General features: G+C 65.3%; 45 protein-coding genes. 31 read left to right on the top strand and 14 right to left on the bottom strand.

Annotated elements, in window-relative coordinates; genetic code table 11:
* Positions 1-452 precede the first annotated feature (452 nt).
* Both PSO31014_RS14885 and PSO31014_RS14880 read right to left on the bottom strand, forming a co-directional pair.
* On the bottom strand, positions 453-1,256 hold the full coding sequence (locus PSO31014_RS14885) for a basic amino acid ABC transporter substrate-binding protein (RefSeq protein WP_150552288.1): 804 nt from the start codon (positions 1,254-1,256) through the stop codon (positions 453-455).
* Positions 1,257-1,340: 84 nt separating this feature from the next.
* Positions 1,341-2,117 carry an enoyl-CoA hydratase gene (locus tag PSO31014_RS14880; RefSeq protein WP_150552287.1) on the bottom strand — a complete coding sequence of 259 codons (777 nt, stop codon included), beginning with the start codon at positions 2,115-2,117 and terminating at the stop codon, positions 1,341-1,343.
* Between the two features lie 532 nt (positions 2,118-2,649).
* Between PSO31014_RS14880 and paaN the strand changes: the two genes are divergently transcribed.
* The 5 genes from paaN (at position 2,650) to paaK (ending at position 8,383) form a co-directional block, all read left to right on the top strand.
* Complete coding sequence (gene paaN / locus PSO31014_RS14875; RefSeq protein WP_150552286.1) at positions 2,650-4,344, top strand: phenylacetic acid degradation protein PaaN; 1,695 nt, start codon at positions 2,650-2,652, stop codon at positions 4,342-4,344.
* A gap of 120 nt (positions 4,345-4,464) precedes the next feature.
* Positions 4,465-5,667, top strand: coding sequence for a 3-oxoadipyl-CoA thiolase (gene pcaF, locus PSO31014_RS14870; RefSeq protein WP_150552285.1), 1,203 nt, complete (start codon positions 4,465-4,467; stop codon positions 5,665-5,667).
* A gap of 53 nt (positions 5,668-5,720) precedes the next feature.
* A complete protein-coding gene (paaG, locus tag PSO31014_RS14865; RefSeq protein ID WP_017233191.1) occupies positions 5,721-6,503 on the top strand; it encodes a 2-(1,2-epoxy-1,2-dihydrophenyl)acetyl-CoA isomerase PaaG in 783 nt (260 codons plus the stop codon).
* 32 nt (positions 6,504-6,535) lie between these two features.
* Complete coding sequence (paaI, locus tag PSO31014_RS14860; protein WP_174976524.1) at positions 6,536-6,994, top strand: hydroxyphenylacetyl-CoA thioesterase PaaI; 459 nt, start codon at positions 6,536-6,538, stop codon at positions 6,992-6,994.
* A gap of 93 nt (positions 6,995-7,087) precedes the next feature.
* A complete protein-coding gene (gene paaK / locus PSO31014_RS14855; RefSeq protein WP_150552284.1) occupies positions 7,088-8,383 on the top strand; it encodes a phenylacetate--CoA ligase PaaK in 1,296 nt (431 codons plus the stop codon).
* Positions 8,384-8,456: 73 nt separating this feature from the next.
* On the opposite strand, the gene mltA is transcribed toward paaK, so the two are convergent.
* Entirely contained in the window at positions 8,457-9,599 is a 1,143-nt protein-coding gene (gene mltA, locus PSO31014_RS14850) for a murein transglycosylase A (protein ID WP_246176648.1), read from the bottom strand.
* Between mltA and PSO31014_RS22710 the strand changes: the two genes are divergently transcribed.
* On the top strand, positions 9,598-9,849 hold the full coding sequence (locus PSO31014_RS22710; protein ID WP_246176647.1) for a hypothetical protein: 252 nt from the start codon (positions 9,598-9,600) through the stop codon (positions 9,847-9,849). The two genes, mltA and PSO31014_RS22710, sit on opposite strands and share 2 nt — an antisense overlap.
* A gap of 27 nt (positions 9,850-9,876) precedes the next feature.
* Here the strand turns inward: PSO31014_RS22710 and apaG are convergent, their stop codons facing one another.
* A complete protein-coding gene (gene apaG, locus PSO31014_RS14845) occupies positions 9,877-10,251 on the bottom strand; it encodes a Co2+/Mg2+ efflux protein ApaG (RefSeq protein WP_130027213.1) in 375 nt (124 codons plus the stop codon).
* A 202-nt stretch (positions 10,252-10,453) separates the two neighbouring features.
* Between apaG and rpe the strand changes: the two genes are divergently transcribed.
* From rpe to PSO31014_RS14810, 7 genes are all read left to right on the top strand, one after another.
* Complete coding sequence (gene rpe, locus PSO31014_RS14840; RefSeq protein WP_150552283.1) at positions 10,454-11,134, top strand: ribulose-phosphate 3-epimerase; 681 nt, start codon at positions 10,454-10,456, stop codon at positions 11,132-11,134.
* Positions 11,131-11,847 carry a phosphoglycolate phosphatase gene (locus tag PSO31014_RS14835; RefSeq protein ID WP_150552282.1) on the top strand — a complete coding sequence of 239 codons (717 nt, stop codon included), beginning with the start codon at positions 11,131-11,133 and terminating at the stop codon, positions 11,845-11,847. Before rpe ends, PSO31014_RS14835 begins: the two co-directional genes overlap by 4 nt.
* Positions 11,848-12,237: 390 nt before the next feature.
* Positions 12,238-13,743, top strand: a complete 1,506-nt coding sequence (gene trpE / locus PSO31014_RS14830) for an anthranilate synthase component I (protein ID WP_150552281.1) — start codon at positions 12,238-12,240, stop codon at positions 13,741-13,743.
* 301 nt (positions 13,744-14,044) lie between these two features.
* A complete protein-coding gene (locus PSO31014_RS14825; RefSeq protein WP_150552280.1) occupies positions 14,045-15,568 on the top strand; it encodes an efflux transporter outer membrane subunit in 1,524 nt (507 codons plus the stop codon).
* Positions 15,569-15,587: 19 nt separating this feature from the next.
* Positions 15,588-16,661, top strand: coding sequence for an HlyD family secretion protein (locus PSO31014_RS14820; protein ID WP_150552279.1), 1,074 nt, complete (start codon positions 15,588-15,590; stop codon positions 16,659-16,661).
* Between the two features lie 10 nt (positions 16,662-16,671).
* The gene (gene rbbA / locus PSO31014_RS14815) at positions 16,672-19,467 is read left to right on the top strand and encodes a ribosome-associated ATPase/putative transporter RbbA (protein WP_174976523.1); all 2,796 of its coding nucleotides are present in this window, start codon (positions 16,672-16,674) and stop codon (positions 19,465-19,467) included.
* On the top strand, positions 19,467-20,657 hold the full coding sequence (locus PSO31014_RS14810) for an ABC transporter permease (RefSeq protein ID WP_246176646.1): 1,191 nt from the start codon (positions 19,467-19,469) through the stop codon (positions 20,655-20,657). The genes rbbA and PSO31014_RS14810 overlap by 1 nt, the downstream gene beginning before the upstream one ends.
* Before the next feature lie 38 nt (positions 20,658-20,695).
* Here PSO31014_RS14810 and PSO31014_RS14805 read toward each other — a convergent pair whose 3' ends face one another.
* Positions 20,696-22,105 carry an ATP-binding protein gene (locus PSO31014_RS14805; RefSeq protein ID WP_150552278.1) on the bottom strand — a complete coding sequence of 470 codons (1,410 nt, stop codon included), beginning with the start codon at positions 22,103-22,105 and terminating at the stop codon, positions 20,696-20,698.
* Positions 22,102-22,767, bottom strand: a complete 666-nt coding sequence (locus PSO31014_RS14800) for a response regulator (protein WP_150552277.1) — start codon at positions 22,765-22,767, stop codon at positions 22,102-22,104. The genes PSO31014_RS14805 and PSO31014_RS14800 overlap by 4 nt, the downstream gene beginning before the upstream one ends.
* 203 nt (positions 22,768-22,970) lie before the next feature.
* Here PSO31014_RS14800 and dsbD point away from each other — a divergent pair, with 203 nt between their 5' ends.
* From dsbD to PSO31014_RS14765, 7 genes are all read left to right on the top strand, one after another.
* Positions 22,971-24,833, top strand: a complete 1,863-nt coding sequence (gene dsbD, locus PSO31014_RS14795; RefSeq protein WP_150552276.1) for a protein-disulfide reductase DsbD — start codon at positions 22,971-22,973, stop codon at positions 24,831-24,833.
* Positions 24,830-25,660, top strand: a complete 831-nt coding sequence (locus PSO31014_RS14790; protein WP_150552275.1) for a TlpA disulfide reductase family protein — start codon at positions 24,830-24,832, stop codon at positions 25,658-25,660. The genes dsbD and PSO31014_RS14790 overlap by 4 nt, the downstream gene beginning before the upstream one ends.
* A 378-nt stretch (positions 25,661-26,038) precedes the next feature.
* Positions 26,039-26,626, top strand: a complete 588-nt coding sequence (locus tag PSO31014_RS14785) for an anthranilate synthase component II (RefSeq protein WP_150552274.1) — start codon at positions 26,039-26,041, stop codon at positions 26,624-26,626.
* A gap of 80 nt (positions 26,627-26,706) precedes the next feature.
* Positions 26,707-27,735 carry an anthranilate phosphoribosyltransferase gene (gene trpD, locus PSO31014_RS14780; RefSeq protein ID WP_150552273.1) on the top strand — a complete coding sequence of 343 codons (1,029 nt, stop codon included), beginning with the start codon at positions 26,707-26,709 and terminating at the stop codon, positions 27,733-27,735.
* A 116-nt stretch (positions 27,736-27,851) separates the two neighbouring features.
* Positions 27,852-28,664, top strand: a complete 813-nt coding sequence (trpC, locus tag PSO31014_RS14775) for an indole-3-glycerol phosphate synthase TrpC (RefSeq protein WP_150552272.1) — start codon at positions 27,852-27,854, stop codon at positions 28,662-28,664.
* A 65-nt stretch (positions 28,665-28,729) separates the two neighbouring features.
* Positions 28,730-29,425, top strand: a complete 696-nt coding sequence (locus PSO31014_RS14770; RefSeq protein ID WP_150552271.1) for a CYTH domain-containing protein — start codon at positions 28,730-28,732, stop codon at positions 29,423-29,425.
* 67 nt (positions 29,426-29,492) lie between these two features.
* Positions 29,493-30,356: a uracil-DNA glycosylase gene (locus PSO31014_RS14765; protein WP_150552270.1), complete on the top strand. Its 864-nt coding sequence runs from the start codon at positions 29,493-29,495 to the stop codon at positions 30,354-30,356.
* Between the two features lie 16 nt (positions 30,357-30,372).
* Here the strand turns inward: PSO31014_RS14765 and PSO31014_RS14760 are convergent, their stop codons facing one another.
* Complete coding sequence (locus tag PSO31014_RS14760; RefSeq protein WP_150552269.1) at positions 30,373-31,293, bottom strand: pirin-like C-terminal cupin domain-containing protein; 921 nt, start codon at positions 31,291-31,293, stop codon at positions 30,373-30,375.
* Between the two features lie 55 nt (positions 31,294-31,348).
* Positions 31,349-31,948, bottom strand: coding sequence for an FMN-dependent NADH-azoreductase (locus PSO31014_RS14755; RefSeq protein ID WP_150552268.1), 600 nt, complete (start codon positions 31,946-31,948; stop codon positions 31,349-31,351).
* A gap of 213 nt (positions 31,949-32,161) precedes the next feature.
* Here PSO31014_RS14755 and PSO31014_RS14750 point away from each other — a divergent pair, with 213 nt between their 5' ends.
* The gene (locus PSO31014_RS14750; RefSeq protein ID WP_150552267.1) at positions 32,162-33,100 is read left to right on the top strand and encodes a LysR family transcriptional regulator; all 939 of its coding nucleotides are present in this window, start codon (positions 32,162-32,164) and stop codon (positions 33,098-33,100) included.
* A 13-nt stretch (positions 33,101-33,113) separates the two neighbouring features.
* Here PSO31014_RS14750 and PSO31014_RS14745 read toward each other — a convergent pair whose 3' ends face one another.
* From PSO31014_RS14745 to PSO31014_RS14735, 3 genes are all read right to left on the bottom strand, one after another.
* Positions 33,114-34,928: a M61 family metallopeptidase gene (locus PSO31014_RS14745; protein WP_150552266.1), complete on the bottom strand. Its 1,815-nt coding sequence runs from the start codon at positions 34,926-34,928 to the stop codon at positions 33,114-33,116.
* Between the two features lie 60 nt (positions 34,929-34,988).
* On the bottom strand, positions 34,989-35,744 hold the full coding sequence (locus PSO31014_RS14740; protein ID WP_150552265.1) for a DsbC family protein: 756 nt from the start codon (positions 35,742-35,744) through the stop codon (positions 34,989-34,991).
* A gap of 99 nt (positions 35,745-35,843) precedes the next feature.
* A complete protein-coding gene (locus tag PSO31014_RS14735) occupies positions 35,844-37,031 on the bottom strand; it encodes a UbiH/UbiF family hydroxylase (protein WP_150552264.1) in 1,188 nt (395 codons plus the stop codon).
* Positions 37,032-37,220: 189 nt separating this feature from the next.
* On the opposite strand from PSO31014_RS14735, the gene ypfJ reads away from it, so the two are divergent.
* The 4 genes from ypfJ (at position 37,221) to PSO31014_RS14710 (ending at position 42,236) form a co-directional block, all read left to right on the top strand.
* Complete coding sequence (ypfJ, locus tag PSO31014_RS14730; RefSeq protein ID WP_150552263.1) at positions 37,221-38,090, top strand: KPN_02809 family neutral zinc metallopeptidase; 870 nt, start codon at positions 37,221-37,223, stop codon at positions 38,088-38,090.
* A 189-nt stretch (positions 38,091-38,279) separates the two neighbouring features.
* Positions 38,280-39,374 (top strand): redox-regulated ATPase YchF, encoded by a 1,095-nt coding sequence (gene ychF, locus PSO31014_RS14725; RefSeq protein WP_150552262.1) that lies wholly within the window; start codon positions 38,280-38,282, stop codon positions 39,372-39,374.
* A gap of 418 nt (positions 39,375-39,792) precedes the next feature.
* Positions 39,793-41,115: a glycosyltransferase family 87 protein gene (locus tag PSO31014_RS14715; RefSeq protein WP_150552261.1), complete on the top strand. Its 1,323-nt coding sequence runs from the start codon at positions 39,793-39,795 to the stop codon at positions 41,113-41,115.
* 5 nt (positions 41,116-41,120) lie between these two features.
* Entirely contained in the window at positions 41,121-42,236 is a 1,116-nt protein-coding gene (locus tag PSO31014_RS14710; RefSeq protein WP_150552260.1) for a glycosyltransferase family 2 protein, read from the top strand.
* 19 nt (positions 42,237-42,255) lie between these two features.
* Here PSO31014_RS14710 and PSO31014_RS14705 read toward each other — a convergent pair whose 3' ends face one another.
* From PSO31014_RS14705 to PSO31014_RS14695, 3 genes are all read right to left on the bottom strand, one after another.
* Positions 42,256-43,755, bottom strand: a complete 1,500-nt coding sequence (locus PSO31014_RS14705; RefSeq protein ID WP_150552259.1) for an MDR family MFS transporter — start codon at positions 43,753-43,755, stop codon at positions 42,256-42,258.
* Between the two features lie 209 nt (positions 43,756-43,964).
* The gene (locus PSO31014_RS14700) at positions 43,965-44,204 is read right to left on the bottom strand and encodes a GlsB/YeaQ/YmgE family stress response membrane protein (RefSeq protein ID WP_017234657.1); all 240 of its coding nucleotides are present in this window, start codon (positions 44,202-44,204) and stop codon (positions 43,965-43,967) included.
* Positions 44,205-44,225: 21 nt separating this feature from the next.
* A complete protein-coding gene (locus PSO31014_RS14695; protein WP_150552258.1) occupies positions 44,226-44,480 on the bottom strand; it encodes a GlsB/YeaQ/YmgE family stress response membrane protein in 255 nt (84 codons plus the stop codon).
* A gap of 314 nt (positions 44,481-44,794) precedes the next feature.
* On the opposite strand from PSO31014_RS14695, the gene hemA reads away from it, so the two are divergent.
* The 6 genes from hemA (at position 44,795) to PSO31014_RS14665 (ending at position 49,412) form a co-directional block, all read left to right on the top strand.
* Positions 44,795-46,075: a glutamyl-tRNA reductase gene (hemA, locus tag PSO31014_RS14690; protein ID WP_150552257.1), complete on the top strand. Its 1,281-nt coding sequence runs from the start codon at positions 44,795-44,797 to the stop codon at positions 46,073-46,075.
* Positions 46,076-47,158: a peptide chain release factor 1 gene (prfA, locus tag PSO31014_RS14685; protein ID WP_150552256.1), complete on the top strand. Its 1,083-nt coding sequence runs from the start codon at positions 46,076-46,078 to the stop codon at positions 47,156-47,158.
* Positions 47,158-48,003, top strand: coding sequence for a peptide chain release factor N(5)-glutamine methyltransferase (prmC, locus tag PSO31014_RS14680; RefSeq protein ID WP_150552255.1), 846 nt, complete (start codon positions 47,158-47,160; stop codon positions 48,001-48,003). Before prfA ends, prmC begins: the two co-directional genes overlap by 1 nt.
* Positions 48,004-48,083: 80 nt before the next feature.
* Positions 48,084-48,398 (top strand): Grx4 family monothiol glutaredoxin, encoded by a 315-nt coding sequence (gene grxD, locus PSO31014_RS14675; RefSeq protein ID WP_026132086.1) that lies wholly within the window; start codon positions 48,084-48,086, stop codon positions 48,396-48,398.
* Positions 48,399-48,418: 20 nt separating this feature from the next.
* Positions 48,419-49,030: a UbiX family flavin prenyltransferase gene (locus tag PSO31014_RS14670; RefSeq protein ID WP_150552254.1), complete on the top strand. Its 612-nt coding sequence runs from the start codon at positions 48,419-48,421 to the stop codon at positions 49,028-49,030.
* A gap of 88 nt (positions 49,031-49,118) precedes the next feature.
* Positions 49,119-49,412, top strand: coding sequence for a hypothetical protein (locus PSO31014_RS14665; RefSeq protein WP_150552253.1), 294 nt, complete (start codon positions 49,119-49,121; stop codon positions 49,410-49,412).
* The last annotated feature ends 274 nt before the right edge of the window (positions 49,413-49,686 follow it).

The following is a 49,686-nucleotide window of genomic DNA, read 5'->3' as shown; positions in this document are numbered from 1 at the left end:
TATCTGCCGAAGCAGACGCACTATTCATCGAGTGCCCACACTTATCGGTTGTCTAGTTTTTAAAGATCAATCGCATCGAACTTCGCTTCGTCGCACACTTACCGCGCCGTCGCTTCGTTTTCTGCGTCGCTGCATCTGCAGCAGAGAAGCAAGATTATGTCGCAGCTTCTCGTCGTCGTCAACAGTTTTTTTCGCTTTCTTCGCTCGCCGCCGTAGCGACTCACAAGCTCCAAAACCCCTAACCACCAGGCTTTCCAGCCCGTCGCCTCCACCGCTTCGCCGCTTTCGCTGCGTCGCCGTCGTTGCGAGAGACGGAATATTAGTGAAAACCCCGAACGCTGGCAAGCCCTTTGTGAAAATAATTTGAAAACCCATGAAAAAACCCCGCCATGTGACATGGCGGGGCCTTTCAACCGACCTCGGCACCCGCAGCCGTCAGCCCATGGCGGGGCTCAGGACTTCTTGCCGAAGTAGCGCGCGAAGATGGCGTCATATGTGCCATCCGCCTTGATCGCCTCGATGCCCTTGTTGATCTTGCCCAGCAACTCGGCATCCCCCTTGCGTACTGCGATGCCGTAGTACTCCTTGGGGAAGCTGCTGTCCGAGACCGTGCGCAACTTGGCATCCGGATTGTTGGCAACGAAGTTCACCACGACCCCGTTGTCGGCCACCACCGCGTCCACGCCCCCGGCCTCCAACTCCTTCATGGCGAGCGGTGTGCCCTCAAAGCGCTTGACCGACGGATTGTTCTTGCCCATGAGCTTCTGCACCACCTCGTCGCCCGTGGTGGCCGTCTGCACGCCCACCTTGAGCGACTTCAGATCGTCGAACTTCTGCACGGTCGAGTTCAGCGGCACGGCAATCAACTGCGACGCCTCGAAGTAAGGCGCCGAGAAATCCATCTGCTTACGACGCTCGTCGGTGATCGTGATCGCCGAAATCAGAATGTCCCTATCGCCCTGAACCAGCGAATTGAAGATGCCCTCGAACGGCGTATTGACGAAACGCACGGAGATGCCCGCCTTGTCCGCGACCGCCTTCATCACATCGATGTCGAAGCCGGCAATCTGCCGGGTATCGGTTTCGAATTCGAATGGCGCGTAGGCCGCGTCGGTACCGACAACGTATACAGGCTGCGCGCCGTCCGCTCCCGCCGACCGGCCCGCCGTCGATTCTTCCTTCTTCCCGCAGGCACTCAACAGCAGCCCCGAGGCCACGACTAAGGCCAGCGCAAATGTGCGTCGGTTGATCGACATCGTTTTGTCCCTTGCTGAAAAAACCGGCAGCCTATCATAGGACGACCTCCCCGCAGGAGGTCGCCACGGTACTTCACGCCAGAATCAGCGATGCTTGAAAACCGGTTTGCGCTTCTCGACGAACGCGGCCATGCCTTCCTTCTGATCCTCGAGCGCGAAGAGCGAATGGAACATCCGGCGCTCGAACTGCACGCCTTCGTCGAGCGTTGACTCGAATGCGCGGTTGACGGCTTCCTTCGCCGCCATCACGACCGGCAACGAGTATTCGCAGATGGTGTTGGCCGCGCCGATCGCTTCGTCGAGCAGCGTCTCGATCGGTACCACGCGCGATACCAATCCGGCTCGCTCGGCCTCGGTGGCGTCCATGAAGCGCGCGGTCAGGCACATGTCCATGGCCTTGGCTTTCGACACGGCGCGCGTCAGACGTTGTGTGCCGCCGGCGCCCGGAATCACGCCAAGCTTGATTTCCGGCTGGCCGAACTTGGCATTCTCCGCGGCGATGATGAAATCGCACATCATCGCCAGTTCGCAGCCGCCGCCAAGCGCGAAACCCGATACGGCCGCGATGACCGGCTTGCGAATACGGCGAACCGTTTCCCAGTTGCGCGTGATGTAGTCGCCTTTGAATACATCCGCGAAGGTGTATTTCGACATCATGCCGATGTCCGCACCCGCAGCAAATGCCTTCTCGCTACCGGTAATCACCATGCAGCCGATGGCTTCGTCGGCATCGAACGCCGTGAGCGCGGTGCCCAGTTCGTCCATCAGCGCATCGTTCAGCGCGTTGAGCGCTTTCGGACGATTCAGCGTGATCAGGCCGACGCGGCCGCGCGTTTCCACCAGAATATTCTCGTACGTCATCCTCTTCTTCCTCCAGTCAAAGTCTCGTCTTTTGTTTCGGGGGCCGGCGCACTCAGGAAATCGATACCCTGACAGTCACCGGAAACAGGCATCAGGCGATGGACACACCGTCGGCTCGCAACAGCGCTGCGGCGCACACGGCGAGCAGGGGTAACAAGACCCGCCAGGCGTCGACTGCAGTGGTTAGGCATGATGCCATCGATCCCCCGGCCACGCACCTGCCGTTCCGCCAAGCAGACGACCCGCGCTCCGCGCCGAGTCACCGCCACGACCGCCGGGGCACAGCCTCATCACCGTCATCGCCACCGCCTACGCTCAACTCTCCAGACGCCACCAAAGTCGTCGGGGAAAACCCGGCATCATCGTGTGCCACGCCCGGAAGATTTGGTGCTATATTAACAAACCAACCGGTCGGTTAATTAATGTCGATGAAAGCGATCGACGACGACCCGGTGCCGTCACCTGCGTCTTGCCGCCCGTCGGCAGACAGCGAATCCGCCAGCCGCATCCCGACACGGACAGATCCACAACCATGACTCATCCCCTCTTCGCCAAACACCAAGAGACTCTCGAGCGCGCCCTTCAGGCCATCGCCACGCGTGGTTACTGGAGCCCGTTTACGGAAATGCCGAGCCCGCGTGCTTATGGCGAGACGGCCGCCGCCGACGGCGAAGCCGCTTTCAAACAGTATCTGAATGCCGCCTTCCCGCTGGAACAGCGCGGCAGCACGGGTAGCGTCGGCCAGGAGGTCTCGCCGTTCGGCTTCGCGCTCGGCACGACGTATCCCGGTTTCGAGATCGACGCCCTGCTGGCCCGCGTGAGCGACGCCCACAAGGCATGGCGCGCCGCCACCCCGGACGCCTGGGTCGGCGTGTCGCTGGAAATTCTCAAGCGCCTGAACGCGCGCAGCTTTGAAATCGCCAATGCCGTGATGCACACGACGGGCCAAGCGTTCATGATGGCCTTCCAGGCCGGCGGCCCGCACGCGCAAGACCGCGGCCTCGAAGCCGTGGCCTATGCATGGGACGAACTGCGCCGCATCCCGGCGGGCGCCTATTGGGAAAAGCCGCAGGGCAAGAACCCGCCGCTCGCCATGAAAAAGCGCTACACGGTCGTGCCGCGCGGCGTGGCGCTGGTGCTCGGCTGCTGCACGTTCCCGACGTGGAACGGTTATCCGGGCCTGTTCGCCAGCCTGGCCACCGGCAACGCCGTGATCGTCAAGCCGCATCCGGGCGCGATCCTGCCGCTTGCCATCACGGTGAAGATCGCACGTGAGGTCCTGCGCGACGCCGGTTTCGATCCGGATGTCGTGACGCTCGCAGCCACCAACCCGAACGACGGCGCCATCGTCCAACAACTGGCCACGCGCGGTGAAGTGCGCGTGATCGACTTCACCGGCAGCACCGCCAACGGCGACTGGCTGGAGACCCACGCGCGTCAGGCGCAGGTCTACACCGAGAAGGCCGGCGTGAATCAGATCGTGATCGATTCGACGGACGACCTGAAGGGCATGGCCCGCAACATTGGCTTCTCGCTGGCCTTGTATTCGGGCCAGATGTGCACCGCGCCCCAGAACATCTACATTCCGCGCGACGGCATCCAGACGCCCGACGGCAAGGTGTCGTTCGAGGAAGTGGTCGCCGCCATCGCGGGCAGCGTGCAGAAGACGTGCAGCGACCCGGCCAAGGCCGTTGAGCTGCTCGGCGCGATTCAGAACGAAGGCGTGCTCGCTCGCATCGACGACGCCCGCAAGGTCGGACGCGTCGTGCTCGACAGCCAGGCGCTCCAGCACCCGGCCTTCGCCGACGCCCGCGTGCGCACGCCGTTGATCGTCGCGCTCGATGTGGCCGACGAAGCCACCTACACCCGCGAGTGGTTCGGCCCGATCGCGTTCGTGATCGCCGTGGACAACAGCGCCCAGGCGTTCGCGCTGGCCGGACGCACCGCCGCGCATCATGGCGCGCTCACGCTGTCGGCCTACACCACGTCCGCCGAGGGCGAAGCCCAGGCGCTCGACGCCGCCATCGAAGGGCGCGTGGCCCTGTCGCTCAACCTGACGGGCGGTGTGTTCGTGAACCAATCCGCAGCCTACTCGGATTACCACGGCACGGGCGGCAACCCAGCCGCCAACGCGAGCCTGGCCGACGCCGCCTTCGTCGCGAATCGCTTCCGTGTCGTGCAAAGCCGCCACCATGTGCCGGCCAAGTCCGACGCCGGCGCTGCCTGAGCCTCCGATACATCTATATATAGATAAGGGAACGGGAAGCCTTGCGCTACGCGCGCCGCCGGGCACGCCGAGCAAGCCCCGCCCCCAAGACAAGACAAGACAAGACAGGAACGAACGATCATGACCGAAGCCTTCATCTGCGACGCGATCCGCACCCCCATCGGCCGCTACGGCGGCGCCCTGAAGGACGTACGCGCCGACAACCTCGGCGCGGTTCCCCTCAAGGCGCTCATGGCGCGCAACCCGAACGTCGACTGGACCCTGATCGACGATGTCATCTACGGTTGCGCCAATCAGGCCGGTGAAGACAACCGCAACGTGGCCCGCATGGCGTCGCTGCTCGCCGAACTTCCGATCGACGTACCGGGCGCCACGCTCAACCGCCTGTGCGGCTCGGGCATGGATGCCATCGGCACCGCCGCACGCGCCATCAAGGCGGGCGAAGCGGGACTGATGATCGCCGGCGGCGTCGAATCGATGACCCGCGCACCGTTCGTGATGGGCAAGGCCGACAGCGCGTTTTCGCGTCAGGCCGCGATCTTCGACACGACCATCGGCTGGCGTTTCATCAACCCGCTGATGAAGGCGCAGTACGGCGTGGATTCGATGCCGGAGACGGCCGAAAACGTCGCCGACGACTTCAAGATCAGCCGCGAAGATCAAGACCGCTTCGCCGTGCGCAGCCAGGAGAAGGCGGCGCGCGCGCAGGCCGACGGCACGCTCGCGCAGGAAATCACACCGGTCTCGATCGCGCAAAGGAAGGGCGATCCGATCGTCGTCGACCGTGACGAGCATCCGCGCGCCACGAGCCTCGAAGCGCTGGCCAAGCTCAAGGGCGTGGTCCGTGCGGACGGCACCGTGACCGCGGGCAATGCCTCCGGCGTGAACGACGGCGCGTGCGCGCTGTTGCTCGCGAGCGAGAGCGCCGCCAAGCTGCACGGCCTCACGCCGCGCGCGCGCGTGCTCGGCATGGCAACCGCCGGTGTGCCGCCGCGCATCATGGGCATCGGGCCAGCCCCGGCCACGCTCAAGCTGCTGCGACAATTGAACATGACGCTGGATCAGTTCGACGTGATCGAACTGAACGAAGCCTTCGCGAGCCAGGGTCTGGCGGTGTTGCGTCAGCTCGGCGTTGCCGACGACGACGCCCGCGTGAACCCGAACGGCGGCGCGATTGCGCTGGGCCACCCGCTGGGTGCCTCGGGCGCACGTCTGGTCACCACGGCGATGTATCAGTTGCACCGAACCGGCGGACGCTACGCGCTGTGCACGATGTGCATCGGCGTGGGCCAGGGCATCGCGATCGCCATCGAGCGCCTCTGATCGCGAACCCTGCCCCGCTCATTCGATATCACGACACCCGGAGGAAGACACCGATGACCGCCACGGTTCAACTGACGCTGCAAGCCAACGTCGCGACGATCACGCTCAACCGACCCGAGAAGCTCAACAGCTTCACGCGGGAGATGCATGCGGCGTTGCGCGATGCCCTTGATACCGCCCAGGCACAAGGGGCGCGCGCCATTGTGCTGACCGGTGCCGGACGCGGCTTCTGCGCCGGCCAGGATCTGGCGGATCTGGACTTCACGCCGGGTGCCTCGACCGATCTCGGGGCGCTGATCGACGAAAACTTCAACCCGCTCGTGCGCAAACTGCGCGCGATGCCGCTGCCGGTGATTGCCGCAGTGAACGGCATCGCGGCGGGCGCGGGCGCGAATCTGGCGCTCGCCTGCGACATCGTGCTTGCGGGAGCGTCGGTCAACTTCCTGCAGGCGTTCGTGAAGATCGGTCTGCTGCCCGACACCGGCGGCACGTGGTTCCTGCCGCAACGTGTCGGCATGGCGCGCGCGATGGGGCTGGCGATGCTCGGCGACAAGCTCTCGGCCGAACAAGCCGAGCAGTGGGGCCTGATCTGGCGCTGCGTCGACGATGACGCGCTCCTGCCCGAAGCACAGAAGCTCGCCGCGCAATTGGCGTTGCAACCCACGAAGGCCCTCGCCACCATCAAGGAGGCGCTGTACGCCTCGGCGACCAACACGCTTGACCAGCAACTCGATCTCGAACGCGACGGACAGCGCGCGCTCGGCGCCTCGTACGACTATGCCGAAGGCGTGAACGCGTTTCTGGAGAAGCGCGCGCCGAAGTTCGAAGGCCGCTGATCGACCGACACCATAACAACACGAGAGACACGATGAGCCAGACCTCCCCCGCCCCCAAGGCAACCAGTGAGATGACACCGGAAGAACTCGCCCGCGCCACGGGCGAATCGATGTACCGCAGCGACCGCGCGAGCCAGTGGCTCGGCATGGAGTTGCAGGAAGTGCGTCCGGGCTATGCACGCATGACGATGCGTATTCGCGACGAATTCCTCAACGGTCACGCCATCTGCCACGGCGGCTTGATGTTCACGCTGGCCGACTCGACCTTTGCCTTCGCGTGCAACAGCTACAACATCAACACGGTCGCCGCCGGGTGCAGCATCGAGTTCCTGAAGCCGGTCTCGGGGGGCGACACGCTCACCGCCGAGGCGCAGGAGCAGGTGCTCTCGGGGCGTCACGGAATCTACGACATTCGCTTGACGAACTCGGCCGGTGAAGCCGTCGCGATGTTCCGCGGCAAGTCCGCGCAAATCAAGGGCAGCGTCGTCTGACAAGGCCCGGCAGCACGCGCATCCAGGCACGGGTTCGCGAGTCACACACGTATCAGTGAGTATTAGTAAGTAGCCAGTCCCAAGGAGACAGTCATGACCACCGCCTTGCCGCTCGAGCCGATCGAGAAAGCGAGCCTCGACGAACTGCGCGCCCTTCAGCTCGACCGTCTGAAGACGACGTTGCGGCATGCCTATGAGAATTCGCCGGTGTATCGCCGGAAGTTCGATGAGGCAGGCGTCCACCCGGACGATCTGACCTCGCTGGCCGATCTGGCCAAGTTCCCGTTCACGACGAAGCAGGATCTGCGCGACAGCTATCCGTTCGGCATGTTTGCCGTGCCGATGGAGCAGGTCTCGCGCGTGCATGCGTCGTCGGGCACCACCGGCAAGCCGACGGTCGTGGGATACACGGCCAACGACATCAGCACGTGGGCCGATCTGGTTGCGCGCTCGATCCGTGCCGCCGGGGCGCGTCGCGGCGACAAGGTGCACGTCAGCTACGGCTACGGGCTGTTCACGGGCGGGCTCGGTGCGCACTACGGCGCCGAGCGTGCCGGGTTGACGGTGATCCCGTTCGGCGGCGGCCAGACCGAGAAGCAGGTACAACTGATCCAGGACTTCAAGCCGGACATCATCATGGTCACGCCGAGCTACATGCTCGCGATTGCCGACGAACTCGAGCGTCAAGGCCTGGTGGCCGCCGAATCGTCGTTGCGCATCGGCATCTTCGGCGCGGAGCCGTGGACGAACGACATGCGCTCGGCCATCGAGAAGCGCATGGGCATCGACGCGGTCGACATCTACGGTCTGTCGGAAGTGATGGGCCCCGGGGTCGCCAGCGAATGTGCCGAGACCAAGGACGGCCCGACGATCTGGGAAGATCACTTCTACCCCGAGATCATCGATCCAGTGACCGGAGAGGTGTTGCCCGACGGCGAGTTCGGCGAACTGGTGTTCACCTCGCTCACGAAGGAAGCGCTGCCGATCATCCGCTACCGCACGCGCGATCTCACGCGTCTGCTGCCGGGCACGGCGCGCACGATGCGCCGCATGGAGAAAATCACCGGCCGCTCCGACGACATGATGATCATTCGCGGCGTGAACGTCTTCCCGTCGCAAATCGAGGAGCTGCTGCTGCGCCAGCCGTTGCTCTCGCCGCACTATCAGATCATCCTGGACAAGGAAGGCCCGATGGACACGATGGCCGTTGAAGTCGAGGCGGCCGTCGGCTGTCACGACGACGCCGCGCTGCAATCGGCGGGCGGCGAACTCAAGCGCGACATCAAGACGCTCATCGGCGTATCGTGCTCGGTGCGCGTGAAGCCGGTCGGCGGCATCGAGCGCTCGGTGGGCAAGGCGCGCCGGGTTTTGGACAATCGGGTGCGATAAGCGCCGGCCACGTCCGTCACGATGAAAAAAAGCCCGCGATCGATTCGCGGGCTTTTTCGTTGACGCTCGACGCTCACTGATTGGGCAAGAACACCCACATACGGCCGCTCTGGCGCATCCGCCCGGCCAGATCGCCGGCGTCGTCGCCCAGCCCCCAGAAGAAATCGGCGCGCACGCCGCCCTTGATGGCGCTGCCGGTGTCCTGCGCGAACATCAACCGGTTGATCGGGGTATTCGCCTGGGCACCGAACGGCGGGCGCGTGGTCGCGAGGAACACCGGGCTGCCAAGTGGGATCGAGGCCGGATCCACCGCGATCGATCGCTCCGCCGTGAGCGGCACGCCCAGGGCGCCCACCGGCCCCTCGATACCGCCCACGCCGTGATTCGGCATCTCGCGGAAGAAGACGAAACGCGGGTTCACGTCGAGCAAGGCATCGACGCGCGACGGATTGGCACGCGCCCACGCGCGAATCCCCTGCATCGTCGCCTGCGCGGGCGTAATCTCGCCATGATCGATCAGCCAGCGCCCGATCGACTTGTATGGCTGGTCGTTGTTACCCGCGTAGCCCACGCGCATGACCGTGCCATCGTCGAGCAACACCTGCCCCGAGCCCTGCACCTGCAGGAAGAAGGCTTCGACCGGATCGTCGACGTACACCAGCTCGTGGCCGCGCAGGATGCCGCTGCGCATGAGTTCGGCGCGCGCGGGCAGCGATCCGGCCCGGCGCCCGGTGGGCCATTTGTAAAGCGGTGTCTGATACACGCCGCCACGCACGCGCGAGCCATGCAGCAACGGCTCGTAGTAGCCCGTGATCAGTCCCGTCTGCGTGCCGTCGGCGTTCGCGATGCGAAACGGCGTAAAGTATTGTTCGAAGAACTGCCGGACCGCAGCCGGATCCAGATCGTCGATACGCTCGGACGCGCGGCAGGCAGGTTGCCAGTGGGTTTGACGGCCGAGCTTCACGCAGCTCTGGGCGAGCGCGAGGCGCGCGCCGATGAGCGAGTCGTCCTGCCAGCCGTCGACCTGCGACCACGACACGGGCTGCATGCGGCCCGCGCCCGACGGCGGCGTGGCCACGGTCGACGGCGGCGTGCCTGGACGAGACGTGCCCGTCGGAGGCACACTCGAACAACCGTAGAGCAATGCGGCAAACGCGGCGAACGCCAGGCCCCGGCCGGCGCGCCACCGCCCGAACTTCGTCAGGAAGAGCGTCATGGGTAATCTGTTCGATGAATATCCGGCCTTGCTGGTCTTGCCGGAGGTGTTGCTGGCGATCGCGATCGTCGCCGCGATTGTGGTGATGCGTCGCAAGCCGTCGCCTACACGCAGGGTTCGCCAGATGCGCGCGACCCGGCCGATGCCGAGCGATACCGTCGACCCGGTGGATGAGCGCGATCGGGACGCGGCCGCAAGCGCGGCCGACGATCCGCTCAAACGCGAAGACTGGTCCGACGACCGCCGCTGACGCCCGAACGATGCGCGCATGCCCGGCTCAGTGCAACGTGCGCGGCATGGTCAGCGCGAATTCGGCGATGGGAACGTCGAAACGCGTGCCATCCTCGGCCACGCAAAAGTACTCGCCGCGCATGGTGCCGACCGGCGTGGCGACCATCGCCCAGCTCGTGTACTCGAACTGCTCGCCGGGTTGCAGGAACGGTTGATGGCCGATCACGCCCAGGCCGTTGACTTCCTGCACATGGTTATCGCCGTCGGTAATCACCCAATGGCGCGAGATCAGTTGTGCCGGCACTTCCCCGCTGTTTCGAATCGTGATCGTGTAGGCAAAGGCGAATTGCTGCCGATCCGGTTCCGATTGCTCCGGGAGGTATTGCGGGCGCACTGTGACGGTAAATTCATACTGGCTCATCGAGTGTTCCTGTAGCGCATGCGTGCTCTCTGGTGGCGTTTTGCAACGCATTCTGCGGCAAGTCGTCGCGGGTCGCAACCGGCAAACACGCCAGTCGGCGACCGATTCGAAGGGTACGGGCGCCCGCCGGTTCGGTCCACGGCCGGCAGGCATCAAGCGAAAGCTTTAAAATGTCGATTTTGACGCCCTTCCCCCGCCCGCCATGACGCAATTCTGTATCGCCCCCAGCATCCTGTCCGCCGACTTTGCCCGGCTGGGCGAAGAAGTCCGTAACGTCGTGGCGGCAGGCGCCGACTGGATTCACTTCGACGTGATGGACAACCATTACGTTCCCAACCTCACCATCGGCCCGATGGTGTGCGAGGCGATCCGCCCTCACGTGGACGTGCCGATCGACGTGCATCTGATGGTACGCCCAGTCGATCGCATCGTGCCCGATTTCGCCAAGGCGGGCGCGAACCTGATCACGTTCCACCCGGAAGCGTCGGAACATGTCGACCGCACACTCTCCCTGATTCGCGACAACGGTTGCAAAGCCGGCCTCGTATTCAACCCGGGCACGCCGCTGCATTACCTCGACCACGTGATGGATCGTCTCGATATGGTGCTCATCATGTCGGTGAACCCCGGCTTCGGCGGCCAGTCGTTCATTTCCGAAGCGCTCAACAAGCTGCGCGCCGTGCGTGCCCGCATCGACGCCTACACGGCCGAGACCGGTCGTGAGATTCGTCTGGAAATCGACGGCGGCGTGAAGGTCGAGAACATCGCCGAGATCGCGGCCGCCGGGGCGGACACGTTCGTCGCCGGCTCCGCCATCTTCGGCAAACCCGACTACAAGGCGGTCATCGACCAGATGCGCGCCCAACTGGCGAGCGTGGCATGACCGATACCCAAGACCTTCAGCTGGACGGCATTCGCGCGGTGCTGATCGACCTCGACGGCACGCTCGTTGACACGGCGGGCGACTTCGGCATGGCGCTGAACGCCATGCTGGCCGATCTGGGCGCAGCGCCCGTGCCGACCGAGCGCCTGATGACGTTCGTCGGCAAAGGCACCGCCAATCTCATCCGCAAGACCCTCGCCGAGCGCTTCGCCGACGCCGAGATCGACGACCTGTTCGAACGGGCACAGGACAAGTACGAAGCCGTCTACACGTCGATCAATGGCGCGCACACGACGCTCTATCCCGAAGTGCGCGAAGGACTGGCCGCCTTGCGCGCCGCCGGTCTGCCCGTGGCCTGCATCACCAACAAGCAACATCGCTTCGCAGTCGGGCTGCTCGCGCATTACGACCTGACCGATCAGTTCGACCTCGTGTATGGCGGCGACTCGTGGCCCAGGCGCAAGCCGGACCCGATGCCGCTCGTCAAGGCGTGCGAAGTCTTCGGCGTGTCGCCGGCGCAAGCCGTGCTGGTCGGGGACTCGGGCAACGACGCCCAGGCGGCCCGCGCGGCCGGCTGCCGATCGTTGACCGTGCCTTATGGCTACAACCATGGCGAATCTGTACAAACAATCGACACGGATGGTATAGTCGGCTCCATTCTGGGCGCCGCCCGGGCGATTTTGCCCAAGGCTACGCCCGCACTGGCGAGCTGAGTTCGCCATCTTCCACACTGCATTCAAGCGCATGTTCCTGAACAAGAAACGGAGTCTGAGCGTGATCGACCGGGGGGCCTGGCCCTGGCGACGCTGGTCCTGCTGAACCCTTCCAAGGGGTGGCCGGGACCGCTGAAGTTCGTCTTCGGCAACCCGTTTCTTGCATCGTTGTTGTTCCCAAGACGTCATACCTCGGCGCACTGTTTCACACAGTGCGCGGGTTCGCCGAGCCGCGGCAAGCGCCATCGCATCGCATTGCCGGTGCGCGCGCGTTCGCCGCGGCGCCTCTTGGGTCAGCCCCCCACCCCGACACGACTCAGGTATTCTCAACGCCAATCCACGCCGAATTTGCGGGAACACCCGCCGGCAAACTTGCAGGCAGAGTGCAATATGACCGAACTCGAATTCAAATCGCTGGCCAACCAAGGCTTTAACCGCATTCCGCTGATCGCCGAGGCGCTGGCCGATCTCGACACGCCGCTCTCGCTGTATTTGAAGCTCGCGCTGGGCGATCGGCGCGGCGCGAACACCTTCCTGCTCGAATCGGTAGTCGGCGGCGAACGCTTCGGCCGCTACTCGTTCATCGGCCTGTCGGCCCACACGCTGCTGCGCAGCTTCGGCCCGAAGACCGAAGTCGTACGTGACGGCGTCGTCGTCGAGACGCACGACGGCGACCCGCTGACGTTCATCACCGAGTTCCAGGCACGCTTCAAGGTGGCCCTGCGCCCGGGCATGCCGCGCTTTTGCGGCGGTCTCGCGGGCTACTTCGGCTACGACGCCGTGCGCTATATCGAGAAGAAACTGGCGCACACCACCCCGCACGACGACCTGAACCTGCCCGACATCCAGTTGCTGCTCACCGAAGAACTCGCCGTGATCGACAACCTGACCGGCAAGCTCTACCTCATCATTTATGCGGACCCGACCCAGCCCGAAGCGTTTTCGAAGGCTCGCCTGCGTCTACGCGAGCTGCGCACTCGCCTGAAGGCGCCGGTCGACGCGCCGGTCACGTCCGGCAGCGTGCGCACCGAAACCTTCCGCGAATTCGCCAAGCCGGACTACCTCGCGGCCGTGGCGAAAGCCAAGGACGCCATCGCCGCCGGCGAGCTGATGCAGGTGCAAGTGGGCCAGCGTCTTATCAAGCCCTATCGCGACGCCCCGCTCTCGCTCTACCGTGCCCTGCGCTCGCTCAATCCGTCGCCGTACATGTACTTCTACAACTTCGGCGACTTCCAGGTGGTCGGCGCATCGCCCGAGATCCTCGTGCGACAGGAGCGTCGGCAAACGCCCGACGGCGAGCAGGAAATCGTGACGATTCGCCCGCTTGCCGGCACGCGTCCGCGTGGCGCCACGCCCGAGCGCGACGCCGAACTGGCCACCGAGTTGCTTGGAGATCCGAAGGAAATCGCCGAACACGTCATGCTCATCGATCTGGCGCGCAATGATGTCGGTCGCATTGCCCAAACAGGCACCGTCGAAGTCACCGACAAGATGGTGATCGAGAAGTACTCGCACGTGCAGCACATCGTGAGCTCGGTGGAAGGGCGGCTGCAACCGGGGCTATCGAACATCGACGTGCTGCGCGCGACGTTCCCGGCCGGCACGCTCACCGGCGCACCGAAGGTTCGCGCGATGGAACTGATCGACGAACTCGAGCCGGTCAAGCGCGGCCTGTATGGCGGCGCCGTGGGCTACCTCTCGTTCGGCGGCGAAATGGACGTCGCCATCGCAATCCGCACCGGCGTCGTCAAGGACGGCAATCTCTATGTGCAGGCCGCGGCCGGCATCGTGGCCGACTCGGTGCCCGAATCCGAATGGCAAGAGACGGAAAACAAGGCGCGCGCCGTGCTGCGGGCGGCCGAGCAGGTGCAGGACGGCCTCGACGCCGAATACTGATCCGTGCGGCGCAGCCTTCCAGGCGCCGCGCCGCCGCATCGATGTCACGCCTGCGCCCGTTTGAGACGCAGCGGCCTCGGTAATATCGGCCGGGTGCAATAGAGGAATAAGCAGGGCTCCGAATCGAACCTCGACTCGGAGCCCTTGTTGATTTAGCACAAGCGTTCGCCATTTACACCCCCTCCCGCATACGCCCTGCGGCGTTGCCGCGCTATAGTGAAGTGTCCGTCGGGAGGTTGGGACTTCTATGGCGAAACCCTGCAATTCACCCAGGCGTTCGGGCGTCGCGAACACCGCCGCGATGCCCGTGATTGCCGCGCTCGTCACGACTCTGCTTGGCGGCTGCGTTTCGCTGGCACCCCGCTACGAACGCCCGGCACCGCCCGTGGCCGACGTGTGGCCCCCGGATGTCGGCACGTCGCCCGCCACGGCGGCCGCGCAGTCGGCGTCCGGGCTCGACTGGCGCGAGTATTTCGCCGATCCCCGGTTGCGCGGGCTCATCGACACCGCCTTGGCCAACAATCGCGATCTGCGCGTCGCGCTCGCCCGGGTCGAACAAGCGCGAGCGGTGTACGGGATTCAACGCGCCGATCTGCTTCCGTCGCTCGGCGTGGGGGCCAGCCAGACACGTCAACGTCTGCCCGGCGATCTCAGTCTCACCGGCAACCCCTATATCAGCAGCCAGTATCAGGTCGGCCTCGGTCTGTCGACGTGGGAACTGGACTTCTGGGGGCGGATCCGCAATCTGAAGGATGCCGCGCTCGACGACTATCTGGCGTCCGATGCCGCCAGGCGTGCGCTGGCGCTCAGCCTGATCTCGCAGGTCGCGCTAACGTGGCTGAGCCTGCGCGAACTCGACGAGCGCATCGCCTTGGCGCAGCAGACGGTCGACAGCCGCGCCGAGTCGCTGCGCATTTTCACGCGCCGCGAGCAAGTCGGCGCGACCTCGAAGCTCGATCTCACCGAAGTCACGACCCTCTGGCAGCAGGCCCGCGCGCTCGTCGCGCAACTCCAGCAACAGCGTGCCGCACAGGCCCACGCGCTGCAGGTGCTCGTGGGCGCGCCGATCGACACGTCTGCGCCGGCCCTCGACACCACGGTCGACGACGCCCGTCTGATGCGCGAACTCGACCCCGGCCTGCCGTCCTCGTTGTTGGAAGACCGGCCCGACATCATCGCGGCGGAATATCAGTTGCGCGCGGCACACGCCAACATCGGCGCGGCGCGCGCGGCGTTCTTCCCGCAGATCACGCTCACCGGCTCGGTGGGCACGGCGAGCAGCGCGCTCGACGGTCTGTTCAAGGCCGGAAGCGCCGCCTGGACGTTTACGCCAAGCTTCAGCCTGCCGATCTTCCAGGGCGGACGCCTCGTCAACAATCTCGACCTCGCCGAAGCGCAGCGCGTGGCGTCGGTCGCGAATTACGAGAAGACGATCCAGGGGGCATTTCGCGATGTGGCCGACGCCCTGAGTGCGCGCCGCTGGTTGGCCGATCAGGTCACGATCCTGCAAGCCACGCAGGACGCCCAAGCCGAGCGCGCACGGCTCGCCAAGCTGCGCTACGACCACGGCGCGGCCGCGTTTCTCGAAGTGCTCGACGCCCAACGCGACCTCCTCGCCATCGAGCAACAGACCGTGCAGACCCGCCGCGCGCTGCTCTCCGCACGGGTGTCGCTCTACACGGCGCTCGGCGGCGGCAGCCGGCTCATGCCCGCGGCGGATGCCCCGGGCGGGCCGTTCGCTCGCACACCGCGCGTCATCGTGCCGCCACCTGCTGGCCCGGCCGGCGCAGCGAGTCCGGCGAACACCGCGCCGGCCGCTCACTAAATATCCGAGGTCAGCCCCCATGACGCTCCCCAACGCCAAGACGCTGGTTCCCGCACTGATCGTGCTCGCCGTGATCGGTCTGGGTTGGTATGGATGGACGACCTTCCGAAACGCCGGCCCGGGAAAAGGGTTTGCCAGCGGGAACGGCCGCATCGAAGCCACCGAAGTCGACATCGCCACCAAGCTCGGCGGGCGTGTCGACGCCATCTACGTTCGGGAAGGCGATTTCGTGAAGGCGGGCCAGGTGCTTGCCAAGATGCAGATCGACACGCTCAACGCGCAGCGCGATGAAGCCAGCGCCCAGTATCGACAGGCCGTGACCAACGTCGCGGCAATTCGGGCGCAGGCCGCCGCGCGCGTGTCGGACAAGGCGACCGCCGAGGCAAACGTGGCGGCACGCGAGGCCGAACTGGATGCCGCCGGGCGGCGTCTGTCGCGCTCGGAGACCCTGTCGAAAGAAGGCGCGTCGTCGGTGCAGGAGCTGGACGACGATCGTGCGCGCGTTCGCAGCACGCGCGCCGCCGTCACCGCGGCGCGCGCGCAGGTCGCCGCCGCGCAATCGGCCGTGGAAGCGGCCAACGCCCAGGTCATTGGCGCGAAATCGACGGTCGAAGCCGCGCAGGCCACCATCCACCGTATCGAAGCCGACATTGCCGACAGCGAACTCAAGGCGCCGCGCGACGGCCGCGTGCAATTTCGCGTGGCCCAACCCGGCGAAGTGCTGGCGGCGGGCGGCAAGGTGCTCAACCTCGTCGACCTGTCGGATGTCTACATGACGTTCTTCCTGCCGGAAACGGTGGCCGGCCGTCTCGCCATGGGCGCCGACGTTCGCATCGTGCTCGACGCGGCGCCCCAGTACGTCATTCCCGCGACCCTGTCCTTTGTCTCCAGCACGGCGCAGTTCACGCCGAAGACCGTCGAGACCGAGAGCGAGCGCCAGAAGCTGATGTTCCGCGTGCGCGCGCAGATTGCGCCCGAATTGCTGCAACAGCATCTGAAGCTCGTGAAGACGGGCCTGCCCGGCGTCGCTTGGGTGAAGACCGACAGTCAGGTGCCGTGGCCAACCCAACTGCAGACGAAGCTGCCGCAGTGAGCCGCGCATCATGACGGTGCCTCCTTCACCTTCGCCTTCGCTGTCGTCCCCGCCCGGCAGCCGCTTACCGCCGGTGGTGCATGTCGCCGGCGTGACGCTGCGTTACGGCCGCAAGACGGTTGCGCTGGACAACGTCAGCCTGGACCTCCCCGCCCACGGCATGGTCGGTCTGATCGGTCCCGACGGCGTCGGCAAGTCCACCCTGCTGTCGCTCATCGCGGGCGCCAGGGTGGTGCAAACGGGCACGGTCGAAGCGCTCGGCGGCGACATGGCGAGCAAGGCACACCGCGACCGCGTGTGTCCGCGTATCGCCTACATGCCGCAAGGGCTCGGCAAGAATCTTTACCCGACGCTCTCCGTCGAAGAGAACCTGCAATTCTTCGCTCGGCTCTTCGGTCATGACGCCCCGGAGCGTCGCCGCCGCATCGATGACCTCACGCACAGCACGGGCCTGCACGCGTTTCTCGACCGGCCGGCGGGCAAGCTCTCGGGGGGCATGAAGCAGAAGCTCGGGCTGTGTTGCGCGCTGATTCACGATCCCGATTTGCTGGTGCTCGACGAGCCCACAACGGGTGTGGATCCGCTCGCACGCGCTCAGTTCTGGGAGTTGATCGCGCGGATTCGTCGCGCGCGACCGACGATGAGCGTGATCGTCGCCACCGCGTATATGGATGAGGCACAGCGCTTCGACTGGCTCGTCGCCATGGACGCGGGCAAGGTGCTCGCGACCGGCACGCCCGCCGAGTTGCTTGCGCACACGCGGCGAGACACTCTGGAAGCGGCGTTCATCGACCTGCTGCCTGCGGAGAAGACGCGCGGCTACGAGCCCGTCGCGATCCCGCCGCTGCCGATCGACGAGCACACGGAGATCGCCATCGAAGCCAAGGACCTCACGATGCGCTTCGGCGATTTCGTTGCGGTCGACCACGTGGACTTCCGCATTCGCCGCGGCGAGATCTTCGGCTTCCTCGGCTCGAACGGTTGCGGCAAGACCACCACGATGAAGATGCTCACCGGCCTGCTGCAAGCGAGCGATGGCCAGGCCTGGCTCTTCGGCCACGAAGTCGATCCGAAGGACATCGGCACGCGCCGCCGCGTGGGCTATATGTCCCAGGCGTTCTCGCTCTACACCGAGCTGACGGTGCATCAAAACCTCGTGCTGCACGCCAGGCTGTTCCATGTGCCCGAGGCCGAGGTCGGCGCACGCGTGGCGGAGATGGCGCGCCGCTTCGGTCTGGCGGACGTGCTCGGCGCACTGCCCGACACCCTTGCGCTTGGCATGCGTCAGCGCCTGTCGCTCGCCGTGGCGATGGTGCACAAGCCCGAACTGTTGATTCTCGATGAGCCGACGTCGGGGGTCGATCCGATCGCGCGCGATAACTTCTGGCGTCTGCTGGTGGCATTGTCGCGCCGGGATCGCGTGACCATCTTCATCTCCACACACTTCATGAACGAGGCGGAGCGCTGCGACCGCATCTCGTTGATGCACGCGGGCAAGGTGCTCGTGTCCGATCCGCCCGCGAAGATCACGCACGACAAGGGCGCGGCTACGCTCGAGCAGGCCTTCATCGATTATCTGGTCGAAGCGGGTGGCGGTGCATCGCTGGCGCCAGCATCGCCTGACACGACCAACCCGCCTGAATCAACTGTCTTCGTCGAAACGGGGCCCCCTCAGCACAAGGCATTCTCCCTCGGCCGCCTGCTCAGCTATCTCTGGCGCGAGACGCTGGAGCTGCAGCGCGACCCTGTGCGCGCCACGCTTGCGCTGGTGGGCTCGCTCGTGTTGATGCTGGTGATGGGCTACGGAATCAGCATGGACGTGGAAGATTTGCGCTACGCCGTGCTCGACCGCGACCAGACCACGTTGAGCCAGAACTACGCGCTCAATATCGCGGGGTCGCGCTACTTCATCGAGCAACCGCCCATCAAGGACGACGCCGATATGGACCGGCGACTGCGCGACGGCGAACTGGCGCTGGCCATCGAGATCCCGCCGGGCTTCGCACGCGACGTGTTACGCGGCAAGGCGGTCGAGATCGGCGCATGGATCGACGGGGCAATGCCGATGCGCGCCGAGACGGTGCAGGGCTACGTGCAGGGGATGCACCAGACCTGGCTGGCGGATCAGTCATTGCACCGCCTCGGCGTGCGTCCGACGGCGTCGCTCGACATCGAGACCCGGTATCGCTATAACCCCGATGTGAAGAGTCTTCCCGCGATGGTGCCGGCCGTGATTCCACTGCTCTTGTTGATGCTGCCCGCCATGCTCACGGCCCTGTCGGTGGTGCGGGAAAAGGAACTCGGTTCGATCCTGAATCTGTACGTAACACCGGTCACCCGCACGGAATTCCTGATCGGCAAGCAAATTCCGTACGTTGCACTTGCCATGCTGAACTTCCTGCTCATGGCGATCATCGCGGTGACGCTGTTCGGCGTGCCGATCAAGGGCAGCTTCCTGACGCTCGTGAGCGCCGTCTTCATTTTCAACGTCGTCGCCACGGGCATTGGCCTGCTGGCGTCCACCTTCACCCGCAGCCAGATTGCGGCGCTGTTCTTCACGATGATCGGCACCATGATTCCGGCGATCCAGTTTTCCGGGATGCTCACGCCGGTGCCTTCGATGGAGGGCTCGGGCCGGATCATCGGCGAGATCTATCCGTCGAGCTACATGTTGATCATCAGCCGCGGCGTGTTCAACAAGGCGCTCGGGTTTTCCGATCTCGGCAACGCGTTCTGGCCGATGATGATCGCGGTGCCCGTGGTACTGGGCGCCACGATCCTGCTGCTCAAAAAACAGGAGTCGTGATGGCAAGCCCGACGCCGCCGCAGGCCGCTCGTCCCGATGCACCGCCACAGGATCCGCATCCGTGGTCGCGACATCTGGCGAACATTTATCGGCTCGGCGTCAAGGAGCTATGGAGTCTGGCGCGCGATGCGATGATGCTGGTGCTCATTGTCTATACGTTCACGGCATCGGTCTATTCCGCTGCGACAGCACTGCCCGACACCCTGCATCTCGCGCCCATCGCGATAGTGGACGAAGACGTTTCGCCGCTCTCGCAGCGCATCATCTCGGCGTTCTATCCGCCGCAGTTCACCACGCCGCGCATGATTACGGCGAACGCCGTCGACCGGGGCATGGACGAAGGCGCGTACACGTTCGCGTTGAACATTCCGCCGAATTTTCAGCGCGACTTGCTGGCGGGACGGGCGGCCGAAGTCCAGCTCAATGTCGACGCCACGCGCATGAGTCAGGCGTTCACCGGCAGCGGCTATGTGCAACAGATCGTCTCGGCGGAGGTGCGCGAGTTCCTCCAGCGATACCGGTCGAACCCGGCATTGCCGATCGATCTGGCGTTGCGCGTGCGCTTCAACCCGACGCTGGAGCGCGCGTGGTTCGGCGCGCTCATGGAGATCGTCAACAACATCACGATGCTCTCGATCATCCTCACGGGCGCCGCCCTCATTCGCGAGCGCGAGCACGGCACGATCGAGCATCTGCTGGTCATGCCGGTGACACCGACCGAAATCATGGCGGCGAAGATCTGGTCGATGGGATTGGTGGTGCTGATCGCCGCCGCCATGTCGCTTTGGCTGATCGTGAGCGGTGCGCTGCATGTGCCGATCGGCGGGTCGGTGGCACTGTTCCTGCTGGGGGCAACGCTGCACTTGTTCGCCACCACGTCGATGGGAATTTTTCTCGCGACGCTAGCGCGGTCGATGCCGCAGTTCGGCATGTTGCTGATTCTGGTGCTGCTGCCACTGGAAATGCTCTCGGGCGCGAACACGCCGCGCGAGAGCATGCCGCCCCTGGTGAAGGACATCATGCTGGCCGCGCCCACTACGCATTTCGTCGAACTGAGTCAGGCCATCCTGTTCCGAGGGGCTGGGATCGGCGTGGTGTGGACGCAATTCATGGCGCTCGCACTCATCGGGGCCGTGCTCTTCGCCATCTCACTGCGACGGTTTCGTCGCACGCTCAGTTCTATGGCTTAACGCGTGCGATGGCTGGGATAGGTGCGATGGGTCGCTCATCAGCCAACGGGCACGTACAACCGCGCCAGCAACCCACCGCCATCGCGAGACGCAAACTCGAGCGTGGCGCCAAAGCGCGAGGCGATGGCCTGCACGATGGAAATCCCCAAGCCCGACCCCTCACCCTGCTGCCGACCCTGATCGCCGCGCCAGAAACGCTGACCCAGTCGCATCGCCTGCTCCGGCGCCAGGCCCGGGCCCCTGTCGCCTACCACGATGCAGTACTGCCGACGATGGTCGTCCATTCCTACCGTCACTTCGATCGGACACTCCGCCGGGGAATACCGCAGAGCGTTATCCACGAGATTGCGCACCGCCGTGCCAAGCATCGAACGAGGGATCGGTGTGCCCCCGTCCTCGCACGACATGCTGAATGCGATCCGAGGTACGTCACGACGGACCGGGGCCCCACTCCGCCACTCAGACAGTGACCCAACTCGCAGCGGAACGGGGCCCCGATCCGTCTCCTCCCCCGCGGCAAGAACGCCCTCCAGAACCTCGCGCACCGACTTGCACGCCTGCGGCGAATGCTCAGGCGCCTCCGCACGCGCAAGCGTCATCATCTGATCGAGCGTATGCCGCAAGCGACGCACGCCCACCCCCGCCTGATGCAACGCCCGCCTGGCCGGCTCGCCCTGCGTGAGCTCCGCCACCTGCAAGTGCGTGTCCACCGCCGTCAAAGGCGTGCGCAATTCATGTGCCGCCGCATCGGTGAACGCCCGCTGATACGCCATCGCCTGAGTCAGCCGGTCCAGCCACCCGTTAAGCGCCGAGACGACCGGCCGCAGCTCGGTCGGCGCACGCCCCAGGTCGACGGGCGCCGTGTCGTCGACATGCTTGCGACGCAACGCCAATCGCAACGCCTCCAAGGGCAACAACCCGCGTCCAATGCCGATCCACAACGCCATCAAGCCACCCACCACCGCAATCATGAACGGCACACCCACGGCCCGCAGCAACGCGCCCGTCAGCGCGGCCCGCTTGTCGAGCCCGTCAGCCGTCATCACCTGATACCCGCGTTCGTCCTGCAAAACGTAGATTCGCCAACGCTTGCCTTCGAACACCATGGTGCTCAAACCCAGCGGCAACGACCGCTCGGCCGACTGTGGCCCGCCCTCGGTGCGCGCCAGCACCGCACCATGCACCGACCGAATCTCGCACGCAATCCCATCGTCGCTGCCCACACGAATGACGTCGCCCCAGTCAGCCTTGCCAACGCCCGGGGCAAGCGGCGACAGCGCAGCCCGCGCCAACAGTCCCGACACCATCCGGGCCGACATCGCAAGGCGCTCGTCGAGTGTCCGGTCAAGATTCGCTTGCACCCCTCGCATCATCCACCCCGCCACCGCCGCCCAGAGCACGACAAGCGCCACGCCAGCGATCAATACCGCACGCAAACGAAGACTCATGACAACGCCCATCCCAACCGGTAGCCCAAGCCCCGCGCCGTCTGAATGACACCGCCCCCCAGTTTTCGACGCACGTTGTGAATGTGTACGTTCAACGCATTGCTGCCCAGTCGGTCGGTCAACCCATACAGCCGCTCGTGCAACATGTCGGGCGTGAGCCACCGGCCTCGACAGCTCGCCAGATGCGTCAGCAAGTCGACTTCCTTGCGCGAGAGTTCGACCGGCTCGCCATCGAGCCACACCAGTCCGCTCGCCGGCTCCAGCCGCAGCGGTCCGGCCTCGATGATCGGGGCCGCACGCCCCTGCACCCGGCGAATCAACGCGTGCAGTCGCGCCGCCAACTCACGCAGGTCGAACGGCTTGACCATGTAATCGTCACCCCCGCCATTCAAGCCGGCAATGCGGTGCTCGATGCCGTCGCGCGCCGTCAGGATCAGGACGGGCACGTCGCGCTCGATCGCGCGAATTTCTGCGAGAACGCCGAGGCCATCGCCATCGGGCAAACCCAGATCGAGCACCAGCGCATCGAACGTGTTTTCCGCATGCGCCGCCACCGCCGCCGCACCACACGCCGCATACTCGACCGCGATACCCAGCGCGTTCAGCCCCGCGACAATGCCGCTCGCAATCAAGTCGTCGTCTTCCACCAACAGCACTCGCACGATTCCGCACCTCTTGTGAATATCGCGCCATGTTACGTACTTTGCGTAATGAATTGGACCGCGATCCCGCAGGTGTCGGCGTATCACCCACACCCGACCCAAGCGCAAACGCTCGTTAACTCTCGGTTAATCGGCATAGGCCACACTCTTGCCTGCTTCGGGATTTCCGCGGGAGAACAGATTTGCTACGTCGCGCTTTTTTCATGTTTGTGATTTTTCTCGGTACGATCGGCTGGACGCGCACCGCCGATGCCTTGCCCTGGCCGATCACGCCGAAGTTCCTGGAGGCGTCTCAGGTGCTCACGCTTTCCCCGGTCAGCCACGTTGACGGCCGGCTCGACGTCGTCGGCCATGTTGCAAAGGACTACTACGTTTATCGTCATTCGCTGCGCGCTGAAGATGCGTCGGGCAGCCCCGTGGCGCTGACGCTCTCGGCAGGGTCGACACACACCGATGAGTTCTTCGGCGAGACCGAGATCTATACCGGCGATGCGTTGCGCATGCATCTGCCCGCAACGACGCCCGGTCCGGTAACGCTGCACTGGCAGGGCTGCGCCGACGCCGGCATCTGCTATCCGCCGCAAACGATGACGATCTCCTTGCCCGCCGGCTTAACCTCTGGCGCAGTCATCCCGGCGATCCCTCCCACCTCGGCCAGTCCGGTTGCCTCCGGCACCTCCCTTGCCTCCGGCACCTCCCTTACGCCGGCTCCCCTTAATCTCCCCGCGACGCCCGCCGCCGATAACGCCACGCCGCTGGCGGAGGACCAGGCGGCGGCGCAGCGGCTCGCCTCGCTGGGCCCCGTCACCGGCACGCTGTTGTTCTTCGGCTTCGGCTTGCTGCTGGCCTTCACGCCGTGCACGCTGCCGATGATCCCTATCGTCTCGACGATGATCGTGGGCCATCGTCCGGCGCCGTTGCGGGCGCTGGCACTCTCGCTGTCGTATGTGATGGCGATGGCGCTGACGTATGCGTCGGTGGGCGTCGCGGCGGGCCTGGCCGGGGCCAATTTGCAGGCGACACTGCAATCGCCCTGGCTGCTCGGCGCGTTCGCGGGACTCTTTCTGGTACTGGCGGCGTCGTTGTTCGGTCTGTTCGAGCTGCGTCTGCCGGCGTTCGTGACGCATCGGCTCAACGCCACGGGGCAGCAGCGCCCCGGCGGCAGCCTCACCGGTGCCGCCGCACTCGGCCTGCTCTCGGCGCTGCTCGTCGGCCCGTGCATGACGGCCCCGCTCGCCGGCGCCTTGCTGTATATCGGTCAGACGGGAAATGCGTGGACAGGCGGCATCGCGCTGTTTGCGCTGGGCGTCGGCATGGGACTGCCGTTGCTGGCCATTGCCCTGTTCGGCGCGCGGATTCTGCCGCGTCCGGGCACCTGGATGGTGCGCGTGCGAGTCGCATTCGCGTATGTCATGACGGCCATGGCCATTCTGATGTTGAGCCGCTTCCTCCCCGGCAGCGTCAGCCTGATGCTGTGGGGCGCGCTCGGCCTCGGTCTCGCTGTCGGGCTGGGCGCGTGGGCGTGGACGATGCGCGGCCAGTCCTCAGGATGGACGCTGCTGTTCGCGTCGTCGTTGGCCGGCATCTGGTCGGTGCTGATGCTTGTGGGCGCCGCGTCCGGCAGCGATGCCGTACTCAGTCCTCTCGCACGGGCGAACGCGTCAGTCACGAATGGCGCGGCCGCGCAGAGCGGCAAACGATTCGACTATGTCGGCGTCAAGTCGACGGAGGATGTCGATGCGCGCATTGCTCAGGCGGTGGCGAAGGGGCAATGGACGTTGATCGACTTCTACGCCGACTGGTGCGTGAGCTGCCATGTCATCGAGCGCAATGTGTTCGGCGATCCGGGGGTCGCGGCTCGCCTGGCGACGATGCAAGTGCTGCGCCCGGACGTGACGAAGAACGATGCGATCGACCAGACCCTGATGAAACGGTGGGGGGTGCTCGGCCCGCCCACGCTCATTCTCATCGATGCGAACGGTCAGGAGGTGCGCGCGCAACGCATGGTCGGCGAGCTGGATGCACGTAGCTTCCTGCGCCGTCTCGATGCCGCGGGGATCGCATGACCAGCCTTGGCCCGTTTTCCATATCGACGGTCGCCGTGGCGGCAGCGGCGTTGCTGGCCTGGCTCGTCGCGCGTTATCTCCTGCGTGGCACGGATGCCACGGCACGCCGCACGGCAGCGAGCCTGTTGCTCGACGCGCTCTTCATCGGCCTGCTCGCCGCGCGCGCCGCCTACGTGCTGCGCTGGTGGTCCGATTACGCCGCCGCCCCGCTGTCCATCGTTGCGATTGGCGATGGTGGCTTCACGGTTTGGGTCGGGGTGGCCGTCGCACTGGGCTGGGCGCTGTGGCGTGTGCGCTGTGATTCGTCGGCGCGTCGCCCGATGCTATGCGGCTTCGTCGCGGGCGTGGCACTCTGGGGCGCCGCACAAGCCGGGCTGAGCGCCCTGCAACGCACCGCACCGCCGCTGCCGTCGCTGACGCTCGCGACGGTCGACGGCCGGCCCGTGCCGCTCGATGCCTATCGTGGCCGCCCCGTCGTGATCAATCTGTGGGCAAGCTGGTGCCCGCCCTGCCGTCGCGAAATGCCCGTGCTGGAAAAGGCCCAAGCGGACTATCCCGACGTGACGTTCCTGATGATCAATCAGGGCGAAGCCGCGCATACGGTCGAAGCATTCGTGCAGTCGCAAGGGCTGCAGTTCGACCACCTGCTGCTCGACTCCGCATCGCAAACCATGCAGGCGGTGAGCGCGCGCGCAATGCCCACCACGCTGTTCTACGATACGCAGGGTCGTCTGGTCGATGCGCATTTGGGCGAATTGACGGCGGCGCGTCTGCGCGACACGCTGCAACGCCGACTTCACCGCTCTCCGGTGCCGCTGCCCCCCTAGACGAACAACCCGGGCACAGCGCGGCCCGGGCGTCGCAGAATCGTCGAACGACCGCCGCCGGGACACTTACATTCTTGCGAGAAATGGCTCGATCGCGCGAGAAACCCGTCGATCGATTGCTTTTTGCGACGCCCCGCCCACGACACCCCGCAGATACTGCTACAATCGTCGTCACTATGAAGTCGCGTCAATCTTCCCCCCTCCTCTGGTCGCCTCTGACCGCCGCCCTGCGCTGGTGGCGGTAACCCGCCACGTCTATCTCATCCCCATAGCGCCCTCCCCCGCGGATCGCGAACTCAATGTGGGGGCACGCTCAGGGGGAATTCGCAAATCTCATGCGTTCGACAATCCTTTGTCACCCGACGAACAGGGACCATCATGCTGCTGATGATCGACAACTACGACTCGTTTACCTACAACATCGTCCAATACTTCGGTGAATTGGGCGAAGACGTACGGGTCTTTCGCAACGACGAAATCACGCTCGACGCCATTGCCGAACTCGCCCCCGAGCGCATCTGCCTCTCGCCGGGTCCGAGCTGTCCGGCCAACGCGGGCATCACGCTCGACGTGCTCAAGCGCTTCGCCGGTGAGATTCCGATTCTCGGCGTCTGCCTCGGCCATCAGGCGATTGGCGAAGCCTTTGGCGGCAAGGTCGTGCGCGCCCAGCAAATCATGCATGGCAAGGTGAGCGAGATCGAGACCATCCAACAAGGCGTGTTCGCGAATTTGCCCAAGCGCTTTACCGTCACGCGTTATCACTCGCTGGCCATCGAGCGCGCATCGCTGCCCGACTGCCTCGAAGTCACCGCCTGGACGGACGACGGCGAGATCATGGGCGTGCGTCACAAGACGCTCGATGTCGAAGGCGTGCAGTTCCACCCTGAATCGATTCTGTCGGAGCACGGCCACGACGTGCTGCGCAATTTCCTGCAAGCCGCACCGCGCGTGGCGCAGGCTGCATGAGCACCGCCCCGAGCGAGCCACCTGAGCCACCTGAGCCACCTGAGCCACCCGAGCCGATCCGACCGACGAGAGAGCAAGCCATGATTACCCCGCAAGAAGCCCTGCAGCGCACCATCGAGCACCGTGAAATCTTCCACGACGAGATGCTGCACCTGATGCGTCTCATCATGAAGGGCGAGATTTCCCCGGTCATGTGCGCGGCCATCATCACCGGCCTGCGCGTGAAGAAGGAAACCATCGGTGAGATCGCCGCCGCCGCGCAAGTGATGCGCGAGTTCGCCAACCATGTCGACGCCCCCCCCGGCGAGCATTTCGTCGATATCGTGGGCACCGGCGGCGATGTGTCGCATACGTTCAATATCTCCACCGCGTCGATGTTCGTGGCAGCGGGCGCGGGCGCTAAGGTCGCCAAGCACGGCAACCGCGGCGTGAGTTCCAAGTCGGGCAGCGCCGACGTGCTCGAGGCCCTGGGCGTGAACATCATGCTCTCGCCCGAGCAGGTCGCCGAGTGTCTGCGCGAAGTCGGCATCGGCTTCATGTTCGCGCCGAACCATCATCCGGCGATGAAGAACGTGGCGGCCGTGCGCAAGGAAATGGGCGTGCGCACGATCTTCAACATTCTCGGGCCGCTCACCAATCCGGCCGGCGCGCCGAACCAGTTGATGGGCGTGTTCCACCCCGATCTGGTCGGTATCCAGGTGCGCGTGATGCAGCGTCTGGGCGCCGAACACGTGCTCGTGGTCTACGGCAAGGACGGCATGGACGAAGTGTCGCTCGGCGCCGCCACGCTGGTGGGCGAGTTGAAGGACGGCAAGGTCACCGAGTACGAGATTCATCCCGAAGACTTCGGCCTGCAGATGGTGAGCAATCGCGGCCTGAAGGTCGGCAGCGCCGACGAATCGAAGACGATGTTGATCGAAGCGCTCGACAACAAGCCGGGCACCGCCCGCGAGATTGTCGCGCTCAACGCTGGTACCGCGCTGTACGCGGCCAACCGCGCAGCGTCGATCGGCCAAGGCATCGAGATGGCGCGCGAGTCGATCGCCAGCGGCGCGGCGCGCGCGAAGCTCGACGAGTTCGTCGCCTTCACGCAGCGCTTCAAGGGATAAAGCCTGCCGTCGGCACCCCGCAGGTGCCGCGTCGAGCTGCTCCCGATTTCGATCACGTCGGGCGTCTTTTACGATAGCGCCCCTCATATTCAGTAGCCCCCGAATCATCCATCGATATGTCTACCGTTCTCGACAAGATCCTGGCCGTCAAGGCTGAAGAAGTCGCCGCTGCGAAGCGCGTGCGTGACCTCGCGAGCCTGCGCCGCGACGCCGAAGCCACCGTCGCCGACAGCGCGCTGCGCACGCGCGATTTCGTGGGGGCGGTGCGCACCAAGCTCGACGGCGGACTGCCCGGCGTAATCGCCGAGATCAAGAAAGCCAGCCCGTCGAAGGGCGTGATTCGCGAGCATTTCGTCCCGCCGGAGATTGCCGAGTCATATCAGAAAGGCGGTGCGGCCTGCCTGTCGGTGCTCACCGACGTGCAGTTCTTCCAGGGCTCGCCCGAGTATCTGAAGGCCGCGCGGGCCGCCTGCGATCTGCCGGTGCTGCGCAAGGACTTCATGATCGACGCCTACCAGGTGTACGAAGCGCGCGAGATGGGCGCCGACTGCATTTTGCTCATCGCCGCGGCGCTGGAGCTGGCCCATATGCGCGATCTGGAAGCGCAAGCCCACTCGCTGGGCATGGCGGTGCTCGTCGAAGTGCACAATGGCCGTGAACTGGACGCCGGGCTCGAACTGAGCACGCCGTTGCTGGGCATCAACAATCGCAACCTCCACAACTTCGAAGTGTCGCTCGACACCACACTCGGACTGTTGAAGCACATTCCGGACGATCGGGTCGTCGTGACGGAGTCCGGTATCCTCTCGCGCGACGACGTGACACGCATGCGTGCAGCGGGCGTCAATGCCTTCCTCGTCGGCGAAGCCTTCATGCGTGCGCCCGAGCCGGGCGAAGCCCTCGCCACGCTGTTCGACATGCCCCGCTGATACCTTGCCACGCGCCACGCGAGCGATCGATGGCGCGGCGTCCCCCCCTCACAGGAGCGGCCCCGATGGCCATCGAACGCGAACTCAAACTGGCCCTCCCGGGCGACCTGTCAGCCGAGCGCGCCGACGCGCTGATTTCCCATCTCGACCGTTTGCCCGGGGCAGAAGCCCGCGGCGAGCGGCGTCTCGTCAATCGCTATTTCGATACGCCCGCGCTGGCGCTCGCGCAAGCGAAGGCCGCGCTGCGGTTGCGTTTCGTGGCGCGCGAAGGTCACCCCGGACAATGGCTGCAAACGCTCAAGTCGGTGGGTGAGGCCCGCGATGGGCTGCATGTGCGTCACGAGTGGGAGCAGGCCGTACAAGGCGAAGCGCTCGAACTCCCCCAGTTGATCGCCGCTTGCGACGTGCCCGGCACAGCCGATTTGCTGCGCGCCGAAGGGGCGAAGGTCGTCGCCCAATTCGAGACGAATTTCGTGCGACGCCTGTGGCGCTATATCGCGGGGGACGGCACGGCGGTCGAGATCGCCTTCGACCGTGGCGAAGTCGCGGTTGAGGCCGACGGCAAACGCCACACGGAACCCCTCGTGGAAGTCGAACTGGAATTGCTCGACGCCCCGGACGACGACCGTGAGGGTCAAGGCGATCGCATTCTGCACGCGCTCGCGCAGGAATTGCGCGACGTACTGCCCGAATTGCAGAGCGACAATGTGAGCAAGGCGCAGCGCGGGTATCGTCTGCGGCAAAAGGTGCTCAATCGCTGAGCGTCGCGCGCGGACACGCGCACGATGCGCGTGTCTCTCTCCCTAGTCCACTCAACCGACTTATCGCATGACCTCACGCTCACGCGCGGCATCCTCATCGCCAGCCGATGAACGGCAACGCTCGCTGTTCGACGACCCGGCGCCGGTGGCAGGAACGAACGACACGGCGGCTTCGCCGCAGCCACTCGCCGATGTCGCTGGTGTCGCCGGCCCGCTCAAGGGGCGCGTCGAGGATCAGTTCGCCGCATTGCCCCACGACTGGAAGACAATGGTCGCGCCGTTCGTCGAGAGCGAGGCGTACGCGCCGCTGTGCCGTTACGTCGACGCCGAAGTCGCCGCCGGCAAGACGGTCTACCCAGCGGACATCTTTCACGCGCTACGCATGACCTCGCCCTCGGACGTGAAGGTCGTGATCCTCGGGCAAGACCCATATCACGGTGACGATCACGGCATCGCGCAGGCGCACGGCCTGGCGTTTTCCGTGCAGCGCGGCGTGCGTGTACCGCCGTCGTTGCGAAACATCTACAAGGAAATCGAGCGCGATCTGGGGATCGTTGCGCCGCCACACGGCAATCTCGATGCTTGGGCCAAACAGGGTGTGCTGTTGCTCAACACGACGCTGACCGTGGAAGCGGGCAACGCGGCAAGTCACGCGAAGCCGTTCAAGAAGGGGGGATGGCAAGCCTGTACCGATACGTTGCTCAAGGCGCTGGCCGCCCGGCAAGGGCCGCTGGTCTTCCTGCTGTGGGGCAGCCATGCACAGGCCAAGGCGCCGCTGCTTGCCGGTCACGGTCATCTGTTGCTTGAAGCCCCGCACCCCTCGCCCCTCTCGGCACATCGCGGCTTCCTGGGCTGCGGCCACTTCAGCGCCGCCAATGCCTTCCTCGAACAGCACGGCAAGACGCCCATCGACTGGCGCCTGCCGGCCTAAGGGCGTTGCAGGGGACTCAGTCGCTCGATGACTCGGCGATGGGCGTCAGTGTGCCCATCGCGCCCTGCTGATAGCGGCGCGTGAGCGCCACGAGATCGCTCTCGTCGCGCGCCGCGAAGTTACCGCGATAGACCACGGGTTCAGCGAGCGGCTCGCCACCGGCGAGCATGAGCCGCGCCCCGGTGCGCCCGGCCAATTGCCACGCACCGGGGGGCAGCAACACCGCCTGCGCAGCGCCGCCTTCCGCCCGTAACGTGTGATGGGCCAGTGCCGCCTCGCCCTGCGCAATCAAGGCGACCCAGCGACGGCCGTCGCAAGGGATCGTCAACGTGCGCAATTCGTCTTCGCGCCAATCGAGTTGCAGCAGCGTCGTGCGCTCACCTTCCGCATCGGCGGCATGGACGACATGACGCTCGCCCCACTGCCCGCAGATCAGCGTCAGATCGACGGCGCCTTCACGCCAATGCGGCATGCCATCAGCGCGGACTACGGTCTGCACGGGTGCGCCGTGCGCGTGGCGGCCGGCACGGCTCACGATCATGCGCAGGCCGCGCGCCACGCCAAGGGCATTCTCGGGAGCTTCCTCATGCACGGTGCCGCAGTTGGCTTCGAGCCAGAGCAGATCGCCGGCGCGCAGTCTGTCGTCGCCCTGATGGGCGTGACGGCAACGCAGCGATGTCGTCGACTCGGGGAACAGGTAGGTCGCCACCGCACATCCGGCATGCGGATGTGGCGGTATGCACGCGCCATGACGGCGGAAGAGATCGATCGAGAGAAACGGATCCGTCTCGGCGACCTGATCGAAAACACCCGCCCCCGCCGCCGCGGCACAGCGGGCGGGGCGGGTGACGGGAAGCACGCGCGGGATGGCGCGCGCGTCGGCGTGAGCCGCCGGTCGCTTCGTCTGACGCGGATGCAAAGGCGTCGGATGGGCCATGGGGGTACCTGCGCGTGCGGGAGAACAGCGATATCAGCAGCGTCGGCCCGAGGGCTTAGAGCGCTGCGATGGCTTCGCGAGCGTTCGCGAACCCGGCGGCGGCCGATTCCGGACCGCGAGCCAGACCTTCCGCGAAGATGAACGTCACGTCCGTCATGCCGAGGAAGCCGAGAATCGCCTTGAGGTACGGCGTCTGGCTGTCGGCCGGCGTGTCCTTGTAGTTGCCGCCGCGGGCGAATGCCACGATCACCTTCTTGCCCTGGATGAGACCTTCCACGGTGCCGTCTTCACGATAGCGGAAGGTCACGCGGGCACGGGCGATCCAGTCGAAGTACGCCTTCAGTTGCGACGGCACCTGAAAGTTGTAGAGCGGTACGCCGAACACCACGTAGTCGGCCGCCTGAATCTCGGCAATCAGTTCGTCGCTGCGGGCGATGATGGCGTTTTGTTCGGCCGAGCGTTGGTCTTCCGGCGTGAAAAACGCGCCGATGACGGCTTCGTCCAGATGCGGCACGCCGTCGGCCAGCAGGTCGCGCACGACAACCTTGGCACCCGCGTGCTTCGCGACGAGTTGCGCCACGGATTCGTTGGCGAGTGTGGTCGAGTTGGCACCTTGCGAGCGGGCGGCGGAATTGATTTGGAGAATCGTGGTCATGTCTCTGGCTCCTGAGCCTGGGGGTTCGAAAATCCGTTCGCGCTGGGCCCCGTCTCGGGATTACCGTGAATGGCGCGTCGGCTTGGTATGAATTCTAGTTACCCACAAAAATGAAACAAGCCGGTAAAATCGAATTGTTTGTTCCTATTTTGGAACAATGCGCGCCATCCCTTTCCCCTTGCCGGATGGCCGCATCACCGAGGAGCGCACGCGATGATTGACGATCTGAATGACATGCTGATCTTCGCCGAGGTCGTGCGTTCGGGCAGCATCACCCGGGCCGGCGAGCGGCTCGATCTGCCCAAGGCAACGGTGAGTCGGCGTTTGTCGCGACTGGAGATGCGCCTTGGCACGAAGTTGCTGCACAAGACCACACGGCGGCTGGAACTGACCGAAGTCGGCGAGGCCTATTACGAGCGTTGTCTGCCGATTCTCGAGGAAGTGGAAGAGACGCGAGACTTCGCCTCCCAGCTCTCGAGCAAGCCGCGCGGACGGCTTCGCATCACGGCGCCCGGCGACTTTGCCGCGCAGTGGCTGGCGGTGCCGCTTGCCACGTTCTGCGCGGCGTATCCCGAGATCACGGTCGATGTGGATCTGAGTTCGCGACAGGTCGATCTGATCGCCGAGCGCATCGACGTCGCCATCCGCGCCGGACAACTCTCCGACTCCACCCTGGTGGCGCGCCCCCTCCTCGCGCTCACACGCAGTCTGTATGCCAGCCCGCTGTATTTGAGTGCGACAGGGTTGCCGGCCACCCCCGAAGAACTGGCGGGCCATCGCTTCGTGATCCTGCAAGGCGCGCGGCGTCTTTTCAACTCGGACACGCTGCACAAGGGACGTCAGCGCGCCGACATCACCATGCACGGGGCGATTCAGGTCAACAGCATGGGGATGGTCAAGGAAATGACGGTGGCGGGCAGCGGCATCGCCGCCCTGACGGATATCCTGGCCGAGGATGCGTTGCGCACCGGCCGTCTCATCAAGGTGCTGCCCGAGTGGTCGTTACCGTCCAGTCCGGTGCATCTGGTCACGCCGTCGCGACGCTTCCTCCCGCGCAAGACGCAGGCCTTCATCGAGCACATGCTCGCGGTCGCCAAATCGTGTCCGGAGGAAAACCGGGACCCGAGCGTGCCGGGCCCGGCGCAAGGGTAAAGCGCTCGGCCGCTCAGGCCGACAGCCACTTTTCGCGACGCTGTGCGGCGGCGCGATCGCGCGTCTCGGCAATGCGGTACTTCGAAATCTCCGGTGCGTCGAGCGTGAGCGCGGCCTCGCGCAGCGCGTCACGGCGGAACGCGTGGACCGTCACCCGGTCGCCCGGGCGATAGCGATCGAGCAGCTTGTCGAGATTGGCCTGCGTCACGCGCAGCCCGTCGATGGCGACCAGCACATCGCCTGCCGAGAGTCCGGCGGCCTGTGCCGCTCCGCCGTCGAGCACCTGCGAAAGCGTGAGGTCGTCGCCGCGCTTTGCCGTCTTCACCCCCAGTGCGGGACGGGCCTCCTCGGGCTTGACCGGTTCCAGCGTGAGTCCCACGCGTTCGAGCAGCGTCTTGATTGGCAGATCGCGCGTGCCGTGAATGGCGGTGGCGAAGAACTCCGACAGGTCGAGTCCCGAGACGTCCTCGAAGAACGGCTGGACGGCGTCCTCGTCGATACCCACGGGCGCGCCGCGATAGAAGTCGCGGCCATAGCGTTGCCACAACGCACGCATGATGTCGTCAAGCGACTTCTGGCCGCGCGTTTTCGAACGAATCGTCAGATCGAGTGCGAGCGCGACCAGCGACCCCTTCGTGTAATAGCTGACGATGGCGTTCGGCGCGTTCTCGTCCTGGCGGTAGTACTTCGTCCAGGCATCGAACGAACTCTCGGCCACGGTCTGCTTGAGACGGCCGCTGCCACGCAGCACACCCGCCACCGTCTTGGCGACGAGATCGTAGTAATCGGCAGGGGGAATCACGCCGCTGCGCACGAGCATCAGATCGTCGTAATAGGACGTAAAGCCTTCGAACAGCCAAAGCAGTCGCGTATGGACTTCCCGGTCGAGCACGTACGGGGCGAACACCGCCGGCTTGATGCGCTTGACGTTCCACGTGTGGAAGTATTCGTGGCTCACCAGGCCGAGAAAGCCGCGATAGGCCTCGCTCATGCGCGCCTGTCCCTGCACCGGCAGATCGTTGCGGCTCGCGAGCAGCGCCGTGGACGCACGGTGCTCCAGACCACCGTACCCCTCACCGACCGTCATGAGCAGGAAGACATAGCGCGACATCGGCACGCGCGAGCGCGAACTCGCGCCCGGCTCGAACAAACGGATCTGCGCTTCGCAGATCTTCTTCATGTCGCGCAGCAGCCGATCGAGATCGAGATTCGGCACCGGTCCGGTAATGGCGACTTCGTGCGTCACGCCGCAAGCCTTGAACGTGCCATGCACGAAGGTCCCCATTTCGACCGGCGAGTCGATCAACTCGTCGTAGTCGGCGGCCAGGTAGCGCCCGAAGTCGAGCGCCGCCGTGCCTTCGGCCTGCGCGAGCGCCGTCGCGACGCGCCACGCTTTGAACGCCGCGCCGCGCGCGCGCAGCACATCCACCTCGCATGGCGCTTGCTCCTGGCCTTCGACACGCAGGAACACGCTCGTGCCGTTGAAGAAGCCGTGCGTGTCGTCGAGATGCGCAGCGCGCACCGACAGATCCCACGCGTACACCTCGTAGGTCACGATCAGCGTGCCCTTGCACGCCGCCGCCTGCCACGTGTGCTTGTCGAGCTTGTCGAGCGCCACCTTGCGGCCGCGGCACGTCGCCCCGATCGTCACGATGTTGCGGGCAAACTCGCGCACCATATAGCTGCCCGGAATCCACGCGGGCAGCGAGAAACGTTGCCCTTCGGGCGCGGGATTCGAGACCGTGACGGTCACTTCGAACAGATGCGCGGCAGGCGACTTCGGAACGATCGCATACCGGATGGCAGGCTGGGCAGACGTGGCTTTCATGAGGTGGCGGCTTCTTGTTATCGGAACGGTCGGGCGTTGGCCAGACAAGCGAATGGACGGTTACTTGACCGTGGCGAGCGCCTTTTCGAGGGCTTCCGCGGGCACGGCACCCGGCAGACGGCGGCCGTCGGACAGAATGATCGTCGGGGTTCCCGTCACGTTGAACTGATGCCCCAGCGCCACGTTCTGCACCACCGCGGAGTCGTCGCACTTGGCCGAGGGGGTCGGCGGCGCCTTCTTGTCGAGCATCCAGTCATGCCACGCGGTGAGCGGATTGGGGGCGCACCAGATCGCCTTCGACTTGGCGTCCGAGTCGGGGCCGAGCACCGGGTACAGGAAGGTGTAGACGGTGATGTTGTCGAGCTTCGACGTCTTGAGCGTTTCCTCGAATCGCTTGCAGTACGGGCAGTTCGGATCGGAGAACACGGCGACCTTGCGGCTTCCGTTGCCCTTCACGTACTTGATGGCGCGATCGAGCGGCAGCTTGGCGAAGTCGATCTTGTTCAGTTCCGATTGACGCGCTTCCGTCAGGTTCTGGCGCGTTTTCGTATCGACGAGGTTACCGCCGACAATCACGTATTTCGCCTTTTCGTCGGCATAGAGGATGTCGCCGCCAACGGCCACCTCGAAGAGTCCGGGGATGGGCGTACGTGCCACCGACTTGACGGGGGCCTCGGCACCGAGCGTCTTTTGCACGGCGGCCTTCACGCGGTCGAGGGCAGCGTCGGGCTTGCTCTGCGCGACGGCGAACGTCGTGAAACTCGCGGCGCAAACTGTCGCCAGACTGAGCGCCGCGGCGCGATAACGTTGCAACATCGAGAATCTCCAGAAGTGTGTCGAGCGAGAGGCGCGTCCGGACACGCCCGGTATCGACCGGAATTGGATGGAATGGCCCCGAATAGGCGCCCCGAGCGGTCAGCCCAGCGCGCGGCCGATCAGGAATTTCTTGACGAAAGGCAGCGCGTTCACGCCGTCGAGCCCTGCGTTGCGCACAAATCTGGCCAGCGGGTTACGCGTGGCAAACAGCTTGTGCAGGCCGTCCGTGGTGAGCGCCATGCTGCCGATGTCTTCCTTGCGGGCGCGCTCGTAGCGACGCAATACCGCCGCATCGCCGCAATCGCGGAACGATTCGCGTCCGGCAAGCGCGTCACCGAGCGCCGCCACGTCGCGCAAACCGAGGTTCATGCCCTGGCCCGCGAGCGGATGCACGACGTGCGCCGCGTCGCCGACCAGTGCCACGCGCGGCGCAATGAGACGTTTGGCCTGCGCCAGCACGAGCGGAAAACCCTGGGCGCGCGATGAGACCGGCGTGAGCTGGCCGAGTTCAACGCTAGAGAAGGTGCCGACGCGTTCAGCCAGATCTTTGGGATCAAGCGCGAGCAACGCCTCGGCGTGCTCATGGGCGGCGGACCAGACCAGCGAGACGTGTTGGTCGGGCAGCGGCAACAGCGCGATGATCTCGCCGTCGTGGAACCATTGGAATGCGGTGTCGCGGTGCGCTCGCTCCGCGCGGAAATTGCACACCACGCCGAGTTGTTCGTAGGGACGCACGGAGCCGTCCAGCCCGGCGGTACTGCGCACCCATGAGTGGGCGCCGTCGGCACCGACCACGAGCGACGCGCGCAGGGTCTTGCCGTCCGACAGACGCACCGAGGCCGCGGCGGCATCGACTTCGAGCGCCTCGGCCCGGGCGTCGAGCCAATGCACTTGCGGGGAGAAGCGCAGGGCGGCGTCGAGCGCGCGCTCGAGATTCGACGATTCGGCGATCCAGGCGAGTTGCGGCACGGCGGCCTGGTACGCCGAGAAATGCAGGCTGCCGCGCTCGTCGCCAAAGACTTCCATGTCGTAGACAGGATTGATGCGCGCGGGATCGACGGCCTGCCATACGCGCATGCGCTCGAAGAGGGCTTGCGAGCTGGACGAAAGCGAGTAGATGCGGGCGTCCCACAGGTCGCCCGGGGCGGGGGCGGCCGCGGCCGGTTGGGCGAGCAGTGCGACGGACAGGCGCGCCTGCGAGAGCAGCAGGGCGGCGGCCTTGCCGACCAGACCGCCACCGACGACGACGACATCGTGCGTTTGGCTGGAGGTTTGCGTTAGAGACATGCGGCGAATGCAGCGCCAGCGCCTGAATCGCGCGAGCCGGCTGGTTCAGAAAACGAGATGGCGTATTGTCGCACGCCTGCCGCGCAAGCGATGCCCGGTCGCCCGGGGGACGGCTGTGGCACAGCGTCGCGTGTTACGGCCCGGCGCTATACTTCCGCGCATACCGATTATCAGACAGGGAGTCCTCCAATGCGCCTCGACAACGAATCCGAAAGCGACAACGTCGAAGATCGACGGGGGGGCGGTTTCGGGGGACGCACCACCCTCGGTATCGGCACGATCGTGGTGGCGCTGGCCGCCTCGTATTTCTTCGGCATCGATCCGCGCGTCATCATCCAGGGCTCGCAGATGCTTCAGGGGCAGACATCGTCACAGCCCCAGTCCGCGCCGAACACCACGCCGGCCCACGATCCGAAGACCGTCTTCACCCGCAAGGTGCTCGGCAACATCGAGCGCACCTGGGGAACGGTGTTCCCGCAGCAACTGAACCGTCAGTACGTGCCGCCGAAACTGGTGCTGTTCTCTGGCGCAACGCCCACGGCATGCGGCACCGGTCAAACGGCGATGGGGCCGTTCTACTGCCCGGGCGACAGCAAGGTCTACATCGATCTGGCCTTCTACGACGAATTGCGTCAGCGCTTTGGCGCGGGGGGCGATTTCGCGCAGGCGTATGTAATCGCGCATGAAGTGGGCCATCACATCCAGAATCTGCTGGGTATTTCCGAGAAGTTCGACGAGGCGCGGCGCCGCATGAGCGAGGCGCAGGCCAATGCGTTGTCGGTGCGCCTGGAGCTGCAGGCCGACTGCTTTGCCGGCGTCTGGGCGAACAATGCCGAGAAGGCGAATCAGCAATTGCTGGAGCCGGGCGACGTCGAGCAGGGGTTGAAGACAGCGTCGGCGATCGGCGACGACCGGCTGCAACAGCAGGCGCAGGGCCGCGTGGTGCCGGAGTCGTTCACGCACGGGACGAGCGCGCAACGCGTGTATTGGCTGCGCCAGGGGTTGCAGTACGGCGACATGCGCAAGTGCGATACGTTCTCGGCGAAGTCGCTGAGTTGAGCACGGCATCGGCGGGGGTCGTCGCGACGCCGGCACCCTCGTCACCCTAGGCACCCGAGGCGCCGTTGGTGGCAGAACGGGTACAATAGCGGACTTTCCGCGACGCAATCACCGGCGCATTCCACGGCGCCACCCGGCGCACCCCCGGGGCATTTGTCGGCGCATTTATCGGATTAGACAGGATTTAGCATGAGCCTCAAATGCGGCATCGTCGGCTTGCCCAACGTCGGCAAGTCGACCCTTTTCAACGCGCTGACCAAAGCGGGCATCGCTGCCGAGAACTATCCGTTCTGCACCATCGAGCCGAACGTCGGCGTGGTGGAAGTGCCCGACCCGCGTCTGGGCAAGCTGGCCGAGATCGTCAAGCCCGAGCGGATCATGCCGGCGACGGTCGAGTTCGTCGACATTGCCGGCCTGGTGGCGGGCGCGTCCAAGGGTGAAGGGTTGGGCAACCAGTTCCTGGCCAACATCCGCGAGACGGACGCCATCACGCACGTTGTGCGCTGCTTCGAGGACGAGAACGTCATCCACGTGGCCGGCAAGGTGAATCCGATTTCGGACATCGAGGTCATCAACACGGAACTGGCGCTGGCGGATCTGGCCACGACGGAGAAAGCGCTGCAACGCTACTCGAAGGCGGCCAAGTCGGGCAACGACAAGGAAGCCGCCAAGCTCGTGGCGGTGCTGGAAAAGGTGGTGCCGGTGCTCAACGAAGCGCGTCCGGTGCGCTCGATCAAGCTGTCGGACGACGAGCTGGCGCTGATCAAGCCGTTCTGCCTGATTACGGCCAAGCCGACGATGTATGTCGCCAACGTGAAAGACGACGGCTTCGAGAACAATCCGCATCTGGACGCGGTGCGCAAGTACGCGAAAAGCGAGAATGCACCGGTGGTGGCGGTGTGTGCGGCCATCGAGGCAGAGATTGGGGATATGGAAGACGCCGACAAGGCGGAATTCCTGGCCGACATGGGCATGGACGAGCCGGGCCTGGATCGCGTGATTCGCGCGGGCTTCAAGCTGCTGGGCCTGCAGACATACTTCACCGCAGGGGTGAAGGAAGTGCGCGCCTGGACGATCCATGTGGGCGATACGGCCCCGCAGGCCGCTGGCGTGATCCACACCGACTTCGAACGCGGCTTCATCCGCGCGCAAACCATCGCCTTCGACGATTTCATCCAGTACAAGGGCGAGCAGGGCGCGAAGGAGGCCGGCAAGATGCGCGCCGAAGGCAAGGAGTATGTTGTGCACGACGGCGATGTCATGAACTTCTTGTTCAACGTGTGACGCGATCGTCTACCAAGACAACGAGCACCCCGGCCATCGCGCCGGGGTATTTTGTTTTTGAAGGGTGAAATGCGGAGGACTCACCGAGCGAGCAAACGATTCTCCAGCACGGTTTGCATATCTCGTCGCCCGTCGGCAATGAGAAAAATGACGACCCGCTTGCCCCGACGTCGACCCCGGTGAGAATCCGGCATCGGACGAGGCGCGGCAGCGCCGTCGTCGCGACACGCTGGAATTTTGATCCGTTCGGAGACCGTCTCGTCTAATATGGCGTCGTGTTTTCCGTCGCGCGCATTGCTTCGATAGTCGAATCCATGTGCATCGCCCGCTTGGCGCAGACAGCCGCACCGCACGCCCGCCAAAGCAGTCTCCGTAATCGAGCATCGCCGTTTTCATGCGCCCACCGGGAGGTTCATGCATGGCATCGAAGCCGTCGGCCGTCGATGAAGTGGCGTCGTCCGAGCGCCGGCATTGGTCCGACGACCGCGCCCGCATCCGCCTCTATAGCGGCGCAGGCCTGTTCGTCACCCTCGCCGTGTTCGCCATCTGGTCCTATCAGCATTTTTTCGTGGTGCCCCCGAAGCTCGGCCCCATCGGCCTCGACTTCCTGCCATTCTGGGGAGCGTCCTACTTCGTGCTCCACGGGCATCCGCTGGATGCCTACAACGTCGACCTGATGACGGGTGCACAGATGGCCGCCCAACCATGGACGACAAAGCTGGGCGGCATCCTGCCCTGGCTTTACCCGCCCGTGATGATGATCGTGCTCGCGCCGGTCGCGCTGCTGCCCTTTTCCTACGCGTACGCAGCGTATGCCTGTATCGGCTTCGGCTTGTACTACGCCGCCCTGCGACGCACGGCACCGTGGCGCGACGCCCGCCTGCCCACCGTAAGTTTTCCCGGCGTGCTGCTCGTGATCGCCGCAGGACAGATCGCGCTCTACACCACCGCCCTCGCAGGCTTCTCACTGCTCTTGCTGCGCAAGCGTCCCGCATGGGCGGGCGCGCTCGCCGGATTGCTCTTCGTCAAACCGCACGTCGCCCTGCTCTTTCCGCTCGCGTTTCTCTGTGCTCGCGAGTGGCGCGCGCTGGCCGCATGCGTCGCTGTCGGCATCGGAAGCACCCTGCTCGCCGGCGCGGTCTTCGGTTTCGATGTCTATCCGACATTCCTGCACGCGACGGCGTTGGCACGCCAAAGTCTCGTCGACGGCGAGGCTCGACTTGTCCGCATGCCGACGTTTTTCGTGATGGCACGCATGCTGGGCGCGTCCGTCACGCTGGCCGCCATCGTCCATGCTGGCGTGGCGCTTGGCGCCGTGGCGACAATGATCGACGTCTGGCGGCGTCCGGCGGCCTTCGCGCTGCGCGCCGCCACGCTTGTGTGCGCCACCATGCTCATAAGCCCCTATCTCTATGATTACGATCTCGCGATGCTCTCGCTCGTCATCGCCTGGTATGTGCGCGACGGCATCGCGCGCGGCTGGCTGCGCGGGGAGCGCGAATGGCTCGTCGTGCTATGGCTCACCCCCGCGCTCGGTCTGCTCGGCGTGCTGCCCATCGGATTCCAGTTCATGCCACTCATCACGCTCGCCACGCTCGCCTTGCTGTCGCGCCGCCGTCGCCGACTCGCTCACGTTCCGGAAGTGCCCGACGTGTCCAATGTCCCCACGCCTCCGCACGCCACCGACACAGCCTGCGCCCATCGCCGCGCGTCGGCCACCGCCCCCGCACCCACGAGGTAACCGCCATGCCCCGCGCCACCGATAGTCGTCAGTCGTCCGTCGCGCCGCGAACACCGCTTGTGTCGCTCGTCGTGCCCTGTCACAACGAAGCCCCGGTGCTCGACAAGTTCTACCGTGCCTTGGCCCCGGTACTCGATGCCATCGCGGACGTGCGTTTCGAAATCGTCTGCGTGAACGACGGTAGCACCGACGACACGCTTGGCACCCTGCTCGCCCTTCGCCGCGACGACGCGCGCATCCGCGTAATCGACTTCACGCGCAACTTCGGCAAGGAAGCGGCACTGAGTGCGGGCATCGAGGAAGCGCGTGGCGATGCCGTCATCCCCATCGATGCCGATCTCCAGGATCCGCCGGCACTCATCCCCGTGATGATCGAGCGCTGGCGCCACGGCGCGGAAGTCGTGCTCGCCAAGCGCACGAATCGCGCGAGCGACCGCGTCGCCAAACGGGTTGCCGCGGGTCTGTACTATCGCATTCACAATCGGCTCTCGGAAGTGAAGCTGCCAGAGAACGTTGGCGATTTCCGCCTGATCGATCGACGCGTCGTGTCCGCGCTCAAGCAGTTGCCCGAACGCCGCCGATTCATGAAGGGGCTGTTCGCCTGGGTCGGCTTTCAGACGGAAATCGTTGAGTATGTGCGCGAGCCGCGCCGCGCGGGCGAATCAAAGTTCTCCGGCTGGCGCCTGTGGAATTTCGCGCTTGAAGGCATTACCAGCTTCAGCACCGTGCCACTGCGCTGCTGGACGTATATCGGTGTTTCGCTCGCACTCGTCTCGCTCGGCTACGGCGGCTTTATCGTGCTGCGCACGCTCATTCATGGCATCGACGTGCCCGGCTACGCCTCGCTGCTCGTTGGCACGCTGTTCCTCGGCGGCATCCAACTGGTCGGTATCGGGGTGATCGGAGAGTACGTTGGCCGGATTTACTACGAAGCGAAAGGACGGCCGCTGTACCTGGTGCGACGCCGCTACCCGTCGAGCGCGAAGGTGAGCCAACTCCCGTCACGCGCGCCGTTGAACCCATCGAGCCCCCGAATGCTCACGGCGCGCAAGCCGTTCGGCGCACAACTCAGGGCCGGCCAGTCGTCTGCCGCGCGTGCACGACGGGTTGTCGCGCGTTGAGGTGGCAACGCCGCGTCGATCAATGTCCGCCGGGCACGAACTCGGGCTTGTCCCGCGGCGTATCGCGCGAACGGTCGACGGCGTGGGTCGGCACCAACAGCAGCAACACCACGACACCGATCGAGATCGCCAGGATCGACAGGAACGTGAGGTGCAGCGAATGTTGCAGCACCGCACGAATCGCCTGGTCAGCCAGCGTCGACACGCCCCGGTCTTCCAGCACATGCCGCAACTGATCGGAGGTGACGGGCGCCAGCCCGCTCGATTGCGTCAACCCGAAGTTGAGCACGGCGCCGAAAAGCGTCGCGCCGAGCGTGCTGCCCAAATTCCGCGAGAAGATGTTCGACGCCGTGGCGCTGCCGCGCTGCGACGGATCGACTAGCTCCTGGATCAGCACGAGCGCGCTGACGCTGCCCGTGCCCATCGAAAATCCCATCAGGAACGAGCCGAACCCGGCAAGCAGCGGCGAGCTGTTCGGCCCGAGCAGCGCAAAGACGATCCCGCCCACCGGCATCAGCAGGCTGCCCCCCACGAGAATGCGGCGCAGGCCGTAGCGCGTGAAGGTCTTCGCGGCCAGCGTCGAACCGATCGGCCAGCCGACCATGATCATCGTGAGCGCCATGCCCGCCACGACCGGCGTCTGACGCAATACCCCCTGCGCGTACATCGGCAGGAATGTCGTCAACCCCATGAGCACCATGCCCGAGAGCAGCGTCGCCGCATTCGCCGCCGCAATCGGCCGACGCTTCCACAGCGCGAACGAGATCATCGGGTCCGGGGCGCGCCGCTCCTGCCAGACGAACAGCAGCGACGCAACGACGCACACCAGCACGCCGGCCCAGACGTGCGTGTCGGCGAAGGCGTTCGCATCGGTCAGCGCAATCATCAGCCCCGCCACGGCAATCGCGAAGAGCACCGCACCGAGTGCATCGATACTCGGAAGCTGGCGCGGCGCCGCCTCGTGTAGATAGGCGACGAAGCCCGCCGCGGCCAACAGGCCGATGGGGATGTTGATCCAGAAAATCCACGACCACGACAGGTCACGAATGATGATGCCGCCGAGCATCGGGCCGAGCACGGCCGAGATGGCCCACACGCTCGCCAGATAACCCTGCACCTTGCCGCGCTCGCTGGTCGGATAGTAGTCGGCGATGATGGTCAGGCCGACCGGCTGGATGCACGCGGCCCCCACGCCCTGCAACAGGCGGAAGACGATCATCGCCGGCATTGACCACGCGAGTCCGCCGCCAAGCGAGGCCACCAGAAACACGGCGATTCCCACGAGCATGACCGGCTTGCGACCGTAGAGATCGGCCAGTTTGCCGAACACAACGGTCATGGCCGTCTGCGCCAGCAAAAAGGCGGAGAAAACCCAGCTATATAGGGACAGACCGCCGAGCTGGGCGACGATTTGCGGCATGGCCGTCGAAATGATCGTGGCCTCGATGGCAACCATGGCGGTCGCCGCCATGACAGATGCCACAATGAATGGCCGCATGGAAGGGCGTGTCGCAGACATGTGTTCTTTTGATGTGGGGGGATCGGGCGAAGCGACTTGCGAGGCGTACCGCCGCCCCCCTGTCGGGCGCGGCAGTCACGCCGGATGGCGGAAGGCGGGATCGAACGTGGCGGCGATGCCGCACGCGTCGTCAAGACGACTTGGGCCAGGCGATGGCGTCAAGCATAGCTGAATGCGGGAAAACGCGTACGACACCCGCCAAGTGCGGCCTAGCGTCGCACCAGACGCAGTAGCGCGAGCAACACGATGGCGCCGATGGTCGCCGTGATGATGCGCCCAAGCGTGCCGTAGCCGACGGCAATGCCCAGATGCCGCAGCAGCCAGCCGCCGACAAACGCGCCGATCACGCCGACAACCATGTCGCCAATAATGCCGTAGCCGCCGCCCACCACGAGGCCGGCGAGCCAACCGGCCACCAGCCCCACAAGCAAGAGCACGAGAATGTTCATCAGCGGCTCCGGTGCGGCGCGTCAGGCCACGCGGCTGCGCTTGACGGCACCGTAGATCACCAGCAGCACGATGGCGCCGACGATCGACGCGATCCAGCCGGCCGACTGACCTTCGGTGTAGAGATGGAGGAATTGCCCGACGTATTTGGCGAGCAGCGCGCCGGCAATGCCGAGGATGATGGTCATGATGATGCCCAGGCTGTCCCTTCCGGGATGCAGGGCACGCGCAATGAGGCCGACGACCAGACCGACAACGATAGTGCCGATGATGCCCATGACGTCTCTCCAAGGATGGGAACCCGAACGCAGTATAGCCCCGAAATCGGACGATTCGGCAAGCGGGCCCGACATCCACCCGCCACCGCCGACTGCAAGCGGGGCCAAGGCGCGCCGGCAGTGGACCTCCCGGGGGGAGCAATGATGGGACCGAAAACCAACGATATGCCGGGTATAAGCGACGCGTATTTGTCAAAACCGGGCGGCTGCGCGATCATGGCGCATCGCTGTCCCGGCGCGCGGGGCATGCGGCGCCTTCAAAACGGGCATCGCATCGACGCGCTATAATCGGCGGTTATTAGATCCCCCATATCATGCAACTGCTCGCTCTCGGCCTGAACCACCACACGGCGCCCGTCTCGCTGCGCGAACGGGTGGCGTTTCCGTTCGAGCGGATCGAGCCAGCGCTGGCGGGGCTCAAGGGGCTGTGGACGGGCCGGTCGAGCGCCCCCGAGGCAGCCATCCTGTCGACGTGCAACCGCACGGAAATCTACTGCGTCACCGACGACGCCGCGGCCCGCGAGCGCGCGGTGCATTGGCTGTCCGAGTTTCACAACATTCCCGCCAGCGATCTCGCGCCGCATCTCTACGCCCTGCCCCAGTCCGACGCCGTGCGCCACGCGTTTCGCGTGGCGAGCGGGCTGGACTCGATGGTGCTTGGCGAGACACAGATCCTCGGCCAGTTGAAGGACGCCGTGCGTACCGCCGCCGAGGCGGGTGCCCTGGGCACCTATCTGAACCAGCTTTTCCAGCGCACGTTCGCGGTAGCGAAGGAAGTGCGCGGTCAGACCGAGATCGGCGCGCATTCGGTCTCGATGGCGGCCGCCGCGGTGCGACTCGCCCAGCGCATTTTCGAAAGCATCGGCACGCAGAAGGTGCTGTTCATCGGCGCGGGCGAGATGATCGACCTGTGCGCCACGCACTTCGCCGCACAGAACCCGAAAGCCCTGTACATCGCCAATCGGACTGCCGAGCGCGGCGAGAAACTCGCCGAGCGGCTGGGCGGCACAGCCATCCGCCTGTCCGAGCTGCCGCAGCGCCTGCATGAATTCGATATCGTGGTGTCGTGCACGGCGAGCACGTTGCCGCTGATCGGTCTGGGCGCTGTCGAGCGCGCCATCAAGGCCCGCAAGCACAAGCCGATGTTCATGGTCGATCTGGCGGTGCCGCGCGACATCGAGCCGGAAGTCGGTCGTCTGACCGACATTTTCCTGTACACCGTCGACGACCTCGGCGCGGTCGTGCGCGAAGGCAATGCGCTGCGTCAGGCAGCGGTCGCGCAGGCCGAAGCGATCATCGAGACGCGTGTCCAACACTTCATGCAATGGCTCGACGCCCGCAGCGTCGTGCCGGTCATCCGCGACATCCACGGCACGGCCGAGGCGATGCGCCTTGCCGAACTCGAGCGTGCCCAGCGCATGCTCGCGCGCGGCGACGACCCCGCCGCCGTGCTCGATGCCCTGTCCCAGTCCCTCACCAAGAAATTCCTGCACGGCCCGACGCACGCGCTGAACACAGCGCGCGGCGATTCGCGCGAGCAAATCCTTCACCTCATTCCCGAACTGTTCCGCACCTCGGGAAACGCCGACAAATAGATGAAAGCGAGCATGCAAGCCAAGCTCGACCAGTTGACGCAACGTCTGGTCGAGCTTGATGGCCTATTGAGCCAGGGCGACGTCACGCGCGATCTCGACAACTATCGCAAGCTCACGCGCGAACATGCCGAGTTGGCGCCCGTCGTCGAGCAGTATCGTCACTACCGCCAGGCCCAGAGCGATGTCGCCGCGGCCCAGGAGATGGCGCTAGACCCCGAGATGCGCGACTTTGCGGACGACGAAGCCGCCAGCGCCCGGGGACGCATGGACGACATGGAAGCCTCGCTGCAACGCATGTTGCTGCCGCGCGATCCCAACGACGAGCGCAACATCTTCCTCGAAATCCGCGCAGGCACCGGCGGCGACGAATCGGCGCTGTTCGCGGGCGATCTGCTGCGCATGTACACGCGCTATGCGGAGCGCCAGCGCTGGCAGGTCGAGATCATGTCGGCCAGCGAATCCGATCTGGGCGGCTATAAGGAAGTCATCGTCCGGCTGATCGGTCACGGGGCCTACTCCCGCCTCAAGTTCGAGTCGGGTGGCCATCGCGTGCAGCGGGTGCCTGCCACGGAAACGCAGGGCCGGATTCACACGTCCGCCTGCACAGTGGCCGTGATGCCGGAAGCCGACGACGTCGCCGACGTCGAAATCAACCCGGCCGACATCCGTATCGATACGTTCCGTGCGTCGGGCGCCGGCGGCCAGCACGTCAACAAGACGGACTCGGCGGTGCGTATCACGCATTTGCCCACGGGCATCGTCGTCGAATGCCAGGACGACCGCTCGCAGCACCGCAACAAGGACAAAGCGCTCAAGGTACTGGCGGCGCGCATCAAGGACGCCCAGCTGCGCGCCCAGCAAGCCAAGGAAGCCGCCACGCGCAAGAGCCTGATCGGCTCGGGCGACCGCTCGGAGCGCATTCGCACGTACAACTTTCCGCAAGGGCGGATGACGGATCACCGCATCAACCTCACGCTCTACAAGCTCGAATACATCATGGACGGCGATCTCGACGACATGATCAACGCGCTCGTCACCGAGCATCAGGCCGAACAATTGGCATCGCTGGGCGAGGCCGCCTGATGTCGTTGGGGGCGCACGACGTCGCCACGGTGGCATCGCTGCTGCGCGAGCCGGGACTGCCACCGATGGAGTCGCGCATCCTGCTCTCGCACGTGCTCGGCTGGCCCCGCACGCAACTGATCACCCGCGACCGCGAGCCGCTGGCGCCCGAAACGCTCGCCGTCTACCGCGCGCTGCACGCGCGTCGCATGGCGGGCGAACCCATCGCGTACCTGACCGGCACACGCGAATTCTTCGGCTTGACGCTCACCGTCAGCCCGTCCGTATTGATTCCCCGGCCTGAGACCGAATTGCTCGTCGAACTGGCGCTGGCGCGTCTCGAAGGCCGGCCGTCGCCGCGCGTGCTCGATCTGGGCACCGGCAGCGGCGCGATCGCACTGGCCATTGCGCATTGCCGCCCCGACGCCCAGGTCACGGCGCTCGACCGCTCTGCCGACGCGCTCGACGTCGCCCGCGAGAACGCCCGGCAACTTGGGCTAGCGGCCTCGGTCACCTTCCTCGCAAGCGACTGGTATGCGGCATTGCCGGCCGACGTCGCGCCATTCGACATCATCGTCTCGAATCCGCCGTATATCGTGTCGGGCGACGCGCACCTCTCGCAAGGCGATCTGCGCTTCGAGCCGGTCGATGCGCTGACCGATCACGCAGACGGTCTCGCCGCCCTGCGCACGATCGTGGCCGGTGCGCCGTCGCGCCTGCTGCCGAACGGCTGGTTGCTCTGCGAGCACGGCTACCATCAGGCTGCCGACGTGCGCGCGCTTTGCCGGGCGGCGGGCTTCGCCGACGTCACCTCCGAGCGCGATCTCGCGGGTATCGAGCGCACCACGGGTGGCCGGCGCGTCTGAGCACGCACCGACGGACGCGGCGGAAAACCGCTAAAATGCCGGATACGCCGACTTTCCGGTATCTCCACGGGCTTTCCACCATGACCACCCAGCAACGTATCCAGCAAATCGTCACCGAACATCCTGTCGTGCTCTTCATGAAGGGCAACGCGCAATTCCCGATGTGCGGCTTCTCGGGCCGTGCCGTGCAGATCCTGAAGGCATGCGGCGTCGACAACCTGTTCACGGTGGACGTGCTGCAAGACGAGGAAATCCGTCAAGGCGTGAAGGAGTTCGCCAACTGGCCGACCATCCCGCAGCTCTACATCAACGGCGAATTCGTCGGTGGCTCGGACATCATGATGGAGATGTACCAGAGCGGCGAACTCAAGCAGGTTCTCGCCGACCTGGCGTAATGCCCCACTGATTGACGACGGTGTCGACGGGAGCCTCGCCGCCCACGCGTCTGGTCGTTGCCATCACCGGCGCGACCGGTGCCATCTATGGCGTGCGCCTGCTGGAACGGCTGCGCGCGATGGATGGCGTCGAGACCCATCTGATGGTGTCGAGTGCGGGCTGGCTGACGTTGCGCCACGAACTTGGCCTGGAGCGTGCCGATGTGCAGGCACTGGCCGATGCGTACCATAGCGTGCGCGAGGTCGGCGCCAACCTCGCCAGTGGCTCGTTCGCCACGGCGGGCATGGTCGTGGCCCCCTGCTCGATGAAAACGCTCGCGAGCGTTGCCCACGGGCTGTCGGACAATCTGATCGCACGCGCCGCCGACGTCACGCTCAAGGAGCGGCGCCGCCTCGTGTTGATGGTGCGCGAAACACCCTTCAACCTCGCGCATCTGCGCAATATGACGGCCGTCACGGAAATGGGGGGCATCGTGTACCCACCACTTCCTGCGTTCTACAACCACCCCGCATCGCTCGACGCGATGGTCGACGACACCGTTGCGCGCGTAATCGATCTGTTCGGAATCGCGCCCGCCGTCGCCACAAGCTGGAACGGCCTGGGCAAGGACACCGACGCTCAGGACCGGTGAGCGCCGCCATGGGCTATAGTGAAAGCGCCATGCGCTGCATACCGAACCGCATGCCCGTGGCGTGACATCTTTGCGACCGGAGTTTGTGATGGAGACCCACCTCTCGCCTGTTGTCGTCTATGCCGTCGTGACACTCGTTTTCGTCATGCTGATTCTCGTAGTGCCTGCCGGTGCCCGTTGGCGTCAGATGGTCTGGCCCGCGTCGGTGCCTCCACTGTCGCCCCATCGTCCAGGCGACCTGCTCGGCACACCGCGCACGCCCTACTGGCGCTCCCCGAACGACACGCAGGACTTGCGGCGCCCTTCGTACTTCGCAGCATCGTCGCGCCACCCACGCCGCCGCGCGAGCTTCCTCGCCCCGCGCGATCACGAGCGACGATAGAAGAAGCCCCGCAAGGTCGAACCGGCGGGGCTTCTTTTTTGTCATTCGCAAATCGCGTCATCGATCAATAACGATAACAGCACCGATGGCCGTAGCCCCCGCCGTAATACGGTCGGGCCGGGACGACAACGCACCCGGCAAGCGTGACGGCGAGTAGCGCAGCAACGACTAACTTCATGATCTGACTCCTGGAAGGGGGAACGTGACTCTGCTCGCCTTCTTTATATCGCCGCGCCGGCAGGAATCCCATCACACGTCTGTAAGGCATGTAAGC

Source organism: Pandoraea soli, from assembly GCF_902459595.1.
In the GTDB taxonomy this organism is placed as follows: domain Bacteria; phylum Pseudomonadota; class Gammaproteobacteria; order Burkholderiales; family Burkholderiaceae; genus Pandoraea; species Pandoraea cepalis.
This window is presented reverse-complemented; position numbering and strand designations above follow the sequence as displayed.

Bases quoted from the DNA above. Each gene is read 5' to 3' on its own strand.
- PSO31014_RS14885 (WP_150552288.1), bottom strand. From the start codon at position 1,256: ATGTCGATCAACCGACGCACATTTGCGCTGGCCTTAGTCGTGGCCTCG.
- PSO31014_RS14880 (WP_150552287.1), bottom strand. From the start codon at position 2,117: ATGACGTACGAGAATATTCTGGTGGAAACGCGCGGCCGCGTCGGCCTG.
- paaN (WP_150552286.1), top strand. From the start codon at position 2,650: ATGACTCATCCCCTCTTCGCCAAACACCAAGAGACTCTCGAGCGCGCC.
- pcaF (WP_150552285.1), top strand. From the start codon at position 4,465: ATGACCGAAGCCTTCATCTGCGACGCGATCCGCACCCCCATCGGCCGC.
- paaG (WP_017233191.1), top strand. From the start codon at position 5,721: ATGACCGCCACGGTTCAACTGACGCTGCAAGCCAACGTCGCGACGATC.
- paaI (WP_174976524.1), top strand. From the start codon at position 6,536: ATGAGCCAGACCTCCCCCGCCCCCAAGGCAACCAGTGAGATGACACCG.
- paaK (WP_150552284.1), top strand. From the start codon at position 7,088: ATGACCACCGCCTTGCCGCTCGAGCCGATCGAGAAAGCGAGCCTCGAC.
- PSO31014_RS22710 (WP_246176647.1), top strand. From the start codon at position 9,598: ATGGGTAATCTGTTCGATGAATATCCGGCCTTGCTGGTCTTGCCGGAG.
- mltA (WP_246176648.1), bottom strand. From the start codon at position 9,599: ATGACGCTCTTCCTGACGAAGTTCGGGCGGTGGCGCGCCGGCCGGGGC.
- apaG (WP_130027213.1), bottom strand. From the start codon at position 10,251: ATGAGCCAGTATGAATTTACCGTCACAGTGCGCCCGCAATACCTCCCG.
- rpe (WP_150552283.1), top strand. From the start codon at position 10,454: ATGACGCAATTCTGTATCGCCCCCAGCATCCTGTCCGCCGACTTTGCC.
- PSO31014_RS14835 (WP_150552282.1), top strand. From the start codon at position 11,131: ATGACCGATACCCAAGACCTTCAGCTGGACGGCATTCGCGCGGTGCTG.
- trpE (WP_150552281.1), top strand. From the start codon at position 12,238: ATGACCGAACTCGAATTCAAATCGCTGGCCAACCAAGGCTTTAACCGC.
- PSO31014_RS14825 (WP_150552280.1), top strand. From the start codon at position 14,045: ATGCCCGTGATTGCCGCGCTCGTCACGACTCTGCTTGGCGGCTGCGTT.
- PSO31014_RS14820 (WP_150552279.1), top strand. From the start codon at position 15,588: ATGACGCTCCCCAACGCCAAGACGCTGGTTCCCGCACTGATCGTGCTC.
- rbbA (WP_174976523.1), top strand. From the start codon at position 16,672: ATGACGGTGCCTCCTTCACCTTCGCCTTCGCTGTCGTCCCCGCCCGGC.
- PSO31014_RS14810 (WP_246176646.1), top strand. From the start codon at position 19,467: ATGGCAAGCCCGACGCCGCCGCAGGCCGCTCGTCCCGATGCACCGCCA.
- PSO31014_RS14805 (WP_150552278.1), bottom strand. From the start codon at position 22,105: ATGAGTCTTCGTTTGCGTGCGGTATTGATCGCTGGCGTGGCGCTTGTC.
- dsbD (WP_150552276.1), top strand. From the start codon at position 22,971: ATGTTTGTGATTTTTCTCGGTACGATCGGCTGGACGCGCACCGCCGAT.
- PSO31014_RS14790 (WP_150552275.1), top strand. From the start codon at position 24,830: ATGACCAGCCTTGGCCCGTTTTCCATATCGACGGTCGCCGTGGCGGCA.
- PSO31014_RS14785 (WP_150552274.1), top strand. From the start codon at position 26,039: ATGCTGCTGATGATCGACAACTACGACTCGTTTACCTACAACATCGTC.
- trpD (WP_150552273.1), top strand. From the start codon at position 26,707: ATGATTACCCCGCAAGAAGCCCTGCAGCGCACCATCGAGCACCGTGAA.
- trpC (WP_150552272.1), top strand. From the start codon at position 27,852: ATGTCTACCGTTCTCGACAAGATCCTGGCCGTCAAGGCTGAAGAAGTC.
- PSO31014_RS14770 (WP_150552271.1), top strand. From the start codon at position 28,730: ATGGCCATCGAACGCGAACTCAAACTGGCCCTCCCGGGCGACCTGTCA.
- PSO31014_RS14765 (WP_150552270.1), top strand. From the start codon at position 29,493: ATGACCTCACGCTCACGCGCGGCATCCTCATCGCCAGCCGATGAACGG.
- PSO31014_RS14760 (WP_150552269.1), bottom strand. From the start codon at position 31,293: ATGGCCCATCCGACGCCTTTGCATCCGCGTCAGACGAAGCGACCGGCG.
- PSO31014_RS14755 (WP_150552268.1), bottom strand. From the start codon at position 31,948: ATGACCACGATTCTCCAAATCAATTCCGCCGCCCGCTCGCAAGGTGCC.
- PSO31014_RS14750 (WP_150552267.1), top strand. From the start codon at position 32,162: ATGATTGACGATCTGAATGACATGCTGATCTTCGCCGAGGTCGTGCGT.
- PSO31014_RS14745 (WP_150552266.1), bottom strand. From the start codon at position 34,928: ATGAAAGCCACGTCTGCCCAGCCTGCCATCCGGTATGCGATCGTTCCG.
- PSO31014_RS14740 (WP_150552265.1), bottom strand. From the start codon at position 35,744: ATGTTGCAACGTTATCGCGCCGCGGCGCTCAGTCTGGCGACAGTTTGC.
- PSO31014_RS14735 (WP_150552264.1), bottom strand. From the start codon at position 37,031: ATGTCTCTAACGCAAACCTCCAGCCAAACGCACGATGTCGTCGTCGTC.
- ypfJ (WP_150552263.1), top strand. From the start codon at position 37,221: ATGCGCCTCGACAACGAATCCGAAAGCGACAACGTCGAAGATCGACGG.
- ychF (WP_150552262.1), top strand. From the start codon at position 38,280: ATGAGCCTCAAATGCGGCATCGTCGGCTTGCCCAACGTCGGCAAGTCG.
- PSO31014_RS14715 (WP_150552261.1), top strand. From the start codon at position 39,793: ATGGCATCGAAGCCGTCGGCCGTCGATGAAGTGGCGTCGTCCGAGCGC.
- PSO31014_RS14710 (WP_150552260.1), top strand. From the start codon at position 41,121: ATGCCCCGCGCCACCGATAGTCGTCAGTCGTCCGTCGCGCCGCGAACA.
- PSO31014_RS14705 (WP_150552259.1), bottom strand. From the start codon at position 43,755: ATGTCTGCGACACGCCCTTCCATGCGGCCATTCATTGTGGCATCTGTC.
- PSO31014_RS14700 (WP_017234657.1), bottom strand. From the start codon at position 44,204: ATGAACATTCTCGTGCTCTTGCTTGTGGGGCTGGTGGCCGGTTGGCTC.
- PSO31014_RS14695 (WP_150552258.1), bottom strand. From the start codon at position 44,480: ATGGGCATCATCGGCACTATCGTTGTCGGTCTGGTCGTCGGCCTCATT.
- hemA (WP_150552257.1), top strand. From the start codon at position 44,795: ATGCAACTGCTCGCTCTCGGCCTGAACCACCACACGGCGCCCGTCTCG.
- prfA (WP_150552256.1), top strand. From the start codon at position 46,076: ATGAAAGCGAGCATGCAAGCCAAGCTCGACCAGTTGACGCAACGTCTG.
- prmC (WP_150552255.1), top strand. From the start codon at position 47,158: ATGTCGTTGGGGGCGCACGACGTCGCCACGGTGGCATCGCTGCTGCGC.
- grxD (WP_026132086.1), top strand. From the start codon at position 48,084: ATGACCACCCAGCAACGTATCCAGCAAATCGTCACCGAACATCCTGTC.
- PSO31014_RS14665 (WP_150552253.1), top strand. From the start codon at position 49,119: ATGGAGACCCACCTCTCGCCTGTTGTCGTCTATGCCGTCGTGACACTC.